A 53927-nucleotide genomic window follows, 5' to 3' on the forward strand; every position below is an offset into this window, starting at 1 on the left:
GGGTCTCGGTGCGGCCTTCGGCCTCCTCGACCGGCGGGCGGCGTCGTCAGTCCGCCGGCTCGACCACGACTCCCGTGCCCCCGCCCCTGCGCACCGGCTCCGCCGCCGCGATCATGAGGCCATCGGGAGCGACCTCGATCGCGGCTGCCGCGCCGATCTCGCCGGCCAGCGTGCCCGGCGCGTTCGGACCGCCGACCTGCGAGAGGAACTGGGCGAAGGGCGCGAGGTCGTCGGCGTAGGCGGCGATGAACTCGGCCTCGGCTGGGGTCGGTGCATTGTTGGCCGTATTGCGCTGCGATGCCCGCGGCGCAGCAACGGCTTCGGGCAGCGTCATCCCGAGGTCGATCCGATTCAGCAGGATCTGCACGACGGTCGTGATGATGGTGGCGCCGCCCGGTGAGCCGACGACGTACCGGACCTCGCCCCCGTCGAGCACGATCGTCGGCGACATCGAGGAGCGCGGACGCTTGCCGGCCTCGAGGCAATTGGGGTCGGTGCCGGAGCAGGTCAGGCTGAAGTCGGTCAGCTCGTTGTTGAGCAGGAAGCCACGGCCGGGCACGGTCATGCCCGACCCGCCGGTCTGCTCGATCGTGAGCGTGTAGGCGACGGCGTTGCCCCACCGGTCCACGACCGACAGGTGCGTGGTGGAGAGCCCCTCCGTGTCGGCGGGCGCAACCGCCGCGGCGGCCGCCTCGCAGCCGGTGGCGGCCAGGTCGCCGGCGGCGACCGGCTTCGTCGCGGCGAGGTCGGGATCGATCTCGCACGCCCGTGCGTCGGCGAACTCCTGGCTGAGCAGCGTCTGCGTCGGCACGTCCGCGAACGCGGGGTCGCCGACGTAGGCGTTCCGGTCGGCGAACGCGTGGGCCGTGGCCTCGAAGTAGAGGTGGAGGCTCTGCCCGACGTCCTCGGGCGAGAGGCCGAAGTCCTCGAGGATGTTGAGCGACTCGCCCACCGTCGTGCCGCCCGACGACGACGGGGCCATCCCGTAGACGTCGAGGCCGCGGTACTCGACGTGCGTCGGATCCTGCTGGAGCACTTCGTAGTCTGCGAGGTCGTCCGCCGTCATGAAGCCGGCCGGAGCGGGATACGTGGTGCTGCCGAGTGCATCGGGGTCCTGCACGATCGCGGCGATGTCGTCGGCGATCGGGCCACCGTAGAACTCGTCGGTGCCGAAGAGCGCGATCTGCCGCAGCGTCTTCGCGAGGTCGAGGTTGCGGAACGTCGATCCGACCTGGGGTGCGTCGCCGTTCGGCAGGAACAGCTCGGCGGTCTCGGGGAACACCGAGAACCGCGCCTCGTTGTCGAGGGTCTGCTGGCGGAACGTCTCGTCCACCCGGAATCCCCGCGTGGCGAGCAGGATCGAGGGCTGCAAGACATCCCGCAGCGATTCGGTGCCGAACTCGTCGAGTGCGGCCTCCCACGTGGCCAACGTGCCGGGCACGCCGACGGAGCGGCCGGACGAGACGAGTTGCTGGAACGTCCACCCGTCGAAGGCGGTGCTCGGCATCGCCGCAGGCGCCGTCTCGCGACCGTCGATCGTCGTGACCTCGCCGGTGGCTGCGTCGAAGTACACGAAGTAGCCTCCGCCGCCGATGCCGGAGCTGTAGGGCTCGGTCACGCCGAGTGCCGCCGCCGTGGCGACCGCTGCATCCGCCGCGTTTCCGCCGTCGCGGAGCACCTCGAGGCCGATGCGGCTCGCCTCGGCGTCGACCGAGGCCACGGCGCCGCCGTATCCGGTCGACGTCGACGGCGCCGGCGGCGCAGGCCGCCCGGCAGCGACGCTCGATCCCGGTGCGGCGGCGATCGTGTGCGCGGACGCCGGCGCAGCCGCAGCGACGGCCCCGAGCGCGAGCGCTGCAGCGACCCCGAGTGCAGTGCGGCGCAGCGCCGTGCGACGGAGCGCGGAGCGGTGACGACGTACGACGTTGGACATGGTTCCCCCCCGAACTGGGTACAACGGCTCGATCCCCACACGGTAGACCCGGCGGGCTCCAGCGGCAACCCGTCGGCCGGGCTCCGCGCACGACCGAGCCGGAGCGTCGGCATCCTGAGCGTTCTCCCCGGATCGGACCCGAGGTGCACGAGCGGGCGTAGCCTGAATCCATGAGCCCACGCACCCCCGGGCCGACTCGACGCTCCGTCCGCATCCTCATCCCCGCCATCGGCGTGCCCGTGGCCGTCGCGTTGGCGGTGATCGTGCCGATGCAGGCGAACGCCGCCGTCGACCTGCCCGACAAGACCGTCGAGCAGCTCCTGCAGTTCGCGCGGTCGAGCGACGTCTCCGCGCTCAGCGGCACGATCGAGCAGCGGTCCGAGCTCGGGCTGCCCGACCTCTCGGGGCTCACGGGCGCGGGCGGTGCCATGGGAGGCTCGTCGAGCGGCGGCGGTACGGGTGGCACGGATGCCGCGGCCTCGGCCGGGCTCGACGAACTGCTCGCGCTCGCCACCGGCAGCTACGACGCGCGTGTGTACCTCGACGGCGAGCACGCTCGTCTGCAGGTGCTCGACCGCATGGCCGAGCGCAACGTGTACCTCAGCCCGACCGAGGCCTGGTACGTCGACTCCGAGACGCAGGCCGCGACCCACCTGACGCTGCCCGAGGGCACCGACGTCGAGCAGCTCAAGGCCGACGCGCAGGCCGAGGCCCAGCGACTCGCCGACGAGGCGAAGGCCGAGGCCGAGGCGCGACTGCCCGACGGCCAGTCGCTGCCCACGCCGCAGGAGGTGCTCGACCAGGCGCTCGCCCGGCTCGACGAGACCACCGCGGTGTCGGTCGGCACCGACGGTCGTGTGGCCGGCCGCGAGGCGTACGAGCTCGTGCTCGAACCGCGCACGTCGGACACGCTCGTGGGCGAGATCCGGGTCGCGATCGACGGCGAGAACGGTGCGGCCCTCGCCGCGTCGATCACGGCCCGCGGCGCGAGCGACCCGGCGTACTCGATCGGCTACAGCGAGGTGTCGTTCCAAGCTCCGGATGCCTCGGTGTTCGCGTTCGAGCCCGCCGACGGCATGACCGTGACCGAGCAGGTCGCGCCGATCTCCACCGCCGACGAGATCGCGCAGTGGAAGGCCGACGCCCAGGCGAAGGCCGACGCGGCCGAGGGTGCGACCGTCCCCGACGTCCCGCAGCCGATCGTGCACGGCGAGGGCTGGACCACGGTCGTCGAGCTCGACGCGCAGGCGGCGATGGCGGCGCTCGGCGAGCAGGCCGCCGCCGAGGGCGACAGCACGGGCTCGGGCGAGGGCTCGGGCTCGGGCGACGCTGCGGCATCCGCAGAGCAGGCCGCCGAGGCATCCGCGATGCTCGAGACGCTGACGCAACCGGTCGACGGCGGCCGGGTGCTGCAGACCTCGCTGCTCACGGTGCTCTTCACCGACGACGGCCGGGTGTTCGCGGGCTCGGTGCCCGTCGCGACCCTGCTCGACGTCGCCACGGCGGGAAGCTGACGGGCGCCCGGTGAGCGCCGCCGTCGACTCGGCCGACCTCGCGATCGAGACGCACGGGCTCACCAAGCGCTTCCGCACGCAGGTCGCCGTCGACGGCATCGACCTCGCCGTGCCCCGGGGCGCGGTGTACGGATTCCTCGGGCCGAACGGCTCGGGCAAGACCACGACGATCCGGATGCTGCTCGGCCTCGTCGGCGCGACCGCCGGATCGGCGCGCGTGCTCGGCGACGAGATGCCGCGCCGCCTCGACGCGGTGCTGCCGCGGGTCGGCGCGCTCGTGGAGGGGCCGGCGTTCTCGCCCTACCTCTCGGGGGAGCAGAACCTGCGCCGCTTCGACGCCGCCGACCGGCACGCGCCGAGCCGTACCCGCGACGCCCGGGTCGCCGCGGCGCTCGACCGCGTGGGGCTCTCGCACGCGGCCCGCAAGAAGGCGCACGCCTACTCGCTCGGCATGAAGCAGCGCCTCGGACTCGCGAACGCGCTACTCATGCCCCGGGAGCTCCTCGTGCTCGATGAGCCCACGAACGGACTCGACCCGCAGGGCACGCGCGAGGTGCGCGCCCTCGTGCGCTCGCTCGCGGCCGACGGCACGACCGTGTTCGTGTCGAGCCACCTGCTCGCCGAGGTCGAGCAGCTCTGCACGCACGTGGGGGTCATGAGCGCCGGGCGGCTCGTGACGCAGGGCACGCTCGAGGAGTTCCGCAGCACGGGCGAGGAGCGCGTGGAGGTGCTGACGGCCGACCCGGGGGCGGCGCGGGCGGTGCTCGTGCGGCTGGGGCTCGTCGTCGATGGGGTTGCCGGCACGGCGGGTCTCGAGACGCTTCTTGCGTCGGCTCCTCGACCCGCGCAGGGGGCGGGGGCGGATGACGCGGCGCTCGTCACCGCTCGCCTGTCCGGGGACTCGCCCGCACCCGACGCGATCGTCGCGGCACTCGTGCGCGACGGCGTGCGCGTGCGCGGATTCGCGGTGCGTCGCACGAGCCTCGAGCAGCGCTTCGTCGAGCTCACGGGGGAGGGGTTCGATGTCGTCGCCTGAGCCCGACCCGGCCGCCGGTCGAGTAGTCGACGGCGCGTCGGGACCTCCCGCCGGTCGAGTAGCCGACGAAGGAGGCGTATCGAGACCTTCCGCCGGTCGAGTAGCCGACGAAGGAGGCGTATCGAGACCCGGGAGCTCGGACGGTGCGGGTCTCGATACGGCTGCTGCGCTGCCTACTCGACCGGCGGGGGCTGCGCTGCCTCCCCGACCGGCGGCGGGCGGCGGCGGCGGCACGCTGTCCCTCCTCGGCTCCGAGGTCGTCACGCTGTTCCGCCGCTGGCGCACGTGGGCGATGCTCGGCGCGCTCGCGCTCATCCCGATCCTCATCGCGATCGCGATCCGGGTGTCGGGCGGCGCCTCCGCGGGCCGCGGGCCTGCGTTCCTCGACCAGATCACCGGCAACGGGCTGTTCGTGGGCATGACGGCGCTCGTCGTCGCGACGCCGCTCTTCCTCCCCCTCACGATCGGCGTCGTCGCGGGCGACTCGATCGCCGGCGAGGCCAGCCTGGGCACGCTGCGCTACCTGCTCGTGGCCCCGGCGGGACGCATCCGCCTGCTCGTCGTGAAGTACGTCGTCGCGGCCGTGTTCTGCGCTGCCGCGGCGCTCACCGTGGTGGTCGTCGGCTCGCTCATCGGCTGGGCGCTGTTCCCGATCGGCCCCGTGACGACGCTGTCTGGCGGGCAGCTCACCGTCGGCGAGGGCCTGCTGCGGTTCCTCGCGATCGGCGCGTACGTGACGGTGTCGATGCTCGGCCTGTCGGCGATCGGGCTCTTCCTCTCGACGATGACCACGGTTCCGGTCGGGGCCATGGCGGCCACGGCGATCATCGCGGTCGCGGCCCAGATCGCGGGCGCGCTGCCCCAGCTGGAGTGGCTGCATCCGTGGCTCTTCACCGACCGCTGGCTCGACTTCGCCGACCTGCTGCGCTCGCCGCCGCTGTGGGATTCGTTCGGCGCCAACGCGCTGCTGCAGTTCGCCTACATCGTCGTCTTCGGCGCGCTCGCTGCCCTGCGCTTCACCACGAAGGACGTGCTGTCCTGAATCGCCGGTCACGACAGGTCGCAGCTACGGCCCGTTTCCCACGCTGAAGCGACATCTTCTGCGACCTGTGTTCGCCGTGTAGGAGCAGGGGGCGCGGTGGGGCGAGCGGATGCCGCGGCTCAGCGTGCCGGCGCGGGCGCGGTGGTGCGCGTGGCCAGCACGGCGGATCCGTGCTCCGACGCGAGCCGCGTCCGCACCTCGAACCAGGGCGTCGTGGCGATCGCGGCAGCGACCCCGTCGAGGTGTCCCGCATCGGCGAGCGGCACGGGGCCGATCCCGTAGGCGAGCAGCATGCGGCCACCGGCCCGGAGCACCCGCGCGAGCGCGGCGAGTTCCGGCGTGGCATCCGTCGTCCAGAAGACGTTCACGTTCACGCTGAGCGCGGCGTCGAACGGACCCAGGTCGGGGTCCAGCGCGGCGAGGCTCGACGCGCGCACGTCCACGACGCCACGGTGGACGGCGGATGCCGCGCGCGCACGGATGCGCGCCACCGCCGTGGCGGAGCGGTCGATCGCGACCACGGCGGGGCGGGGCGCGGATGCGGCATCCGCACCGCCGAGTGCCGCGAGCACGAGCTCGACCGACACCCCCGTGCCCGACCCGATGTCGAGCACGCGCTCGCCGCGACGGGGATCGAGCACCTCGACCGCCCAGCGCACCCGCCCGGGGACGGCGTCTGTCGGGCTCACTCGCGCAGCCCCACCGCGTCGTGCGCCCAGAACGGCCACGCGTAGACGAGGGTCCCGGTCATCCACGGCTCGTAGGCGGGGAGGAGGAACACCTGGAACGCGGCCTCGGGGATCCGCAGCGACGGCCGCCGGAACCCGACTTCACCCGCCGGCCGGAACCCGAGCCGTGCGTAGTAGCCGGGGTCGCCCTCGAGCACGACGAACGGGGCGCCCGCCGCCTCGGCCGCCTCCAGCGCTCGGCGCACGAGCGCGCCGCCGAGGCCGGCGCCCTGCCGAGCCGGTGCCACGGCGAGCGGACTCAGGACGGGCGCGTCGATGAGGCGCTCGGCCGTGTCGAGCAGGCTCGAGCTCACCAGCACATGGCCCACGACCTCGCCGCCGGCCTCGGCGACGAACGCGGAGCCGCCGCGCTCGGGAATCGTGGGCCGCAGGTCGTCGACGATCGCGTTGACCACGTGGCCGTGCTCGCCGAACGCCGCGAGGTGCAGCGCGCGCACGGCCACGGCGTCGCTGGGTCGCTCAGGGCGGATGGTGGCAGGGTCGACGTGCACCCACCCAGTATCGCGGCGCACGGCGGCACGGTCAGCTCGTCGTGGCATCCGATGCGCGCCGTTCACCGAAGTTCGGCGGCAGCTTGCAGTAGTCGTAGAAGAACCGGGTGGGCGCCGACTCGTCGGTGACGTCGACGTTGACGTTCACGCCGATGTGCGGCAGTTCGTCGCCCGCGAGCGTCCACACCGAGAAGTGCCAGATGCCACGTACCGCGTCGTTGAGCAGGCGGAGGCCGTCGACGACCAGCACGGTGTCTGCCCGCTCGGCACCCGCGAGCGTGCCCGCGCGGAAGGGCTCGACGGTGTCCCGGCGCAGCGTGGCCTCGTCGACGTCGCCGGTCGAGACGCGCGTGACGGATTGGCCCCGCTCGGCGAGCACCGCGGCGAAGTCGTCGGCGAAGCGCGCCGCGTGCTCCGGGGAGGCGCCCTCGACGGCGACGAGCCGCCGGCCGACGCGCGAGTTGTGCAGGAACTCGTCGGCGATCCACTCGAGGAGGGCCTGTCGTTCGGCGCCCGGCCCGCTCGGCTCGTTCGGCTCGTTCGGCTCACTCATGCGGTCAACGCTACGCCCGGTCGAACGGGGCTGGGGAGGGTGGTCTCGATACGGCCTGCGGCCTACTCGACCGGCGGCCCTCGTCGATCGAGAAGCGCGTAGCGCGTATCGAGATCCTGGGTGGTCTCGATACGGCCTGCGGCCTACTCGACCGGTGCTGGGGCGGGGGGAGCGGCGTCCGCGGTCACCTCGGAGAACGCGATGAGCGGGCGCCCGCTCCTGGGGTGCTCGAGCACGGATGCCTCGACGCCCCACACCTCGCGGATGAGCTCCGTCGTGAGCACCTCCCCCGGCGCGCCGGCGGCGACCACCCGGCCCGCGGCGAGCACCACCACGTGGTCGGCGTAGCCCGCGGCGAGCGACAGGTCGTGCAGGGCCGCGAGCACCGTGATGCCGTCGTCGGCGAGCCGGCGCAGGAGCGCGAGCATCGTGAGCTGCGCGTGGATGTCGAGGTGGTTCGTCGGCTCGTCGAGCAGCAGCAGTTCGGGCTCCTGCGCAAGTGCGCGGGCGAGGTTCACGCGCTGGCGCTCGCCGCCCGAGAGCTCATCGTAGGGGCGGTCGGCGAACTCCGCCGCTCCCGCCGCCACGAGGCTGCGCGCCACGACCGCGCGGTCGTGAGCGCTCGCGGACGCCCACGCCGACTGGTGGGGGATGCGTCCGAGGGCGACCACGTCGTCGACGCGGAGTCCCTGCGCGCCGTGCACTTCCTGCTCGGCGAGGGCGATGCGCCGCGCACGGTCGCGACGGCGCAGCGCGGCGAGGTCGTCGTCGCCGAGCGCGAGCGCACCGGCATCCGCTCGCTCGACACCTGCGACGAGGTGCAGCAGCGTGCTCTTGCCCGCTCCGTTCGGGCCGAGGAGCGCACCGACGGCCCCGCGCGGCACGGTGATGTCGACGTCGTCGACGATGAGGCGCGATGCGCGGCTGAAGCGCACGCGCGAGCCGCGCAGCCCCCCGAGCGCGCCGGAACCGGTCGGGTCATCGCTCCGGGCCGTGCCGAAGCCGCCGGAATCCGTGGCGACGCCGCCGCCGGAACCCGTGGCGCCGACGCCGCCGGCACGCACGCGGACCTCGCCGCTCACGACAGCCTCCGGTTCCGGAGCATGAGCGCCGCGAACACCGGGCCGCCGACGAGCGCCGTGAGGATGCCGACCGGCAGCTCCCGCGGGTCGAACAGCGTGCGCGCTCCCGTGTCGACCCACACGAGGAAGAGCGCGCCCGCGAGCGCCGAGAGCGGCAGCAGCGCCCGGTGCCGCGTGCCGACGACCAGACGCACCGCGTGCGGCAGGATGAGACCGACGAACCCGATGGCGCCACTCACGGCGACGAGCGCGCCCGTGAGGAGCGCTGTGGCGATGAGCAGCAGCGTGCGGGTGCGCGTGACGTGCACGCCCAGGGCGGATGCCGCGGCGTCACCGAACGCGAAGGCATCGAGCGTGCGCCCCGTCGCGATGAGCGGCACGCCGACGACGAGGAGCGCGCCGCCCGCGAGTGCGGCCGACGCCCAGTCGGCGCCCGAGAGCGACCCGAGCAACCAGTTGAGGATCTCCCGGTAGCTGTCGTTCGTGGCGCTCCAGAAGATCACGAGGCTCGTGACCGCGCCGAACACCGCCGAGACCGCAAGACCGGCGAGCACCGTCGTCGTGGGGCTCAGGCCGCCAGCGGCTCGGGCCAGGCCGAACGTCACGGCGAGTGCCGCGAGCGCGCCCGCGAACGCCGCGAGCGGCAGCGCCACGGCGATGCCGAGCACGAGCACGAGCACCGCCCCGACCGATGCGCCCGACGAGAGTCCGAGCAGGTACGGGTCGGCGAGCGGGTTGCGTGTGAGCGCCTGCATGACGACGCCGCAGATCGCGAGTCCCGCGCCGACGGCGGCGGCGGTGAGCACGCGCGGCATCCGCAACTCCCACACGATGCCGTCGCGCAGCGGCGAGAGGGTCGGCTCGCCGAGTCCGAGGTGCGCGAGCACGCTCGCGAACACGTCGGCGGGGGCGAGTCCGGCCGGCCCGATCGTCACGGCCACGACGACGGATGCCGCGAGCAGCACCGCGAGCAGCACGCCCGCGGTGACCGCGGTCGCCGTGCGGCGCGGCCCCGGCGCGGGCCGAGGAGGATTCCCCGCGCCGCCCTGTGCGGGTCGAGGAGGGCGCCCCGCGCGCGTGTCGAGACCCCGAGACGCCGCGCCGTCGGTCTCGATACGCGGCTCCGCCGCTCCTCGACCGGCGACGGGCGGCTCCGGCGCCACTCGACCGGCGACGGGCGGCTCCGGCGCCACTCGACCGGCGGCTTCCGGTGCCGCCCCTCGACCCGCGATGCCCGTCATCAGAGCGCCTGCAACTGCTCCACGATCGAGGCGACGGCGTCGACGTTGCGCACGCCGGCCTCGGTCGACGGGAAGTCGACGATCACGTACCGGTGCTGCTGCACCGCGGGCAGCGCTGCGGTCGCGGCGTTCGCCTCGAGCGCGGCGATCTTCGCGTCGGCGGTGTTCCACGGCGCGTCGACGAGCACGATAACGTCGGGGTTCGCCTCGACGACGGCCTCCCACGAGAGCGACGTCCAGGTGTCGTGCACATCGGCGACGACGTTCTCGAGCCCCGCGGCATCCATGATCATCTGCGGTGCGCCGATGCCGGCGCCCACGAACGGCTGGTCGTCGCCCGAGGAGTACCAGAGCGCGGTGAGGCCATCGTCGTTCGGCTCGATCGCATCGAGGGCGGCGCGCTGCTTCGCGACGAGGGCGGCCGCGGCATCCGGAACGTCGAAGATCGCACCGGCCTGCTCGAACTCGCCGAACACCTCGTCGAAGGTCAGGGGGTCGGGCATGTAGCCCTCCTCCTTGCACGCGGCGGGCGCGACGTAGGTGTCCACGCCGAGCTTGTCGAGGGTGGCGCGGTCGCCGGCGCCCTCGGCCGTGAGGTTCGACTCCCAGCCCGCGAACACGAGGTCGGGCTCGGCGGCGAGCGTGACCTCCTGCGACGGCACCTTGTCGCTCAGCACCTCGAGGCCGTCGGCCGCGTCGGCGTACGCGTCGGGCACGGGTCCGTCGCTGAAGGCGGTGCCCACGACGCGGTCGCCGAGGCCGAGCGCGAGCAGCAGCTCGAGGGTCGACGACTTGATGGTCACGACGCGTTCGGGCGCGCGGTCGAAGGTCACCTCGGTGCCGCAGTTGTCGATGGTCAGGGGGTACGCGGATGCCGCGGCGCCCGCGGTCGCATCGGCGGCGTCGGTGCCGGCTCCGGCCGTGGCGGTCTGCGCGCACCCGGCGAGCAGGACGGTGACGGCGACCCCGGCGAGCAGGGATGCAGTGCGCATCGCGGGTGCGCGGCGGACGGCGCGGCGGCGTGAGCGGGGGGACGATGACGTGGGCATGGATTCTCCGGGAGGCAGGCGTGAGGGGCAACCGATCGCATCGGTGACACGCAGCCCAATCCCGGGCCGTCACGACCGGTCAAGACAGACCGGCGGTCAGCGCAATCTTAACCAACCTGCCGACGTGACCGCTAGCGCTCGTCGCGGATGCGCGCCGCGAGGTCGATCGCCGCGCCGGCGAGGGCGGCGGAGGTATCGAGGTCGCGCATCCACAGCGGCACGGATGTCGCGTGCAGTCCGGCCTCCTCGAGCGAGGGCAGCGCCGCGGCATCCGTCTCGTCGACGAGCCAGCCGTCGAGCAGGCCCCCGCCTGCTGCGCCCTGCGCTGGACGACGGGAGCCGTAGTGCAGGCCGACGGCCGCGGCATCCGTCTCGACGCCGATCGTGTGGAGGCAGGCGTCGGCCATGCCCCGCACGACCGAGCCGCCGATGATGGGGGAGACGCCGACGATCGGCGCCCGGGTCGTCGCGAGTGCCTCGCGGATGCCGGGCACGCCCAGGATGGTGCCGATCGACACGACCGGGTTCGACGGGGCGAACAGCACCACGTCGGCGTCGGCGATCGCCTCGGCGACCCCCGGTGCGGGACGGGCGTCGGCGAGATTGCGCTGCGAGAACGCGCGGGCGGTGATGCCGGCGCGGAAGCGCGTCCACCACTCCTGGAAGTGCAGTTCGGCGCGGCCGTCGACCGCGGGGTCGGCGGGGTCGACCTGAACCCAGGTGTCGACCTCGGTGTCGGTCGCGGGGATGAGCCGCACGCCGAGCGGCCAGCGCCGTTGCAGGCGCTCGGCGACGTCGCTGGGCCGCAGGCCGTCGCGCAGCCACGAGGTGCGGGCGAGGTGCGTGCCGAGGTCGAGGTCTCCGAGGGTGAACCACGGCCAGCCGACGCCCCACTCGCGCAGCTCGGCGGACACCCGCTCGCTCTCGCCGGCGCGTCCCCATCCGCGCTCGGTGTCGTTGACGCCCGCGAGCGAGTAGAGCAACGAGTCGAAGTCGGGCATGAGCCGCACGCCCGCGAGCCAGAGGTCGTCGCCCGTGTTGACGACGACGGTGATGTCGGCGGATGTCGCGGGGCCGTTGGTGCCGGTGCTGCCGATGCCGGTGCTGGCGATGCCGGCTGTGTGCGTGTCGCCGCCGCTCCCGCCGTCGGTCGGTCCACTGCCCGTGGCCGGCCAACGCCGCGCACACTCCTCGCGAACGCCGCGCACGAAGCGCGCCCCTCCGACTCCGCCCGCGAGCACCGTGATCCGCACCCTGCCACGCTACCCGCCAAGCACCGACCGCTACCCGCCGACTGCTACCCGCACCCACCTCTCCCCCTGTCTGCAGACCGTTACCTGCATCGACCAGCACCCGCACTTGCGGCCACCCGCACCTGCACCGGCCCCGCACGTGCACCCAGCCCCAGCCGGGCGCTCAGCGCATACCTCCTACCCGCGCAGCGGATCGCACACCGACGTGGGCGACTGCCCCGGCGGCATCCGCTCACGCTGCCACGCCCACGGAACCCAGCTCGAAGCGCGCGCGGCCCCCGAGCTTCGGCACACGCTCCGGATCGATATGCGGAGGCGGGATGAACCACACCTTCCCCTGCGCGATCCGGATCTGCCAGCCCTCGCGATGCACCGTGTGGTGGCAGAAGCTGCAGAGCATCACTCCGTTCGCGAGGTCGGTCGGGCCGGCGTCGCGCTCCCACCAGTCGATGTGGTGGGCCTCGACGTAGCCGATGTTCTGACCGCACGACGAACAGCCGCCGTCGCGCTCGGCGAGCGCCAGTCGTTGCGCCCGCGTGAAGAGTCGTGCGGCGCGTCCGAGGTCGAGCGGAAGGCTGCCGCCGCCGAAGACCGCCGGGATGAGCTCGGCGTCGGCCGCCATTCGTCGCGCCGTCGCCGCCGAGATCGGCTGGTCGATGCCGTCGATGCGGGCGTGGCCGAGACCGTCGACGAGCGCCTCGAGGCTCATGCGCACCACGACGGTGGTCTTCGCGAGCGGCGCGGGAGACTCGCTGCAGCCGAGCGAGTGACGGGCGAGCGCTGCGAGCGCATCGGCCTGGATCTGCGGAATCGATCGGGTGTCGACGATCACGGGCCCGCCGTCACCCGATGTGCCCTCGCGGCGACGCAGCGCATCGCTCACGAGTGCCTCCACCGCTGCCTTCACGGGTGCGGCGCTCTCGGGGTCGAGGCGAGCGTGCAGGTGCAGCATGCCGCTGCCGTCTTCGCGCATCGTGAGCGAGCGATCCTGCCGGAGAGCCTCTTCACGGGGCTCGACCCCGTCGTGATCGAGTCGCGCCTCGGCCTCGCGGACCCCTCGTAGGAGGAGGTCGAGCGAAACCTGCGCGGCGAGCCCGACAAGCGCCGCCTCCGTCAGGTCGGCCAGTTCTGCGTCGGCCCGCATCGCCACGCGGTCGAGCATCGAGGTGATCGCGGATGCGGCCTCGAGGCAGATGTCGGCAGAGGCGAGCGCTGCTGCGACGTGCGGATGTCGCGACGGCAGCGCCTCGCCGCCGAAGGTGCGGCGCTCCGCGGTGGCGGCACCCACTGCGAGGAGCTTCGCGGCCTCGCTCCGGGAGCCGCCGGTTGCCGCGGCGAGGAGCCGGACCGGGTTCTGGAAGCCATGCGACTTCGCGAGGCTTGCCTCGCCGAGCTCGGGGCCCGAGCGCTTCGCCACCTCTGCTGCCACGCGGGCCAGAAGGGCATCGGTATCGCGCCGCACCCGAACGAGCACGTCGGTGACACGCATGAGGCCGGCGTCGCCCATCTGCTCGACCTCGGCTTGCGTCGAACCGGCGATCGCTCCGAACGCCGGCATTGCAGCGGCCCACGCCGTGCGAAGTGCCGCGACGTCTCGCTCGAGCTGGCGGAGGGTCTCTTCCATGCTCCGAGTCTGCACCCACCCACTGACATTCGCGCGTCGAAAAACGGCTTCTGACCAGGGAATACCCTGTGTGAACGCAGCCTCCACGTGCTCCTGTGGAGGACAAGTGGAGCGGGCCGGGGCCGGGGCTGGGGAATGCGGTTGGGCAATGCGGGCAGGGCGGGGCGTATCGAACGGGCGATCTGGTCGGGGTTCGGGGGGAGGACGTGAGATCAGGACGTCAGAGGCCGAGGAGCCGGACATCCGGGGAGCCGGCGAGAGCGCGGTCGCGGTTCGACGACTCAGGCGCCGCCCCTCACCCCTCGCGCGTGAGCACCAGCGATCCGGATGCCGCACCCGAGCGCAGCGCGTCGACCGCCTCGTCGGCCCGCTCGAACGGGTACCGCGTGACCTCGGGCGAGATCGAGAGTGCGCGCGCCAGCCGCAGGAAGGCGTCGCCGTCGGCGCGGGTGTTGGCCGTCACCGTGCGCAGGTCGCGCTCGCGGAACAGGTGCGCGTCGTAGGTCATCGCGGGGATGTCGCTCATGTGGATGCCGGCGAGCACCACCGTGCCGCCCTGCACCGTCGACGCGAGGGCGAGCGGCACGAGCTCGCCGGCCGGCGCGAACACGATCGCGGCGTCGTGCTCGACGGGGGGCACGCCGTGCTCGTCGCCCACGAAGTCGGCGCCCAGCTGCCGGGCGAGGGCTCGATTGCCCTCGCCGCGGGTCATCGCCGACACCGACGCGCCCTGCGCCATCGCGAGCAGTGCCGTGAGGTGCGCACTCGACCCGAAGCCGTAGAGGCCGAGTCGCCCGCCGGCAGGCAGGTTCGCGCGGCTCAGTGCCCGATAGCCGATGATGCCCGCGCAGAGCAGCGGCGCCACGGCGACGGGGTCGGTGTCGGCCGGGAGCGGGTAGGCGAACGCCTCCGCGACGACCGCGACGTCGGCGTAGCCGCCGTCGGCGTCCCACCCGGTGAACCGCGCGTCGGGGCAGAGGTTCTCACGGCCCGACCGGCACCACGGGCACGCGCCGCACGTCGAGCGCAGCCAGGCGATGCCCACGAGGTCGCCGACGCGCGTTCGCGCCACCCCGGGTCCGACGGCCGTGACGCGACCGACCACCTGATGGCCCGGCACGACCGGTGAGGCGTGGCGCTCGAGCTCGCCGTCGATGACGTGCAGGTCGGTCCGGCAGACCCCGCACGCGAGCACCTCGACGAGCAGCTCGCCGGCGCCCGGCTCCGGCGTCGGTACACGCGCCGCATCGAGCCGCCCGTCGCCGCGCGTCGTCCAGGCCGACATGAGAGGCATCTGCGCTCCGTTCGATGCGGTTCCCGGGCCGGGCCCGGCGGGGGCCCGGTGGCTGGGGGAGGACGAGGGTGTGAGTCCGGGTGGGGGGTGCGTGTTCGCAACGCGCTGCAGTCGCCGCCCGCGCACACCCCAACGCCCACACTGCCCCGGATGCCGCCCGCATGCGGGGCCGAAGGTCACACGTTCGGGGGACCAACGGCACTCACCGTCGTGCCGACCCCCGCGCACACTGGAACGGTGTTCGCCGACCGCATGGACGCCGCGACCCACCTCTTGGACCGCGTCGCAGCGCTGCGCACCGACGACGCGATCGTGCTCGGGCTCCCCCGCGGCGGCGTGCCCGTCGCCGCCGTGGTGGCCGAGGGTCTCGGCCTGCCCCTCGACGTGATCGTCGTGCGCAAGCTCGGCCTGCCGTTCCAGCCCGAGGTGGCGATGGGCGCGATCGGCGAGGGCGGCGCGCGCCTCGTCGACGAGGACCTCGTGCGCCGGGCCCGCGTGACGCCGTCGCAGTTCGCCGAGGTGGAACGCCGCGAGCGGGCGACCCTCGAACGACGCGTGGAGCAGTTGCGCCGCGGCCGCCCGCCGCGTGCGCTCGCGGGCCGCACGGCGGTCATCGTCGACGATGGCCTCGCGACCGGCTCGACCGCCGAGGTCGCCTGCCGGGTCGCCCGTTCGCTCGGCGCGCGGCGGGTCGTGGTGGCCGCCCCGATCGGTCCGGCGGATGTCGCGGCGCGCGTGCCGTCGGCGGACGAGGTGGTGTGCCTGCTGCAGCCGCGGTGGTTCCAGGCCGTCGGCGAGGCGTACCGGGACTTCGCGCCGACGAGCGACGAGGAGGTCATCCTGCTGCTCGACGCTGCCCACCGTCGTGAGCGCGGGGCGTCGTCGCGCACCCTCGCGCAGGTGCGGCACACCCAGGTCGCCGTGCCGCACGAGGGCCTCCGCCTCGCGGCCGACCTCAGCGTCCCCGAGTCGCCCGCCGGGTTCGTCGTCTTCGCGCACGGAAGCGGCAGCAGCCGGCACAGCCCGCGCAACCGGCTCGTCGCCGAGACCCTGCAGCGCGTGGGGCTCGGCACGCTGCTCCTCGACCTCCTGCTCGTCGAGGAGGAGTCCGATCGCGCCAACGTGTTCGACATCCCGCTGCTCGCGCGGCGGCTCGTGTCGGCGGTGGCGTGGCTCGGTGCTCGCGACGAGGCATCCGGCCTGCCCGTCGGCTACTTCGGGGCGAGCACGGGCGCCGGCGCCGCGCTCTGGGCGGCCGCCGAGCCCAGCGCCCGGATCGGCGCGGTGGTCTCCCGTGGGGGCCGCCCCGACCTCGCCGGGCCGCGGCTCGGCGACGTGCGCGCGCCGACCCTCCTGATCGTCGGCGGCGACGACCTGGTCGTGCTCGACCTCAACCGCCAGGCGCTCGCGCAGCTGCGGTGCGAGGCCGACCTCGTGATCGTGCCCGGTGCCACGCACCTGTTCGAGGAGCCCGGCACGCTCGCCGAGGCGGCGATCCACGCCCGCGACTGGTTCCTGCGCCACCTGGCCGCCGGTGCAACAGCCGGCGCCCCCGGCGGGCCCGACGACGAGACCGGAGTCCGCCCATGATCGAGGATCCGCTCGGCGTGCTCCTGCAGGCCGCGGCCGACGAGATCCGGTCGCTCGCACGGCCGCTCGCGTCATCCGCCGATCTGACCCCGCTCGTCGAGCGGGTGGGGGACGCGCGGTTCGTGGCCCTCGGCGAGGCGTCGCACGGCACCCACGAGTACTACCGCTGGCGGGCCGAGGTGAGCAAGCGGCTCATCGTGGAGCGCGGGTTCACGTGGATCGGCGTCGAGGGCGACTGGCCCGACTGCTGGCGCATCGACCGCTGGGTGCGCGGCCTCGACGACCGCGAGCTCGATGCCGCGGGCGTGCTCGCACGCTTCGATCGCTGGCCCACGTGGATGTGGGCGAACCGCGAGGTCGCCGACTTCCTCGACTGGCTGCACGCCCACAACGAGAAGCTGCCCGAGCCCGAGCGGGTGGGCTTCTACGGCCTCGACGTGTACTCGCTGTGGGAATCGCTGCAGGAGATCCTCACGTGGCTCGGCGAGCACGCGGTCGACTCGCTGCCCGCCGCGCTCGAGGCGTGGCAGTGCTTCCTGCCGTTCCACGAGGATCCGCACCGCTACGCGTGGAGCACCCGGCTGGTGCCCGAGGACTGCGAGGACGACGTCGTCGACCTCCTCGTCGAGGTGCGGCGCCGTGCGCGTCCCACCGACCGGCGCGACGACGAGGAGTTCGACGTGCTGCAGAACGCCGAGGTGGTCGCGGCGGCCGAGCGCTACTACCGCATCATGGTGCGCGGCGACCGGGAGTCGTGGAACATCCGCGACATCCACATGGCCGACACCGTCGACCGGCTGGCCGCGCACCAGGGGCCGGCGTCGAAGGGACTCATCTGGGCGCACAACACCCACGTCGGCGACGCCCGCGCCACCGACATGGCCGCGGGCGGTCTCGTGAACATCGGCGAGCTGCTGCGCCGCAGGCACGGTGCCCGAGACGTCGTGCTCGTCGGCTTCGCGGGGTTCGGCGGCACGGTGATCGCGGCCGATGCCTGGGGCGACCCCGACCGCGTCATGCAGGTGCCCGTCGCGCGCGTGCCCACCCACGAGCGGCTCCTGCACCAGACGCTCGGCGCGCCCGCACTGCTCGTGTTCGGCGCCGACCGCTCGGGGCCGTGGCTCTCGTCGCGGCTCGGCCACCGGGCGATCGGCGTCGTGTACGCGCCCGAGCGCGAGCACGGCAACTTCGTGCCCACCGTCATGGGCCGCCGCTACGACGCGCTGCTCTGGTGCGAGCGCACGACCGCCCTCAGGCCCCTGCACCGCGAGGCGCGTGCGGCTGAGCCCGAGTTCGAGACCGAGCCCACGGGGTTCTGAGCGAGCGGATGCGGCGCGCCCGCCGGGCGCCGCGCGCCAGCAGCGCACGCCCCAGCGGTGCCCGCGCCCGCGGAACCGCGCCCGCGGACCCCGTCCGCCGATCCGGCGTAGCGTTGCCGCATGCCCGACTACGGCCTCCCCCTCGAGTTCGGATCGTTCGTCACGCCCTCCGCGGAGCAGCCGCAGCGCACCGTCGACCTCGCCGTCGCGAGCGAGACGGCGGGACTCGACCTCGTCACGTTCCAGGACCACCCGTACCAGCCGCGGTTCCTCGACACGTGGACGCTCATGAGCTGGGTCGGCGCCCGCACGCACCGCATCCGCATCTCGGCGAACGTGCACAACCTGCTGCTGCGCCCGCCGGCCGTGCTCGCCCGCGCTGCGGCATCCCTCGACCTGCTCACCGGCGGTCGCGTGGCGATCGCACTCGGCGCGGGCGGCTTCGCGCCGGCCGCCCTCGCGATGGGGGCGCCCGACCGCAGCCCCGCCGAGTCCGGCGACGCGCTCGCCGAGGCGATCACGGTCATCCGCGAACTGCTCGACACGGATGCCGCGGGCGGCGTGTTCCTCGACCAGGAGTTCTACCCGATCCGCGGGGCGAAGCGGGGCCCGGCCCCGGTGCAGCGGCCGATCCCGATCTGGCTCGGCGTGCTGAAGCCCAAAGGGCTGCGCCTCGTCGGACGGGCCGCCGACGGCTGGCTCCCGTCGCTCGGGCGCATCGAGGGCGGACTCGCGGGGCTCGACGCGGGCAACGCGCGCATCGACGAGGCGGCGCACGCCGCCGGGCGCGAGCCGCGCGACATCCGCCGCCTGCTCAACATCGGCCCGAGGGAGGCGCGACCCGACATGCTCGCCGAGCTCGCACTCGACCACGGCATCGCGACGTTCATCGTCTCGGGCGACGACCCCACCCTGCTCGCGCACCTCGGCGAGTCGGTCGCGCCCGAGACGCGCCATATCGTCGAGCAGCTCCGCGCGTCGCGCGCCGCCGCGGGCTGACACCACCCGTCGCGCACCGCCGGCCGGATCGGGCGACGGCAGGGCCGGAAGGCTCTGGCATTCGCGGAGCGTCGGGTACACGATGGACGGACAGGTCCGCACCGTCGCGGGAGGCTCCATGAACTCGGCATCGACCACGCCGCATCGCACCGTCGCCCTCGTGGGCGGCGCCGGTTCGGGCAAGACGACGCTCGCAGAGGCGCTGCTGTACCGGGCCGGCTCCATCACGAGGGTCGGCACCGTCGAGAACGGCAGCACGGTCTGCGACCACGAGCCCGAGGAGATCGCGAGAGGCACGACCCTCGGGCTCTCGCTCGCCTACCTCTCCTGGACGGGGCCCGACGGCGTGGAGCACGCGATGACGCTCGCCGACACCCCCGGGCACCCCGACTTCGTCGGCGGCGTCGACACGGCACTGTCGGTGGCGGATGTCGCGCTCGTCGTCGTGAGCGCGGTCGACGGCGTCACCGCGGGCACACGTGCCACGTGGGCGGCCGTGGAGGCGGCGGGCGTGCCGCGCATCGTCGTGATCACGCAGGAGGACAAGGCCCGTGCGGACTTCCACCGAGTGCTCGCCCAGCTGCACGCGGAGTTCGGCGACCACCTCTGGGCGCTCGAGCTGCCGCTCGGCGAGGAGCAGGGGTTCCGCGCGATCGCCGACGTGCTGAGCGAGCAGGCGCTCGTCTACGACGACGCCGGCCGGCACCACGACGAGCCGCTGCCGGCCGAGGCGCAGGCCGAGGAGCACCGCATGCACCTCGACGTGACCGAGGAGATCGTCTCGCACGACGACGAGCAGCTCGAGGCGTACCTCGACGGACGGGAGCCGTCGCCCGGCGACCTCGAGCGCACGTTCGCGCGCGAGGTGGCCTCGGGCGAGGCGGTGCCCGTGATCGTGTGCTCGGGCGTCACCGGCACCGGGGTCGACCGGGTCGCCGACCTGCTGTGCCGGCTCGCGCCCTCGGCGCTCGAGCGCGACGCGCGGATCGTGGTGGGCGGCTCGCCGGGCGGCAGCGCCGGCTCCTCCGGGTCGGGCGGGGGCGCCGAGCTCCCCGTCGCGCCGAACCCCGACGGGGAGACGCTCGTGCACGTGTTCCGCACAGTGGCCGACCCCTTCGTGGGGCAGGTGTCGATGCTCCGCGTGCTCTCGGGGGTGCTGCGGCCGAGCGACCGGCTCCACAACGCCACCACCGGGGCCGACGAGCGCATCCACGGGCTCTTCCGACTGCGCGGCGCCGAGCACCTGCCGGCCGACGTGCTGCGCGCGGGCGAGGTGGGCGCCGTGGCGAAGCTGACGGGGTCGCCGACGGGAACCCTGCTCTGGTCGCGGCCGACCGGCACGGCGCGCCCCGCGCCCCTCCCGAGGCGTGCGCCGGTGTTCGCGGTGAGCCTCGAACCGGCGACGCAGTCCGACGACGAGAAGCTGTCGGCCGCGCTCGCCCGACTCGTCGCCGAGGACCCCACGCTCGTCATCGACCGCGCCGGCGGCGCCACGATCCTGCGGGGCCTCGGCGAGACGCACCTGGCGGTCGCGGTCGAGCGTCTGGCGCGCGTGTTCGGGGTGCACGTGAACACGGGACCGGCGCCCGTCGCCTATCGCGAGACCATCGCGGGCACCGCCGAGGTCGAGGGCAAGCTGAAGAAGCAGTCGGGCGGACACGGTCAGTTCGCGGTCGTGCAGTTGCGGGTCTCCCCGCTGCCGTCGGGCGAGGGCTTCGAGTTCGTCGACAGCGTGGTCGGCGGCGCCGTGCCGCGCACGTACATCCCGGCCGTCGAGAAGGGGGCACGCGACGCCTTGGCGGCCGGCGGGCTCGAGGGCCACCCCGTCGTCGACGTGCGCGTCGAGCTCCTCGGCGGCAAGGCGCACTCGGTCGACTCGTCCGAGATGGCGTTCCGCACGGCCGCCTCGATCGGGGTCAAGGCGGCGCTCGCCGAGGCGGGCACGGTGGTGCTCGAGCCGATCTCCAGCGTGACGGTGACCGTGCCGGCCGACCTGCAGGGCACGGTGCTCACCGACCTGTCGGGCCGTCGCGGACGCGTGAGCGCCACGGAGTCCGCCGCCGACGGCCGCGTGCGCGTGCTGGCGAGCGTGCCGGAGGCCGAGCTGCGCCGTTACGTGCTCGACCTGCGCTCGATGACGGGCGGCCAGGCGGAGCTCACGATCACCCCCGACCACTACGCGAAGGCGCCCAACCACGTGGGCGCGTAGCGCCCGCGTCCCGCACCCCGCGCCCGCCCTCCCCCCCCCGCGCCACCGCCGCCGCACCCTCTTCCGCGCTGGAGTGAGGTTTCCGTCGTGGAGGTCGGAATCCACCGGCACTCCAGCCCGGAAACCTCACTCCAGCGCGCGGCGCACGGGCGGTGGGGCGCGCAATGCGCTGCGGGCGGATGCCGCGACAGCGCGCGGCGGCATCCGACGGCCCGGCCGTCAGTAGCCGCCCGCGGCCAGATGGCGCGCGGCCGTCGCGAGCGCATCGGCGACCTCGTCGGTGCCGTCGCGCAGCACGCCCACGGTGACGCGCACGAACTCGCCGGCGGCGCGCGACCGCGACCCGTTCGCGCCCACGGCGGCCTCGCCCGCCGCGAGGAACGGCGTGCCCGCGGCCACGCGGATGCCGGCGGCCGCGAGCTGCACGAGCGCCGACCGCTCGCTCAGCACCGGCACCCACAGGTTGATGCCGTCGGCGTGCACGACCGGCACGCCGCGTGCCCGCAGGGCGTCCCCGAGCGCGCGCTGCCGCGTGTAGTACGCACGCCGCGCCTCGGCGACGGCGTCGATCGCGGTGCCGTCGGTGAGCAGGTCGAGCAGGATCGTCTGCAGCATCCGCGACGTCCAGCCGGGGCCGAGCATGCGGCGCGCCACGATCCGGTCGATGAGGTCCCGCGGGCCGCCGAGGGCGGCGATGCGCAGGTCGGGTCCGTGCGACTTGGCGAAGCTGCGCACGTGCACGACCCGGTCGGGCAGCGAGGTGCCGAGGGTCACGTCGCCCTCGGTCGAGATGAGACCGGAGTGGTCGTCCTCGATCACGACGAGGTCGTCGACGTCGGTCGCCGAGCGGATGACGCGGGCGAGGTCCGCGGCGCGCTCGGTCGACATCGACGCGCCCGTCGGGTTCTGGGCGCGCGGCTGCAGGAGCACCGCCACCGGACGCCGCTGCAGCGCGCGGGCGAGCGCCTCGGGCAGCATCCCCTGCTCGTCGAGGGTCACCGGCACCGCCTCGGCGCCGAGCACGTCGAGCAGGTCGAGGAACGGCGGGAATCCGGGGTGCTCCACGACCACCCGATCGCCGAAGCGCACCACCTGCTCGAGCGTGCGCGAGATCGCGTCGAGGGCGCCGTCGACGACCATGATCGACTCAGCGCGCGACGGCCACGAGTCCGCGAGCACCGCTGCGAGCGCGGGGATCACCGGCTCGGCCTGGTAGCTGCCCGTCTCGGCGCGCGCGGACACGCGCGACAGCGCGGGCCCGAGGGCCGGCAGCAGCAGCGGATCGGGCGTTCCGCGCGAGAGGTCGAGGCGCACCGGATCGTTCGGCGCCGCCATGCCCCGCATGCGCGGCGCGAGCCACGTGGGCGTGGCGCGGCGCACGAAGCTGCCGGCCCGGCCACGCGACTCGATGAGCCCGGCCCGCGCGAGCGCCTGCCAGGCCTGGCTCACGGTGGCGGGGCTCACCCCCAGTTCGGAGGCCAGGTCGCGCACGGTCGGGAGGCGCTCGCCCCCGGCGAGCTCGCCCGTGTTCACGAGGCGGGCGATGACCCCGGCGATGCCCCGGGGGGTCGTGTCGGGGAACTCGGCGAGCGCGGTCAGCGCAGTGACATCCACACCAATACTCGACACGACCATTGCCTCCTCACGAAGACAGGGACAGGATGATTAACCACAGCGTCACAGAGTGAAACAAAAGAGAAATGTTCACGCCGAACAATAACAGAACGGGTCGCGAGTCCCGGTTCGGCACAGTTCCACGACGGGCACCCGGCCTGTCGGCACACCTCTCGGCGTCACATCGCCCGGTGGACCCTGCGCACTGAGTTCCACGCCAGGCACCGAGCGGCGGCAACGACGCCGACCGACTCAGGAGGCAACATGACGATCGTCAGGGCGGCCATCACGCAGACGACCTGGACCGGCGACAAGGACTCGATGCTCGACAAGCACGAGCAGTTCGCCCGGCAGGCGAAGGAGCAGGGCGCACAGGTCATCTGCTTCCAGGAGCTGTTCTACGGGCCGTACTTCGGCATCACCGAGGACGTGAAGTACTACGACTACGCCGAGCCCGCCGACGGCCCGATCGTGCAGCGCTTCGCCGCCCTGGCGAAGGAGCTCGGCATGGTGATGGTGCTCCCCATCTACGAGGAGGAGCAGCCCGGCGTCTACTACAACACCGCGGTGGTCGTCGACGCCGACGGCACGATCCTCGGCAAGTACCGCAAGCACCACATCCCGAACCTCGACAAGTTCTGGGAGAAGTTCTACTTCCGTCCCGGCAACCTCGGCTACCCCGTGTTCAACACGGCCGTCGGGCCCATCGGCGTCTACATCTGCTACGACCGGCACTTCCCCGAGGGATGGCGCGAGCTCGGCCTCAACGGCGCGCAGATCGTGTTCAACCCCAACGCCACCAAGCCCGGCCTGTCGAACCGCCTGTGGGAGATCGAGCAGCCCGCCGCGGCCGCCGCGAACGGCTACTTCGTGGCCGCGGCCAACCGCGTGGGCCTGGAGGACAACGAGTACGGCGACCTCGCCGTGAACTTCTACGGCAAGAGCCAGTTCTGCGACCCGCAGGGCAACATCGTGGGCGACTACGGCTCCGAGACCGAGGAGGAGGTCGTCGTGCGCGACCTCGACATGGACATGATCCGGCAGGTGCGCAACGCCTGGCAGTTCTACCGCGACCGCCGGCCCGACTCCTACACCTCCATCCCGAAGCCGTGACCAGCCCGCCGGTCGAGTAGCGAAGCGCATCGAGACCCGAGGACGAGATCTCGATAGGGCCGCAGGCGGCCTACTCGATCAGCGAAGAAAGGAGCTCCACCGATGGCAACCACCCTCATCACCGGCGGCACCGTCGTCTCCGCCACGGGCCGCGCCGCGGCCGACGTCCTCATCGACGGCGAGACCATCCGGGCGGTGCTCGAACCCGGCAGCACCCTGCTCGGCACGGATGTCGCGGCATCCGTCGATCGCGTCATCGACGCCACGGGCAAGTACGTGATCCCCGGGGGCATCGACGCGCACACGCACATGCAGCTGCCGTTCGGAGGCACCGAGGCATCCGACACCTTCGAGACCGGCACGCGGGCGGCCGCATGGGGCGGCACGACCTCGATCATCGACTTCGCGGTGCAGACCCACGGGCAGCGCATCGAAGACGGACTGGCTGCCTGGCACGCGAAGGCAGCGGGCAACTGCGCGATCGACTACGGGTTCCACCAGATCGTCGGCGACGTGAACGAGGCGTCGCTCGAGGCCATGAAGAAGCTGCCCGACGAGGGCATCACGAGCTTCAAGATGTTCATGGCGTACCCGGGCGTCTTCTACTCGGATGACGCGCAGATCCTCAAGGCCATGCAGGTCTCGCGCGACACCGGGCTGCTCACGATGATGCACGCCGAGAACGGCCCCGCGATCGACGTGCTCGCGGCCCAGCTCGCCGAGTCGGGCAAGACCGACCCGTACTACCACGGCATCGCCCGCGCCTGGGAGATGGAGGAGGAGGCCACCCACCGGGCGATCATGCTCGCGAAGCTCACGGGTGCCCCGCTCTACATCGTGCACGTGTCGGCCAAGCAGGCCGTCGAGCAGCTCGCGTGGGCCCGCGACAAGGGCCAGAACGTCTTCGGCGAGACCTGCCCGCAGTACCTCTACCTGTCGCTCGAAGACCAGCTCGGCGCGAGGAGCGACGAGTGGGGCGCCTTCGAGGGGGCCAAGTGGGTGTGCTCGACGCCGCTGCGCTCGCGCGCCGAGGGCCACCAGGACTCGATGTGGCAGGCGCTGCGCACGAACGACCTGCAGATGGTCTCGACCGACCACTGCCCGTTCTGCATGAAGGACCAGAAGGAGCTCGGCCTCGGCGATTTCCGGAAGATCCCGAACGGCATCGGCTCGATCGAACACCGCATGGACCTCATGTACCAGGGCGTCGTCACCGGCGAGATCACCCTCGAACGCTGGGTGGAGCTCACGAGCACCACCCCGGCGCGCATGTTCGGCCTCTACGGCACGAAGGGCGTCATCCAGCCCGGCGCCGACGCCGACATCGTCGTCTACGACCCGAACGGGCACACCTCGATCGGCCTCGACAAGACGCACCACATGAACATGGACTACTCCGCGTGGGAGGGCTACGAGATCGATGGGCACGTCGACACGGTGCTCTCGCGGGGCAAGGTCCTCGTCGACGGCAACGAGTACCTCGGCGCCAAGGGCGACGGCCGCTTCCTCAAGCGCGGCCTGACGCAGTACCTCACCTGAACAACGTCTGCCGGTCGAGTCGCCGCGCAGCGGCGTATCGAGACCAGCGGATGCCGCACAACTGAACATCGCCGGTCGAGTCGCCGCGCAGCGGCGTATCGAGACCAGGTTTCGATACGGCCTCCGGCCTACTCAACCCACGAACAAGGTTTCGATACGGCCTCCGGCCTACTCAACCCACGACACGAAGGAGCAACGGATGGAATTCGGAGCGGTCCTGCAGACCAACCCCCCGGCATCGCGCACCATCCAGCTCGCGAAGCTTGCCGAGGTGCACGGGTTCAGCCACGTGTGGACGTTCGACTCCCACATCCTGTGGCAGGAGCCGTACGTCATCTACAGCCAGATCCTCGCGCAGACCCAGCGCATCAAGGTCGGCCCGTTCGTCACGAATCCCGCGACCCGCGACTGGACCGTGACGGCGTCGGTGTTCGCGACGCTCAACGAGATGTTCGGCAACCGCACGGTGTGCGGCATCGGCCGCGGCGACTCGGCGGTGCGCGTCACGAACGGCAAGCCCACGACGATCGCCCAGCTGCGCGAGGCGATCCAGGTGATCCGCGAGCTCGGCAACTCGCGCGCGGTCGACTATCACGGCTCGACGATCCAGTTCCCGTGGAGCCGGGGCTCGGAACTCGAGGTGTGGGTCGCGGCCTACGGCCCGATGGCGTTGAAGCTCGCCGGCGAGGTGGGCGACGGGTTCATCCTGCAGCTGGCGGACATCGACATCGCCTCGTGGATGATCCAGACGGTCCGTCGCGCCGCCGAGGATGCCGGTCGCGATCCCGACGCGGTCAAGTTCTGCGTCGCCGCGCCCATGTACATCGGCGACGACTGGGAGCACATGCGCGACCAGTGCCGCTGGTTCGGCGGCATGGTCGGCAACCACGTGGCCGACATCGTCGCGAAGTACGGCACGGCCGGCGAGGTGCCCACTGCGCTCACCGAGTACATCGCCGGACGCGAGAGCTACGACTACAACGAGCACGGTCGCGCCGGCAACGTGCACACCCAATTCGTGCCCGACGAGATCGTGGAGCGCTTCTGCGTGCTCGGCTCGGCGAGCGAGCACATCGAGAAGCTCGAGCAGCTCAAGGCGCTCGGGGTCGACCAGTTCGCCGGCTACCTCCAGCACGACAACAAGGAGGAGACGCTGCGGGTCTACGGCGAGACCGTCATCCCCGCGCTCTCCGAGCACATCACGGCGAAGGCATGACGGACACCGGTGGACGAGTAGCGAGCCGCGAAGCGCCTCGCGTATCGAGACCCGCCGAGACCGAACCAGGGGTCTCGGTACGCTCGCAGGGCCTCGCTGCTCGACCGGCGAAGGGTCGCCGCGGCCGGCGCACGGCCGCCGCGTGGGGATGGGGCCTGGCCGGCATCCTGCTCGTCGCGCTCGTCTGGGAGACCTACAAGCTGCTCGCGCCGGCCGACGGCGTGCTGATCGGCGACACCCGCGTGCTGCCCCGCACGACCGACCTCGCCATGCCGCACATCTGGGACATGTTCAGCCGCCTCGCCGAGCCCGTGACCCGCTCGCCCTCGGCGCAGCCGCTGTGGATGGTCGTGGGGCTCGCGGCGCTCACGACGCTCGGCATCGCCGCGGCCGGATGGCTCGTGGGCGTCGTCGTGGGCATCGGGCTCGCGCTCGTGATGCAGCGCTGGCGCATCGCCGAGTGGGGCCTGCTGCCGTGGATCGTCCTGAGTCAGACCGTGCCGCTCATCGCATTCGCCCCGATCGTGAAGAGCTGGGGCTCGCGTGTCGAGATCGGGTCCTTCGAGTGGCAGGACTGGATGTCGGTGGCCCTCATCGCGAGCTACCTCGCCTTCTTCCCCATCGCGATCGGGGCGCTGAGGGGACTCGAGTCGCCCGACCGCATCCACGAGGAACTCATGCAGAGCTACGCGGCCGGCTATTGGAAGACGCTCGTCAAGCTGCGCTTCCCCGCCGCGGTGCCCTACCTCCTGCCGGCTCTGCGCCTCGGTGCCGCGAACGCCGTCATCGGCGCCGTCGTGGCCGAGGTGTCGACGGGACTGCAGGGCGGCATCGGCCGCATCCTCATCCAGTTCGCCGGGCAGGCCTCGGGCGACCCGGCCAAGGCATGGGCGCCCATCTTCGGCGCGATCCTGCTCGGGCTCGTGGCCGCCGGATCGGTCGCGCTCCTCGGCGTGATCCTCAAGAACTACCGACGATCGGAGGAGTCCGCATGAGCGATGCCACCACCGGGTCTCGAGCGCCTCGACCCGCAGAGACCGCACAGGACGCCGGGTCCCGAGCGCCTCGACCAGCGGAGAGCGCCGTCGAGGTGCGCGGGGTCGACAAGGTGTTCGAGACCCGCACCGGCCAGGTGCAGGCGCTCGACGGGATCGACCTCACGGTGGCGGCGGGCGAGTTCGTCTCGCTCATCGGGCCGAGCGGATGCGGCAAGTCCACCCTCATGCGGCTCATCGCCGACCTCGACGACCCCACCGCCGGCACGCTCACGGTCTTCGGCAAGAGCTCGCGCCAGGCGCGCCTCGACCAGGAGTACGGCATCGCGTTCCAGCAGGCGGGCCTGCTGCCGTGGCGCACGGTCGCGGCGAACGTCGCCCTCCCGCTCGAGCTGCACGGCGTGGCATCCGCCGACCGTCGCAGCCGCGTGGCGCAGCTGCTCGAGATGGTGGGCCTCGGCGACTTCGCCGACCGCTACCCCGACCAGCTCTCGGGCGGCATGCAGCAGCGCGTCGCGATCGCGCGTGCCCTCGCCGAGCAGCCGCGGCTGCTGCTCATGGACGAGCCGTTCGGCGCCCTCGACGAGATGACCCGCGAGAAGATGCAGACCGAGCTCGTGCGCATCTCGGCCGAGACGGGCGCCGCCGTGGTGTTCGTGACGCACTCGATCCCCGAGGCGGTGTTCCTCTCCGACCGGGTCGTCGTGATGTCGCCGCGGCCGGGTCGCATCCAGCAGATCGTGCCGATGCGGCTCGGGGCGGATGCCGCGCGCGCGGCGCGCACCGAGGAGCTCCGCGAGGAGCGCACCTTCTTCGACATGGTCACCGCGGTGCGCGAGGCGCTGCACGGCGGATCGCCCGTCGCGTCGGGGGCACGCGGGGTGGAGACGCGCTGATGTCCGCCACCGCCAGCACCGCCGCCGCGACGACCGGCCGGCCGAAGCGCATGAGCCCGCGCACGGAGGCCACGTTGCGCGTCGTGGCGCCGATCGCGGTGGGCGTCATCGTGCTCGGCGCGTGGCAGTTCCTCGTGACGGTCGTGGGCGTCTCGGAGTACCTGCTGCCGAGCCCCGCCTCGATCATCGAGGAGTTCATCGCGAACTGGGCGTCGATCGCGTCGGCGATGCTCATCACCGGCACGAACGCGCTCATCGGCCTCGTCGTGGGCTCGATCCTCGGCATCCTGCTCGCGGCCCTCGCCGCGCGGTGGAGCATCGCCGACCGCATGAGCGCCCCCCTCATCGCGGCGCTCGCGGTCGTGCCGATCGTGGCGCTCGCCCCCGTGCTCAACTCGATGTTCGGCGCCGACAGCCAGTTCGGGCGCCAGGCGATCGCCGCCATCGCGTCGTTCGTGCCCGTGTTCATCAACACGCTGCGCGGCTTCCGGCAGACGACGCCCGTGCATCGCGACCTCATGAAGGCGTACGCGGCGAACTCCCAGCAGGTGCTGCGCACCCTGACGCTGCCCACCGCGCGGCCGTTCGTGCTCACCGGCATCCGCATCGCCTCGTCGCTCGCCGTGATCTCGGCGCTCGTCGCCGAGTACTTCGGCGGCCCGCGCGGCGGGCTCGGCTCGCTCATCTCGACGTCGGCAGCGTCGAGCGCGTACGCCCGCGCATGGGCGTACGTCGTGGCATCCATCGCGCTCGGCCTGCTGTTCTACCTCGCGACGCTCCTGCTCGAGCGCCTCGTGCTGCGCCGCGCGCCCTCGGGGGGTGCGCGATGACGCGCCCGGCCCGGGCCACGCGGCATCCGCTCGCCCCGATCGCCCCGCGCACCGCAGCGGCGAACGGCACCCCACGTCCCCGCGCAGCGGGGCACGGCACCACCCACGGCACCACCGACACACAGCACCACGCACCGCAGCACCACCAGCACGCACCGCAGCACCAGCACGCACCGAGAACCTGGAAGGACTGACATGAAGCACAGCACACGCCGCGGACTCGCGGCCGGCGCGTTCGCCGTCACGGCCGCGTTCCTCCTCGCCGCCTGCTCGACGGGATCCGGCGAGGGATCCAGCTCGAGCGACTCCGCAGGGGACGAGGGGCTCATCCCCGTGAAACTCCAGCTCCAGTGGCTCCCGCAGGGCCAGTTCGCCGGCTACTTCGCCGCCGCCGACCAGGGCTACTTCGAGGACGAGGGCCTCGAGGTCGAGATCATCCCGTCGGGCGGCGACATCGTGCCGCAGGACGCCCTCGCCAACGGCGACGTCGATTTCGCGATCGCCTGGGTGCCGAAGGTGCTCGGCTCGATCGAGCAGGGCGCCAACCTCACCGACATCGCCCAGATCTTCCAGAGGTCGGGCACCCTCCAGGTCTCCATGGCCGACTCCGGAATCGAGTCGGTCGCCGACTTCGAGGGCAAGAAGATCGGCTCCTGGGGATTCGGCAACGAGTGGGAGATCTTCGCGGCGATGGCCGACGAGGGACTCGACGCCACGACCGTGCAGATCATCACGCAGGACTTCAACATGAACGCCTTCCTGCAGGGCGACATCGACGCGGCCCAGGCGATGACCTACAACGAGTACGCGCAGCTGCTCGAGACGGTGAACCCGGACACGGGTGAGCTGTACACGCCCGAGGACTTCAACGTCATCAGCTACGAGGAGACCGCCGGCGCGATGCTCCAGGACGCGATCTGGGCCGACACGGATCGCCTCGAGAGCGATTCCGACTACGCCGAGACCGCGGTGAAGTTCCTCAAGGCCGTCATCCGGGGCTGGGTCTACGCGGCCGAGAACCCCGAGAAGGCCTCGGAGATCACGATCGCGGCCGGCTCCGGCTGGGGCCCGAGTCACGAGCTCTGGATGGTGAACGAGACCAACAAGCTCATCTGGCCCTCGCCCGACGGCATCGGGGTCATCAACCAGGACGCGTGGGACAAGACCGTGGCGGGCGCGCTCGCCGCGGTCAACGAGTCGGGCGCGCACCTCATCACCGAGGAGCCCCCGGCGTCGGCGTGGTCGAACGAGTACATCGACGAGGCGCTCAAGGAGCTGAAGGACGAGGGGCTCGACGTGACCGGCGAGAACTTCCAGCCGATCGACGTCACGCTCAACGAGGGCGGCAACTAGTGCACCATCGCCGGTCGAGTAGCCGCGGAGCGGCGTATCGAGACCTCGTCGCACTTGGTCTCGAGACGCGGTCGGCTGCGCCGTCCGCTACTCGACCGGCGACCCCGCACCACTGAACGAAAGGCACCGGAGCCATGACCGACAACCTCACCGAGGACCTCGACGACCTCGCGCGCGACCTCGACGCGACCCACGTCTTCCATTCGTGGTCGGCGCAGGGCCAGCCGTCGCAGCTCGTCATCGCCTCCGGGCGCGGATGCCGCGTCTGGGACCACTCCGGGCGGGAGTACCTGGACTTCTCGAGCCAGCTCGTGAACGTCAACATCGGCCACCAGCATCCGGCGGTCGTCTCGGCGATCAAGGAGCAGGCCGACCTGCTCACGACGATCGCGCCGTCGACCGTGAACCTCGCCCGCGGCGAGGCGGCCAAGCGCATCGTCGCCCGGGCGCCGAAGGGCCACTCGAAGGTGTTCTTCACCAACGGCGGCGCCGACGCGAACGAGAACGCGATCCGCCTCGCGCGCCTGCACACGGGGCGCGACACGATCCTCTCGACCTACCGCTCGTACCACGGCAACACGGGGGCGGCGATCGTCGCGACGGGTGACTGGCGTCGCATCCCCAACCGCTACGCGCGCGGCCACGCGCACTTCTTCGGGCCGTACCTTTATCGCAGCGAGTTCTGGGCCGACACGCCCGAGCAGGAGAGCGAGCGCGCCCTGCAGCACCTGCGCCGCGTCATCGAGTCCGAGGGCCCTGCGACGATCGCCGCAGTCCTCCTCGAGACCGTGCCCGGCACGGCCGGCGTGCTCGTGCCGCCGCCCGGCTACCTCGCCGGCGTGCGCGAACTCTGCGACGCGCACGGCATCCTGCTCATCCTGGACGAGGTCATGGCGGGCTTCGGCCGCACCGGGCGCTGGTTCGCGTTCGACGGCTACGACGTGACGCCCGACCTCATCACCTTCGCCAAGGGCGTGAACTCGGGCTACATCCCCGCGGGCGGCGTGATCATCAGCGACGAGATCTCGGCCGACTTCGACGCCCACGTGTTCCCGGGCGGACTCACGTACTCGGGACATCCGCTCGCGATGGCGTCGATCGTCGCGACGCTCGACGCCATGGAGTCCGAGGGCATCGTCGAGCACGCCCGCCAGGTCGGCGCCGAGGCGATCGCGCCGGCCCTCACCGAGCTCGCCGAGAAGCACGCCGTCATCGGCGAGGTGCGCGGCGAGGGCGTGTTCTGGGCGCTCGAGCTCGTCGCCGACCCCGAGACGCGGGCGCCGCTGCCCGCTGCCGAGGTCGGCCGCATCAAGGGGGCGCTGCTCGAGCGCGGGCTGCTGCCCTTCATCGCCGACAACCGCATCCACGTGGTGCCGCCCTGCGTCGTGACCGCCGACGAGGTCGCCGAGGCGACCGCGATCTACGACGAGGTGCTCGGCACCGTGCAGCTCTGACGGATGCCGCCGCGCCGCGGCATCCGCCTCACCGGCTCTCATCGACTCGATCAGGGAGGAACGAGATCATGACCGACACGCAGACCAGCCCCGCAGCCGCGGGCACCGCCACCACCGAGATCGTCGAGCACTGGATCGACGGCGCGCCCGCCTCGGGCGACTCCGACCGCACCGGACCCGTCTACAACCCGGCGCTCGGCATCGAGCAGAAGCGCGTGCGCTTCGCGTCGACCGACGACGTGGATGCCGCCGTCAAGGCCGCCGCGCGGGCGTTCCCCGGCTGGCGCGACACCTCGATCGCGAAGCGCCAACAGGTGATGTTCGCGTTCCGCGAGCTCCTCAACGCGCGCAGCGGCGAGCTCGCGGCGATCCTCACGAGCGAGCACGGCAAGGTGCTCGGGGATGCCGCGGGCGAGATCGCGCGCGGACTCGAGGTCGTCGAGCTCGCCTGCGCCATGCCGGGCTACACGAAGGGCGAGTACTCCGAGAACGTCTCGACGGGCATCGACGTGTACACGCTGCGCCAGCCCGTGGGCGTGGTGGGCATCATCAGCCCGTTCAACTTCCCGGCGATGGTGCCGCTGTGGTTCTTCCCGCTCGCGATCGCGACGGGCAACACGGTGGTGCTGAAGCCCTCGGAGAAGGACCCGTCGGCGTCGATCTGGCTCGCGCGCCTGATGCAGGAGGCCGGACTGCCCGACGGCGTGCTCAACGTCGTGCACGGCGACAAGGTCGCGGTCGACGCGCTGCTGCACCACCCGACGGTGCGCTCGATCTCGTTCGTGGGCTCGACGCCCATCGCGCAGTACATCTACTCGACCGCCACCGCGAACGGCAAGCGCGTGCAGGCGCTCGGCGGCGCGAAGAACCACATGCTCGTGCTGCCCGACGCCGACCTCGACCTCGCGGCGGACGCCGCCGTGAACGCGGGCTTCGGCTCGGCGGGCGAGCGCTGCATGGCGATCTCGGCCGTGCTCGCGGTCGACTCGATCGCCGACGAGCTGGTGTCGAAGATCACCGAGCGGATGTCGCGGCTCACGACCGGCGACGGCACCCGCGGCTGCGACATGGGCCCGCTCATCACCCGCGAGCACCGTGACAAGGTCGCGGGCTACCTCGACGTTGCGGCATCCGACGGCGCCTCGGTCGTCGTCGATGGACGCGACCCCGAGGTCGACGGCGAACCCGACGGCTTCTGGCTCGGACCGACCCTCGTCGACAAGGTGCCCACGTCGTCGGCGGTGTACCGCGACGAGATCTTCGGGCCGGTGCTCTCGATCGTGCGCGTCGACGGCTACGAGGACGGGCTCGACATCATCAACGCGTCGCGCTACGGCAACGGCACCGCGATCTTCACGAACGACGGCGGTGCTGCGCGGCGCTTCCAGCGCGAGGTGACGGTGGGCATGGTCGGCATCAACGTGCCGATCCCGGTGCCCGTGGCGTACCACTCGTTCGGCGGCTGGAAGGACTCGCTGTTCGGCGACGCGAAGGCGTACGGCCCGCGCGGCTTCGACTTCTTCACGCAGGAGAAGGCGATCACGTCGCGCTGGCTCGACCCGAGCCACGGCGGGATCAACCTGGGATTCCCGCAGCACGACTGAGCGGGCGGGGGAACACGCGCGTGGGAGTGAGGTTTCTGTGGTGGAGCCGCACAGGTTTCAGCACTCCACCGCAGAAACCTCACTCCGATGCGCCGGGGGGAAGCGTCGGCGCGCGGGGGCGGCTCAGTCCTGGCCGGGCGCGGGCGGGCGCGGCGGCCAGGTCGGCGCCCCGAGCTCCCGTGAGATGTTGCGTGCGGCCTCGCGCAGGTCGTCGAGCACCGCGGCGGTGGGCGGCCAGGCGTTCGACGGCATGACGACCGCGATGGCGGCGATCACCTCGCCGTCCTCGGCGCAGATCGGCGCGGCGACCGAGGACTCGCCGATGACCGCCTCCTCGTTCTCGTAGCCGAGCGCGTCACGCCGGACCTGCTCGAACTCCTCGCGCAGCAGGTCGGGCTCCGTGGTCGTCTCCGCCGTGAGGCTGGGCAGGGGGCGCGAGAGCACGTCGGCGGCGTGCGCCGCGTCGTACGCCAACAGCACCTTGCCCATGGCCGAGACATGGCTCGGGATCGTCACGCCCGTCTCGGGCATCTGCTCGGTGCCGTCGGGCCGCCGGTCGTGGTGGATGACGATCACCTCGCCGAACGACTCCACGCCGAGCCGCGAAGCGAGCCCGGTGCGGCGCGAGAGCTCGTGCATCCACCGCATCGAGCGCGCGCGCACGTCGAGTGTGTCGAGGTAGACGCTCGAGAGCTTCAGCAGCGCGGGGCCGAGCACGTAGCGGTTGCCGCTCGGCTGCTGGGCGACGAAGCCGTGCGACTGCAGCGACTTGACGATGCCGTGCACGGTCGAGGGCGGCAGGTCGAGTGCCGCTGCCATCTCGCTGATGCCGAGCCGGCGCGATCCCTGCAGGAGCCCGAGGATCTTCGCCGCGCGGTCGATCGACTGGATCACGGCGTCCCCCCTCTCGGCCCGTCGTCGCATCGGAGCACCAGTGCGCCCGTCCCTCCCCATTGTGACGGGTTCTTGACAGCTCGACGACGAACGTGCATCATTCGATATTACCGAAGCCGATTCGACAATGTCGAATAGACACTGACAATGTCGAATACGGCGACTGGCCCCCGCAGCCTCACGGCTCCCGGTTCAAAGGAGAACTGAAATCATGGATGACAACAGAACTTGGCAGCGGCTCGCCGCCGAGTTCCTCGGCACCGCCTTCCTCGTGTTCGTCGGCGTCGGCTCGGTTCCGGCGCTCGCACTCGTGCGGGGCGATGCGCCCTTCGCGCCCGCCGATCTCGGCTTCATCTCGCTGGCCTTCGCCACGATCGTGGTGGCGACGGTCTACGTGTTCGGGTACATCTCGGGCAACCACATCAATCCGGCCGTGACCATCGCCCTCGCGGTGACGGGCAAGTTCCCCTGGCGGGAGGTGCCCGGCTACGTGATCGCGCAGTTGCTCGGTGCGACGGTCGGGGCGTTCGCCATCGTCGGCGTGCTCGGCCGGCAGGCGAGCGAGCTCGGCCTCGGAGTCGCCTCGTATGGCGACATCCCGATCGCGCAGGCGTTCACGGCGGAGTTCGTCGGCACGTTCCTGCTCGTCTTCACCGTGTTCGGCGTGATCCACCGCAAGGCCGCCCCGGGCTTCGCCGGCCTCGTGATCGGCCTGGTCGTCTTCGCTGCGATCATCCCCGTCGCGCCGGCGACGGGCGCGTCGATCAACCCTGCCCGCACGACCGGCCCGATGCTCGTGCAGCAGCTCCTCGGCGGCGCGGTGCAGTGGGAGCAGTGGCCCGTGTACGTCATCGCCGAGGTGCTCGGCGGCATCGCCGCGGCCCTGCTGTTCGGCTTCATCTCCCGCACGCAGGCGGATCGCACGGTCGCCGCGGCCGGCACCACCACCACCCCTACGGAAGCACCCCTCGAACAGGAGCCCCAGCGATGAAGAAGCTCATCAACTCACCGGCGACGGTGCTCGCCGACGCACTCCGCGGCGTCGAGGCCGCCCACCCCGACGTCTCGGTCGACTACGCGAACCGCGTCGTCTCGCGCGGCGCCGACGTCAAGCAGGGCAGGGTCGCGCTCATCTCGGGCGGCGGCTCGGGTCACGAGCCCCTGCACAGCGGATTCGTCGGGCTGGGGATGCTGGATGCCGCGTGCGCGGGCGAGGTGTTCACCTCGCCGACGCCCGACCAGATGCTCGCCGCCACCACGGCCGTGGACGCCGGCGCCGGCGTGCTCTACATCGTCAAGAACTACACGGGCGACGTGCTCAACTTCGAGATGGCCGCGGAGCTCGCCGCGGCCGAGGGCATCGAGGTGAAGTCGGTGCTCGTGGCCGACGACGTCGCGGTCGAGGACTCCACGTGGACGGCGGGACGGCGCGGCACCGGCACCACGGTGCTCGTCGAGAAGATCGCCGGCGCCGCCGCCGAGGAGGGGCGCGACCTCGCCGCGGTGCACGAGATCGCGACCCGGGTCTCCGAGAACGGCCGGTCGATGGGCGTCGCGCTCACGAGCGCCACGGTCCCCGCGGTGGGCAAGCCGAGCTTCGACCTGCCCGACGACGAGATCGAGATGGGCGTCGGCATCCACGGTGAGCCCGGTCGCAAGCGCGTCTCCCTGCGGCCCGCTTCCGAGATCGCCGAGGAGCTGGTGTCGTCGATCCTGGCGGACCTCGACTTCTCGGGAGCGCCCGTGATCGCGTTGCTGAGCGGGCTCGGTGGTACGCCCCTCATCGAGCTCTACCTGATGTACGGCGAGGTCGCCGCACTGCTCGAGCAGCGCGGCATCACCGTGGCCCGTGCGCTCGTGGGCGACTACATCACGAGCCTCGACATGGCCGGCTGCTCGCTCACCCTGCTCCGTGCCGACGAGGAGATGCTGCGCCTCTGGGACGCGCCCGTGAACACCGCGGCGCTTCGGTGGGGGGTCTAGGCGGATGCGCACGCTCGAGGACAGCCGCCTCACCGTCGACGACCTGATCGCGTGGCTCGTGCGATTCGACGACGAGATCGTCGAGCAGGCCGGGTTCCTGACCGAGCTCGACTCCGCGATCGGCGACGCCGACCACGGCACGAACATGGCCAGGGGCACCGCCGCGGTGCGCGTACGGCTCACGGAGACGCCGTCCGGTGACGCCGGGGCGGTACTGAAGTCGGTCGGCATGGCGCTCGTGTCGACGGTCGGCGGTGCGAGCGGATCGCTCTACGGCACGCTGTTCCTCGAGATGGCCAAGAGCGTCGGCACGGCCTCCGAGCTCGACACCGCCGTGTTCGCCGACGCGTTCCGCGCCGGCGTCGCCGGGGTCGTGGCCCGGGGCCGTGCCGAGCCGGGCGACAAGACCATGATCGACGCGCTCCAGCCGAGCGTGGAGGCGCTGAGCGCCGCGGCATCCGACGGCGTTCCGCTGGCGGAGTCGCTGCAATCGGCGGCGGCCGCGGCCGCGGCGGGCCGGGATGCGACCATCCCGCTCGTCGCGCGGAAGGGACGGGCGAGCTACCTCGGCGATCGCAGCGCCGACCATCTCGACCCCGGCGCGACGTCGGCCGCGATCCTCGTGCAGGCGCTCGCGGACTCGCACGCGGAGCGCACCCGATGATCGGCGTCGTCGTGGTGTCGCACAGCGAGCGCCTCGCTGAGGCGGCCGTCGAGTTGGGGATGCAGATGGTGCACGGCGACGCCCCTCCGGTCCGCATCGCCGCGGGCGCCGACGGCCGGTTCGGCACGGATGCGGCGGCCGTCGCGGCCGCGATCGACGACCTCGCCGACTCGCCGGGAGTGCTCGTGGTCACCGATCTCGGCTCGGCCGTGCTGAGCGCGGGACTCGCGCTCGAGCTCCGGGAGTCGACCACCGAGGTCGTCGTGAGCGGCGGCCCGTTCGTCGAGGGGATCACGGCGGCGCTCGTCCTCGCCGCGACGGGCGCGCCCCTGGGCGAGGTCGCCCGGGAGGTCTCCGCCGCGCTCGGGGCGAAGGCGGCCCAGCTCGAACCGGTGCCCGACGCCCCGGTCCTGGCGCCGGCCCCGGCGGCGACCGCGGAGCTCCCGCTCTCGGCCGACGAGGTCCTGGTCAACCCCGAGGGCCTGCACGCACGGCCCGCGGCCATGTTCGTGCAGGCCGTGGGGGGCTACGACGCCCTCGTCGACGTCACGAACCTGACCACCGGCACGGGCCCCGTGACGGCGAAGAGCCTGATCGGCCTGCTGTCGCTCGGGGCGAAGCAGGGCCACCGCCTCAAGCTCGACGGCCACGGGCCCGACGCGGCCACCGCGGTCTCCGAACTTCGACGCCTGCTCGCCGACGGCTTCGGCGAGCTCCCCGCGACCGCGCCGCACTGACGCCGCGGCGTTCGCGGACGGCCGCCCCGCACGCTCGCGGACCCCCGCCACGCGCTCACGGACCCCCGCCACGCGCTCGTGGAGTGAGGTTTCTGCGGTGGAGGCATGAATCGAAGCTCCCTCCCGCGCAGAAACCTCACTCCTCCGTGGTGAGTGGGCACGTGCGGGGTGGCGGGGGCATGCGAGGCGTCGAGCGCTACTTCGGGGCGGACGAGGCGGATGCCGCGAACGCCGCGACGGCGGCTCGGGCGTACGGGGTCTCGAACGCCGCGCCGATCGTGCGCGCCTCGTCGTCGAGCGCCTCCTGGAAGCTGCGTCCGAGGCCGGAGCGCACGAGCCGCTTCGCCTGCCCGAACGCGGCCGTCGCGCCGCCGAGCCAGGACGCGGCGATCTCGCGGGCGCGGGCGTCGAGTGCGTCGGGCGCCACGACTTCGGAGACGAGCCCCCAGTCGAGCGCCTCCTCGGCCGTGAGCCGGCGCGAGGTGAGGGTGAGCTCGAGCGCGCGACGCGTGCCGATCGCCTCGGGCAGCAGGGTGCTCACGCCGCAGTCGGGGGTGAGGCCGACATCCGCGTACCGGCTCGCGAAGGTCGCCCGTTCGGAGGCGACGATCACGTCGGCGACGAGCATGAAGCCGAGGCCGCCCCCGGCGACCGGCCCCTGCACGGCGGCCACGATGGGCGTGGCGCTCTCGCGCAGCACGCGGTGGCCGTCGTGGATGCGGTCGGCGAGCCGCTCGATCACGCGGCCCGGCGCGGATTCGCCCTCGGCGAGGGCCGACATCGCCACCACGTCGCCGCCGGCGCAGAACGCGCGACCGACGGCGTCGAAGAGCACGGCGCCGATGTCGTCGCGCTCGGCGATCTCATGGGCGAGCGCCTGCCAGCGCGCGATCGCGTCGGGATCGACCGCGTTGAGTCGCGCAGGGCGGTTGAGCGTGACGTGCGCGAGGCCGTCGCGCACGTCGAAGAGGATGGCATCGTCGCGCATCCTCGGATGCTACCCGCGTGCGGCGGCGAGCATGCCGCGCGAGGGGTGGCCGTGCGCCTGCTCGAGGCGCGCGGCGCGGGCCACGATCACGTCGAGCACGGTGCGCACGGCGAGGCGCTCCGCGACATCCGGACGCAGCAGCGCGAAGATCTGGCGCACCGAGGTGACGCCGCGCAGCGGCTTGAGCACGATGCCCGCAGAGACGTTGCCCGAGGTGTACCGGGGCATCAGCGCGATGCCGAGCCCGGCCTGGATGAAGGCCTCCATGATGCGCATGTCGCTGAAGCGCTGCGAGATGACGAGGCGATGACCTCCCTGCTGCTCGACCGCGTGCAGGATGCGCTCGAACGGGTATCCCGGCGGCACGCCCAGCCAGGTCTCGTCGACGAGGTCGTCGGGGGTCACGTGCGATCGCGTCGCGAGCCGATGGCCGGCGGGGAGGCCGATGTCGAGCGGTTCGGTCAGCAGCGGCACGGCTCGGAGGCCGCGGCCGCCCCAGGGCAACTCGCCGGGCATGGTGTGGGCGAGCACGATGTCGTAGTCGTTCGTGAGGTCGGCGAACTCGGCGAGCTCGGGGTCGAGGTCGGTGGCGCGCACGACGAGGCCCGCCACGCTCGAGAGGTCGGCGATGACCGAGGGCAGCAGCGTCGCACCCACGGTGGGGAAGGTGAGGAGCGAGACCTCGCCGCTCGGGTGGTTGCGGAACTCGTCCCACAGGGCGGAGGCCCGTTCGAGCGCGATCGCGACGTCGGCGGCGCTGCGGGCGAGGGCGTGCCCGGCGCTCGTGAGCACGAGGCCCCGGCCGCTGCGTTCGGTGAGCGGCATGCCGGCCTCGCGCTCGAGCACCTTGAGCTGCTGCGACACCGCTGACGGCGTGCGGCCGGTGGCCTCGGCGACGGCCGTGACGCTGCCGCGTTCGGCGAGTTCCCTGAGCAGGTCGAGACGACGCACATCCATGTAGCCACGCTACATGATCAGTGAAGGATTGTGAGCTTGTGCTGCATGGTTTTCGGCGCGACAATGGACATGTCGAACACGTGCAACGGCGCATGGGTCACTCGACCACTCCCCGAATTCCCGTGAAAGGAACCGCCGTGTTCAGCCTCATCGCCCTCATCGCCCTCATCGCCATCGTCTCGGTCTCCGGCATCGTCGCGTCGGTCGTCGTGACCGCCCGCGACGGATATCGCCGCGCCCCCGAGGAGACCTTCGCCCGCACCGTCTGAGTCGGGTGATCGTCGGGGCTCCGCGCCCCGTGCAGGGCCGCCGGGCGGGGGAGGGACACCCCGCAGGGCGGCCCTTCGTCGTCCCCCGGTGCTTCGCCGCGGCCGTGGGTGCGCGGCGAACGCCGGCCGAGGCGGCCGACCGGGAAGATCCGACCCTGACCGCCCAGCGGGCACGTCGTAGAGTATTCGGGTGACCGACGCACGCCAGCAGCTCATCGACTACATCGCCTCCGACGCGGTCTTCCACGGCGACTTCACGCTGACGAGCGGCCAGAAGGCGACCTACTACGTCGACCTGCGCAAGGTCAGCCTCGACCACCGGGTCGCCCCGCTCATCGGCCAGGTCATGCTCGACCTCATCGCCGACGTGCCCGACGTGGCCGCCGTCGGCGGAATGACCATGGGCGCCGACCCCATCGCCACCGCAGTGCTGCACCAGGGCGCCGCGCGGGGCCTCGCCTACGACGCGTTCGTGGTGCGCAAGGAGCCCAAGGACCACGGCCGCGGCAAGCAGGTCGAGGGCCCGGATGTCGCGGGCAAGCGCGTGATCGTGCTGGAGGACACCTCCACCACCGGGGGCTCGCCCCTCAAGGCGATCGAGGCGCTCCGCGCGGCGGGCGCAGAGGTCGCGGCCGTCGCCGTCGTCGTCGATCGCGCCACCGGCGCTCGTGAGGTGATCGAGGCGGCGGGCGTGCCGTACCTCGCTGCGATCGGATTGCAGGACCTGGGGCTCGCATGACCGGACGCGACGGGCGCGACGACGCGAACGACTTCGAGAGCACCGACTGGCTCCTCGCCCAGCTCGGGCAGGGCCGCCGCCCCGATCTCGAGGGCCACGACGCGCCTCCTCCCGTCGCCGAGCCGTCCGTCGAACCGGCCGCCGAGCCCATCGCGCCGCCGCCCGCGGCGGAGGTCGAGGCGGAGCCCGTCGATCCGCGTGCGCGCCGCAGCGAAGAGACCCTCGACTGGTTCTCGCTCGCCGAGCCCGCTCCCAGCTCGTCGGATGCCGCGACCCGGGCGCTGCCCGTCGTGGGCGAGCCGATCGAGCCGCGTGCCGAGCCGGCGCCGCCGGCGGCATCCGCCCCGGTCGCCCAACCCACCTGGACCCCGCCCAGCGGCGTACGACCCCCGTCGTTGCCGCAGTCCCCGCCGCCGGTCGAACCGTCGCGGCTGACCGCGGTCGAACCGCCGGTCGGCGCCCCGCCCGTGACGCCGCCCGCCGCGGCGCCGCCGGTCGCACCCGTCGACGCACCGCCCGTGGTTCCGCCGGGCCCGGTCACCCCGACCGCGAGCTTCGCGCTCACGTGGGGCGACGGCCCCATCGACTCCGAGGAAGGTCTCCGTGAGGCGTTCCGCCGGCTCGCGGGGCCGTCGGGCGAGCAGGGTCCGGATGCCGCGGCCACGCCCGCGCCCGCGGAGCCGCCCTCGCAGCCCGAGTCGCCCACGCAGTCGCCCGCCGCTCCGCCGCCGGTCGTCGACGAGCCGTTCACGGCGTACACGCCGCCGCACGCGTCCAGCAGCTCCTTCTCCCCGGCGCAGCCTCCCCCCTCGGCACCGCGCAGCTGGGACGAGATCGCCGCGGCCGCGGCAGCGACTCCGCTCGCCGCAGAACCCGCCCCCGGGGCGGCCGCCGAGCCGGCCCCGGAACCGCAGGCGCCGGCGCAGGCCGGACCGGCAGGCGACGATGGCCTCGCGCAGGAGCTCTGGGCGGCGCTCAACGAGCCCGTCGCGCCGTCGCCCGCGCCCGAGCCGCCGACTGCGTCTCCGGCTGCGCCCCAGACTCCGCCTCCTGCTCCGGCCACGCCGGACGTCCCCCCTGCCTTCCAGGCGTTCGGAGCCTTCGGGGACTTCGGCGCCGCGGTGGCCGCCGAACCGCCGAACGTCGAGCCGCCGAACGTCGAGCCCCCGCAGCCCGAGACGCCGGCCCAGCCCGAGATTCCGGCGCCGCCCCGAAGCCGGTTCTCCTCCTTCGCCGACGACACGTTCGAGCCGCCCGTCCGCGATCCGTTCGAACGGCAGCCGCACGCCGGCGCCTCGCAGCCCGGAGACGATCCGTTCGACCAGCTCCTGCCGGTCCGCGACGCCGAGCTCCCCGGCCCGCCCGTGCCGCAGACGCCGCCGCACCAGTCGTTCACCCCGGCATCCTTCGGCACCGCGAGCCCCGTCGACGACCTCCTCGCGGCCCTGGGCGGCGCGACGCACGGTCATGATCGCGGCACGTTCGGCCAGGCGGCGATCGACGACGTGCCCGTCGACGTGCCCGACCGGGCCGCGAATCCGCTGACGGGTCCGATCGCGCTGGCGTTCACGGAGCTCGGACTGGCCTTCGGCGACACGGCCGTGCGCAGTGCGCGCGGCGACGAGCGCGCGGCGGCGGGCCGAAACGATGGCGACGCCGGCGACCGCGACGACAGCGACTCCGCGGAGTCCTCGATCGCCCGCCAGATCGCCGAGACGGGCTACTTCTGGAACCTCACGCCCGATCCCGCGGGCGTCGACCCCAAGGCGCCGCAGGACGACGCGGAGGCGGCCGCCGGTCGCCGACGGGCCGCTGCGGGCGAGGCCGAGCCGGAACCCGAACCCGACGAGTTCGACCCGTTCGCGCACACGCGACCCGACTCCGACCCCGCGAACCCGCTCACCGACCCGTTCGGAATGCGGCTGGTCTTCGGCGACGAGCGGGTGCCGCCGGCAGCGGCCGCTGCTGCGGCCGCATCCGACGCCGACTGGCGCGGCGGCCCCGACACGGCCGCCCCGGCGCCGGGCGCGTCGGGCGACCCGCTCGCGTCGCTCTTCGGCGCCGGCACGGGTCCCGTCGACGCCCCCTTCCCCGATTCCCAGCCCGACCCGTGGGCCACCGCGGGCTACGGCGCCGTCGCAGGCGCCGCCGCCTCGCCGGTGGCTCGGCCCGCCGCCCCCGCAACCGCAGCCGGTCCCGCCGGGCCGGGCGCTCCGGTCGCACCGACGTCGCCGCGGACCGGCGGAAGCGGCGGTGGTGGCAGGAGTCCCGCGCGGATCCTCGCGTGGATCGCGGGCGGACTCGTCGCGGCCCTCGTGCTCGCGGGGCTGTTCTTCCTCGGCACCCAGCTCACGGGCGGCGCGCGCACCGCGACATCCGCATCGGAGTCGGCGGCCCCCTCGACGCCGGCCGCCGCACCCGAGCCGACGGCGCCCCAGCCGGTGGGCGTGCACGCGTGGAACACGCTGTTCGGCGGCGAGTGCCTCGACCCGTTCACCGACCCGTGGGCGCAGGAGTTCACCGTCGTCGACTGCACGGTTCCGCACGCGGCCCAGCTCGTGTACCGAGGCACGCTCCCCGGCGATGCCGCCGCGCCGTTCCCCGGCGAGGCCGAGCTGGCCGCGCAGATGCCCGCGCTGTGCAGCGCCGCGGGCATCTTCGACCTCAGCGTCGCGTCCCTGGTGAACGACCTGCAGGTGCAGGGCACGTTCCCCCTCGCCGACCAATGGGCCGACGGCAACCGCACGTACTACTGCTTCGCGAATCGCACGAGCGGCCAGCCGCTCACGGCGAGCGTGCAGGGCCCGGGCCCGCAGGCCTGACGTGGCGGCAGCGGGTTCGTCGTCGGTCGTCGGCGCACACGGCGCACTTCCCGATGCCGCCGACCCTCGCCGAGGCCGTGTCGTCGTGTTCGGGTCGGTGAACGTCGACGTCACGAGCTACGTGCGGTCGTTCCCCGCCCCGGGTGAGACGGTGCACTCCCGCGGCTTCGCGATCGGGCTCGGCGGCAAGGGGGCGAACCAGGCCGTCGCCGCGCACCTCGCGGGCGCCCGCGTCGAGCTGGTCGCGCGCCTCGGCGACGACCCGAACGCGTCGGTGGCGCTCGGCGTCTTCGCCCGCTTCGGCCTCCCGGTCGGCACGGTCGAGCGGATGCCGCGGGCCGCGACGGGCGTCGCCCAGATCACCGTCGCCGACTCCGGGGAGAACACGATCGTGGTCACCGCGGGCGCCAACGAACTCGTGACTCCCGAGGTCGTGCACGACGAGCGCGAGCGGATCGCCGCCGCCGACATCGTGCTCACGCAGGGCGAGCTCCCGGTCGCCACGATCGAGCGGCTCGCGGCGGAGTGCGGCATGCGCAGCATCCGCTTCGTGCTCAACCTCGCCCCGCCCGTGTCGGTGTCGACGGCGGCGCTCGCCGTGTGCGACCCGCTCGTCGTCAACGAGCACGAGGCGCGAGCGGCGGGCATCGGCGCCGCCGTGGCCGACGACGCACCGGTCGAGGCATGGCGCGACGCCGCCGCGGCCGCGGTGGGCACCGTGGCGCGGTCGGTCGTCGTGACCCTGGGACCGGCCGGTGCGGTCGCCGCGAGCTCCGAGGGTGCGTGGGTGGTGCCCGCGTCGCGAGTCGACGCCGTCGACACCACCGGAGCCGGGGATGCCGCGACGGGCTCGCTCGCGGCGATGCTCGCCGAGGGGCGTCCGCTCGCCGAGGCGCTCCGCATCGCGGTCGCGGCCGGCACGCTCGCCGTGCAGGGGCGCGGTACCGTCGACTCCTACGCGTCGCGCGCGGAGGTGCTCGCCGCCGCATCGCCCGCATCCGCCGTCGAACCCCGACCCGCCCTTCGGCCGACGCCGGAGTCCGAGGAGCCCGCCACCCCATGAGCATCCCCGTCATCGTCGACTGCGACCCCGGGCACGACGACGTCTTCGCGCTGTGGCTGGCCGCGGGGCATCCGGCGCTCGACCTGCTCGCGGTGACCACCGTCGGCGGCAACGTGCCGATCGAGCACACGAGCCGCAACGCGCGCGTCGCGCTCTTGGTCGCCGGCGTGACCGACGTGCCCGTCGCGGCCGGCGCCCCGGGGCCCATGTCGCGCGAGCTGTCGACCGCCGAGTGGATCCACGGCGAGAACGGGCTCGGCGGCCCCGAGCTGCCCGACCCCGACGCGGGCGACGCCCCGGTGCGTCTCGACCCGCGCGGCGCGACGGAGCTCATGGCCGACACGATCGCCGCGGCATCCGAGCCGGTGGCCATCGTCGCTACGGGGCCCATCACGAACGTCGCCGTGCTGCTGCGCGATCGCCCCGACGTCGCCGACCGGATCCGCGAGATCGTGTGGATGGGCGGCTCGACCGGGCGCGGCAACGTCACGCCGTACGCCGAGTTCAACGCGTGGGTCGACCCCGAGGCGCTCGACCTCGTGCTGCGCAGCGGCATCCGATTCACCATGGTCGGCCTCAACGTGACGCACCGTGCGCTCGTGACGCCCGCCGTGCGCGAGCGGCTCGCGGCCGTCGGCACCCGTACGGCAGCGTTCGGCGACGAGCTGCTCGAGTACTTCTGCCGTACGAACGCCGAGGTGTTCGACCTGCCCGACGGGCCGCTGCACGACCCCGTCGCCGTCGCGGTGCTGGCCGACCCCGAGAGCGTGGGCGTCGTGCACACCCGCCTCGACGTGGAGCTGCTGGGCACCGAGACGGTCGGGGCGACGAGCGTCGACCTCGACGGCATGCTCGCGCGCGAGCCCAACGCGTGGGTCGCCACCACGCTCGACGCCGACCGGTTCTGGCAGCAGCTGGCACTCGCGCTCGGCCGCCTCGCCTGAGCGGGCGCATCCCGATCCGCAAACGGCAGGACGCGGTCCGATCGCCCCGCGTGCCACTCGTCCTCGCGCGAGTGCACCACGATTCCCGCGCGGCTACCGTGAATCACGGGGGTGGGCGACGATGGATTGGACGTTCTGGGTCGGCCTCGCGGCGATCGCCGGCCTGTGGGGGCTCACGCAGTGGGCCTTCTCGTGGCGCCGGCATTCCGACAGGGCCCGAGGGCGCAATTCCGAGCAGGCCGACGGTATCGCCGACGCCGAACGGCAGCGGGAGCGCGGCCGTTTCTGGGCGGGCTCGTAGGGCCCGACTCGAGCTCGCCGGTGTGCCCGGCGTCGCCTGAGCCGGCGCGGGAGCCGGAGCCGACGCTCAGGTGCGCGGCCTATCCTGTTGGCTGGAGGTGGAGCGGTGGACTGGACGTTCTGGGTGTTCGGGGTGCTGATCCTCGGCATGCTCGTCTACACGCAGTGGGCGTTCAACGAGCGGCGCTGGTCGCGCAAGCCACGGCCCGAACACGAGCGGCCCATCGACGTGGTCGAGGTGGTCGACGAGCCGGGCGACGCCCCCGGGCTGCCGGGCGGCACCGACCGCAGCTGAGCGGGGCCGGTCGCGTCGCTAGAGCTCGACCTCGACGGGCTCGCGCACGACGAGTTCGTGCACGCCCGCGAGGATCTCCTCGGGCCGGAACGGGTACTTCTCGATCTCGGCCTCGTCGCTGATGCCCGTCATCACGAGGATCGTGTGCAGGCCGGCCTCGATGCCCGCGACGATGTCGGTGTCCATGCGGTCGCCGATCATCGCGGTGTTCTCGGAGTGCGCGCCGATCTTGTTGAGCGCCGAGCGGAACATCATCGGGTTCGGCTTGCCCACCACGTAGGGCTCCCTGCCGGTGGCCTTCGTGATGAGCGCCGCGATGGCGCCCGTGGCGGGCAGCGGCCCCTCGGCGCTCGGGCCTGTGGCATCCGGATTGGTCACGATGAACCGCGAGCCGTTGCCGATGAGCCGGATCGCCTTCGTGATCGCCTCGAAGGAGTAGTTGCGGGTCTCGCCGACGACGACGAAGTCGGGGTCGGTCTCGGTCATCACGAAGCCCGCCTCGTGCAGCGCCGTGAGGATGCCGGCCTCGCCGATGACGAACGCCGTGCCGCCGGGCAGCTGCTGCTTGAGGAAGTCCGCCGTCGCGAGCGCGCTCGTCCAGATGCGGTCCTCGGGCACGTGCAGGCCGCTCGCCCGCAGCCGAGCCGAGAGGTCGCGCGCCGTGAAGATCGAGTTGTTCGTGAGCACGAGGTAGGGGGTGCCCGCGTCCTCCCACTGCTGCAGCAGCTCGGCCGCGCCGGGCAGGGCGTGGTTCTCGTGCACGAGCACGCCGTCCATGTCGGTGAGCCAGCACTCGACCTCGTCACGATCCCGCTTCGCCATGCGCCAAGCCTAGAGCGCCAGTATCACGGTTGCGTGAACAGCGGATGCCGCGGACGCGCGTTCAGTCGGGCACCCCACCGCTCGCCGGGGCGAGGACGTCAGGCGAACACCTCGGCCGCGGCGAGCGCACGGTGCACGGATGCCACGGCGCTGGAGCCCTCGCCGACCGCCGCGGCGACGCGCTTCATCGAGCCCCGGCGCACGTCGCCCGCGGCGAACACCCGGGGGATCGACGTCTCGAAGGGCAGCGGCATCCGCCCCAGTTCGCGCCACGCGTCGCCGAGGCCGATGACGTCGGCGCCCGTGTGCACGAAGCCGTGCTCGTCGCGCTCGACGCCCGTGAGCCAGTCGGTGGCGGGCTCCGCGCCGATGAAGCAGAACAGGGCGCTGCACGGCACCGTGCCGTCGACCCCGCCGCTCAGCGTGACCCGGTCGAGCTCGTCGTCGCCGTGCAGCCCGACGACCTGCGTGCCGGTGTGCACGTCGATGCGCGAGTCCTCGACGAGGCGGTCCACGAGGTAGCTCGACATCTGGCTGCCGAGCTCGTTCGATCGCACGACGAGGCGCACGCGGCATCCGGTGGAGGCGAGGGCCAGCGCGGCCTGGCCCGCGGAGTTGGCTCCGCCGACCACGACGACCTCGGCCCCCGCGGCCTGGCGCAGTTCGAGCGCCGTGGCCGCGTAGTAGATGCCGGCGCCCTCGAACTCCTTCCAGCGGTCGAGGGGGAGCGAGCGGTACGCGACGCCGGTGGTGACCACGACGGCGCGGGCGCGCACGGTCACGCCGTCGGCGAGTGTGAGCTGCAGCGCGTCGGGAGTCGGGTCGAGTCGCCCGGCCTCGCATGGCGCGACGACGCGCACGCCGAACTTGAACGCCTGCAGCGAGGCCTGCGCCGTGAGCGCGTCGCCGCTGACGCCGAACGGGAAGCCGAGGTAGTTCTCGATGCGCGACGTCGACGCGGACTGGCCGCCGGGGGCCACGGCGTCGAGCAGCACCGTGCGCAAGCCCTCGGAGGCGCCGTAGATCGCCGCGGCGAGCCCGGCCGGCCCCGCGCCGACGACGGCGAGGTCGACCGCGAGATCGTCCTCGGCGGTGTACGCGAGCCCGAGCATCTCGGCGAGCTGCCCCGGCGTCGCGTGCGGCACGCGCTCGCCCTGCACGATCGCGATCGGAAGGTCGTCGATCGCGTATCCGTGCACCGCGAAGGCCTCGGCCGTGGCGGGGTCGTCGGCGTCGACCCACGTGTGCACGAGGCCGAGCCGTTCGGCGTAGCGGCGCAGGGCCATCGCCTCGCGCGACCGCGAGGAGCCGATGAGCTTCAGGGTCCAGGCCGCGGGGCCGCTGCGGAGCTCCTCGCGGCGCGCCCAGAGGGTGCGCAGCATGAGGTCGCAGAGCTCGTCGTCCTCGGCCATCATGCGTTGCAGGGCCTCGTGGTCGACACGGAGCATGCGGCCGGGCTCGGCCACGCGAGCCGTGAGGAAGGCGCGCTGCCCGTTGAGCAGCCCGAGCTCGCCCACGAACGAGCGCGGGCCGAGCGTCGCGATGATCGTCTCCCCGACCCAGGCGAGGGGCTCGCGCACGACGTCGACGGCGCCGCTCTCGACGAGGATGAGGTCGTACCAGGCCTCGCCCGACTGGAAGAGCACGTCGCCGGGCTGGGCCTCGACGGGCACGCCGTAGCGTCGCATCCGGTCCCACTGCGCGTCGGTCAGCTCGGGCGTGCTTCGCGTCGATTCGGCTCCCATCACCCCATCGTGCCCGACGGAGGCGACGAACGGGAGGGCTGCCGGGAAGGTCAGGCCGTGATCCAGATCGCCTCGGCGGCCGTGCGGGGGAGGGCGAGCTGCTGTCCGCCGAGGGTGACGACGACGGATGCCTCGGCCTCGGCGCCCGCGGCGTCGACGGCGTCTGCGGCATCCGCGACCCGCAGCTCGCTGCCCGGGCCGATGCTCGCCTCGTCGAGGTCGCGCAGCATGGCGGGGTCGCGGTCGCTGATGCGGATGACCCGCCCCACGTGGCCCGCCGCCGCCTCGTCGAGCCGCACGGCGGGCTCCGAGGCGAGGGTGCCGTCGACGCCGGGGATCGCGTCGCCGTGCGGGTCGCGCTCGGGGCGTCCGAGGCGCGCGTCGATCGCGTCGAGCAGTCGGTCCGAGATCGCGTGCTCGAGCACCTCGGCCTCGTCGTGCACCTCGTCCCACGAGTAGCCCATCTCGCGCACGAGCCACGTCTCGATGAGCCGGTGGCGTCGCACGACCGCGAGCGCGCGTGCGCGCCCGGCATCCGTGAGCCGGATCGCACCGTAGGGCACGTGCGCGACGAGCCCCTGCGCGGCCATCTTCTTGACCATCTCGGTGACCGACGAGGGCGCGACGCCGAGCCGGGCGGCGAGCACCGACGGCGTGATGGCGTCGGGCTGCCACTCGGTGTGCGAGTACACCGTCTTCAGGTAGTCCTCGATGGCGGGGCTGTTGGCTGCGGGCATCGGCCTCAGGATACCGGCGGGGCGGTGCGCAGGGGCGACGGGCGGGCGCCGGGCGCGCGGCATCCCCTCGTCAGGCGCCGGTGAGCAGGAGCCAGAGCAGCACGCCGTTGAGCGTGATGAGGAACGCGGATGCCGCGATGCCGGCCGCCGTCGTCGCCCAGTGGTTGCGCCAGCGCCCGAGCACGCCGGCCCGCGCCGTGAGCATCACGAGCGGCACGAGCGCGAACGGGATGCCGAACGAGAGCACCACCTGGCTGAGCACGAGCGAGAGGGTGGGGTCGAAGCCCAGCCAGAGGATCGCGATGGCGGGCACGAGCGTGATGAGGCGCCGGGCGATGAGGGGGATGCGCACGTGCAGCAGGCCCTGCATGATCTCGGCGCCCGCGTACGCGCCCACCGACGTCGATGCGAGTCCTGACGCGAGGAGTCCGACCGCGAAGAGAGTGGCGATGACCGGGCCGAGCGACACCTCGAGCGCCGCGTACGCGCCCTCGAGGCTGTCGGTGCCCGCGACGCCCGAGAGGTTCACGGCGGCGAGCAGCAGGATGCAGAGGTTCACGGTGCCCGCGATCGCCATGGCGATCGACACGTCCCAGCGGGTCGCGCGCACGAGGGTGTCGGTCGGCAGCGCGGTCGAGGTGCCGGGCGCCGCGGCATCCGCCTCCGACCGCGCCGGGCCCTCGCTCACGACGAGCGCCGCGAATCCGCGACGCAGCAGGCCGCCAGTCGGCGTCGCGAGGGGGGCGGGCGCGGCCGACTGGCGGGTCACGAAGCGATCGCGGCTGAGCGCCGAGTGCGCGTAGATCGCGTGCGGCATGATCGTGGCGCCGAGGATCGAGGCGGCGAGCAGCACCGAGTTCGCGCCCTCGAAGCGGGGCACGAGGCCGCCGAGCAGCGCCGCGGGATCGGGCGGAGCCACGAACACGCCCACCGTGAAGCCGATCGCGATGATCGCGAGGAGCCCGATGATGACGAACTCGAACGTGCGCGGCCCACGACGCGACTGCACCATGAGCAGCACGATCGAGACGCCGCCCGTGATGAGGCCGCCCCAGATGAGCGGCACGCCGAACAGCAGGTTGAGCGCCACCGCGCCGCCGATGACCTCGGCGAGGTCGGTCGCCATCGCGACGAGCTCGGCCTGCAGCCAGTACGCACGTCGCCCCCAGCGGTTGCGGATGCGGCGGCCGAGCACCTCGGGCAGGCTCTCGCCGGTGACGATGCCGAGCTTCGCCGAGAGGTACTGGATGAGCCACGCCATCACGTTGCCGAGCACGACGACCCACACGAGCAGGTAGCCGTACTGCGCGCCGGCGGTCATGTTGCTCGCGACGTTGCCGGGGTCGAGGTAGGCGACGCCGGCGACGAGGGCGGGGCCGATCAGCCAGGCGACGCGACCGACGGATGCCGCGCGGCGGGGCATCGCGGTGCGCGCCGCGGAGCCCGACGCGTCGGGTGCGGGGCGTGCGTCGTCGGTCAGGGTCGCGCCCGCGTCCTGCGCGGCGGAGACGGGGCCGGGCTCGCCATCGAGTGGTTTCGGCATACCGAAATCGTACACAGTTTTCGGTGTGCCGAAAACCGGTCCCGCGGGGATTCCGCACGCCCGGACCGGCACGGGCTAGCGTGGTCGCGTGACCGACGAGTCGAGCGGCGCCGAGCCCGGAGCCGCGTATCCCGAGCCCGAGCACCCCGAGCCCACGCTCCCCCATGGTGCGCCGCCCTGGCCCGGCGGGCCCGAGGCGTGGCCTGCCGACCCGCACTACGACCCCGCGCTGCTCGAATCCGGCGACGCCCGCAACGTGATCGACCGGTACCGCTACTGGCGCATGGAGGCGATCGTCGCGGACCTCGACGCGCACCGCCATCCGTTCCACGTCGCGATCGAGAACTGGCAGCACGACCTCAACATCGGCTCGATCGTGCGCACCGCGAACGCGTTCGCGGCCGAGACCGTGCACATCATCGGACGCCGCCGCTGGAACAGGCGCGGCGCGATGGTCACCGACCGCTACCAGCACCTGCTCCACCATCCGGGTGTCGCCGACTTCGTCGACTGGGCCCGAGCGGCGTCACTGCCGATCATCGCGGTCGACAACGTCGACGGCTCACGTCCGGTCGACGAGGTGGACCTGCCCGAGCGCTGCGTGCTGCTCTTCGGTCAGGAGGGGCCGGGCCTCAGCGACGAGGCGCTCGCCGCGGCCGACCTCGTGGTGGAGATCACCCAGTACGGGTCGACGCGGTCGATCAACGCGAGTGCCGCGGCGGCCATCGTCATGCACGAGTGGGTGCGCAGGCACGCTCGGCGCTGACGGGTGCGCCGGGGAGGGCGGGCGACGCGGTCGCGGGCGCGGGTGCGGAGGTCGCGGGCCCCGCGGCATCCGCCCGGCTCGCGGCACGCGCGCGACGTCGCGCCAGGCGCACGACGAGGAGCCCCGAGCCGATGACGATCGCCACCACCACCGCGGTGCCGCCGAAGAGGGCGAGCGGGCCGCCCGACTCGTAGGCCAGCCCCGAGAGCGCCGCGGCGATCGCCGCCGTGAGCAGCCCGAACGCGCGCATGAGGCCCTGCGACGCGCCGGCGCGGCCCGCCGGCACCGCCTGCGCCATCGCGGCCGCCGCTCCGATGAACGCGAGCGCCTGCCCGCTCGACTCCACGAAGCCGATGCCCGTGGCGACCCACGGATTGCCGATCACGCCGTAGAGCGCCACGATCGGCACGAGCACGACGGCCCCGCGCACGAACGCCGACACGCCGCCGATGCGGTCGGCGAGGCGCCCCGCCCAGCCGGCGAGCAGCGCGTACGGCACCGCGAAGAGGGTGTAGCTCAGCGCCGTGAGCGCCTCGCTCGCACCGATGTCGGTCATGAAGCGCGGCCAGATGCCGTCGTAGGCGCCCGTCGGCACCATCACGGCACCGTAGAGCAGCAGGATGCCCACGACGAGCGGGGAGCGCAGCAGGTCGAGGCTGATCCGCGGGGGCCGAGCGGGCGCTGTCGCCGGCGGGGTCGTGCCGGGGGCGACGAATGCCGCGGCGGCGCCGTGCGCGAAGGCCGGCGTCGCGGCATCCGCACCGACGGCCGTGCGCTCGCGGAACGTGAGCGCGACGGGCACGACCGCGACGAGCACCGCGGCCGCGGACCACGCGAGGATCGCACCGGGCGCGGCCACGGCGATCGCGAGGCCCGACGCGAGCGGCCCCAGGGCGATCCCGCCGAGTTCCGCCGCGCCCAGCCGGCCGAGCGATTCGCCGGCGCGCATCGGGTCGGCGCGCACGATGAGGGCGCTCGCCGCGGCCATGAAGACGCCGAAGCCGAAGCCGTCGACCGCGCGGCCGGCGACGAGGTGCCACGTCTCGGTGGCGAGGGCGGAGCCGACGAGGCCGGCGACCATGAGGAGCACGCCCACGACGCCCATCGTGCGCGCACGGCCGCGGTCGGCGTAGGGCGCGACGATGAGCTCGGCGGCGAGGGAGGCCGCGAATCCGGCCGCGGCGACGAACCCGATCTCGGTGGTCGTGATGCCGAGTCGCTCCTGCAGGGTGGGCAGCAGTGGGAAGATCACCATGGCGCCCGACGACATGAGCACGGTCGCCGCGACGACGCCCGCGGTCAGCCGGCGGCGGTACCGCTCGGCCGACGCGTCGCGGTGGCCCCCCGCCCGCCCTCTTGTACGCATGGACAATAGGCTAGCAGCCGTTGGCCGTCCGGACAAGAGCGGTAGGATCAAGGGATGGCGACCCGACTCGACCCGGCGCAGCGGCGGGAGCAGATCCTGTCGGCCACGATCCGCCTCGTGGCCCGCGACGGCTTCGCCTCGGTCACCCTGCGCGACGTCGCTGCAGAGGTCGGCGTCGTGCACGGGCTCATCCGACACTACTTCCCCACGCGCGAGCAGCTCGTGGCCGCCGCCTTCGAGTCGGCGGTGCTCGCCGACATCGAGGAGGACGAGGAGCTCGCCGAGCGGGTCGAGCCCGTGACCGCCCTCGGCGACTGGCTCATGTCGACCCCGCGCGAGCACTACATGGTGTGGATCGACGCCTGGAGCGAGGCGCCGCGCAATCCCGAGCTGCTCGACGCGCTCACCCGCCACCACCGCGACTGCGAGGGCCGGCTCGCGCGCATCATCGAGCGGCTCGCGGACTCGGGTCGCGGCGCGAGCGAGGACCCGGCTGCGGATGCGCGCATGCTCACGGCCCTCACCGACGGCATCGCCGTGCAGCTGCACGCGATCGGCATCGTCGACCGGGCGGAGGCCGATCGGCTCGTGTTCACGGCCGCCGAGGACCGCCTCGGGCTCGCGCGCGGCACCCTCGCCGGCGCCCGGCCCACCGCGACGCGCGGGCAGTGGGCGGCCGAGCCGGCCGCGTCGCGCGGCGA

Annotated in this window: 49 protein-coding genes; 30 read left to right on the forward strand and 19 right to left on the reverse strand. The window is 73.0% G+C overall.

Translation table 11 applies throughout. The features are described from left to right. Positions 1-46: 46 nt before the first annotated feature. Positions 47-1933 carry a gamma-glutamyltransferase gene (gene ggt / locus EDM22_RS04585; protein WP_122935881.1) on the reverse strand — a complete coding sequence of 629 codons (1887 nt, stop codon included), beginning with the start codon at positions 1931-1933 and terminating at the stop codon, positions 47-49. A 170-nt stretch (positions 1934-2103) separates the two neighbouring features. Between ggt and EDM22_RS04590 the strand changes: the two genes are divergently transcribed. From EDM22_RS04590 to EDM22_RS04600, 3 genes are read left to right on the forward strand one after another with little or no spacing between them, the layout of a single operon-like run. After that, the gene (locus EDM22_RS04590) at positions 2104-3447 is read left to right on the forward strand and encodes a LolA family protein (RefSeq protein ID WP_122935882.1); all 1344 of its coding nucleotides are present in this window, start codon (positions 2104-2106) and stop codon (positions 3445-3447) included. Positions 3448-3457: 10 nt separating this feature from the next. Beyond that, positions 3458-4483 (forward strand): ABC transporter ATP-binding protein, encoded by a 1026-nt coding sequence (locus EDM22_RS04595; RefSeq protein ID WP_122935883.1) that lies wholly within the window; start codon positions 3458-3460, stop codon positions 4481-4483. Continuing rightward, the gene (locus EDM22_RS04600) at positions 4470-5525 is read left to right on the forward strand and encodes an ABC transporter permease (protein WP_122935884.1); all 1056 of its coding nucleotides are present in this window, start codon (positions 4470-4472) and stop codon (positions 5523-5525) included. Before EDM22_RS04595 ends, EDM22_RS04600 begins: the two co-directional genes overlap by 14 nt. 119 nt (positions 5526-5644) lie before the next feature. Here the strand turns inward: EDM22_RS04600 and EDM22_RS04605 are convergent, their stop codons facing one another. The 9 genes from EDM22_RS04605 to EDM22_RS04645 all read right to left on the reverse strand — a co-directional run bounded on the left by EDM22_RS04605 (position 5645) and on the right by EDM22_RS04645 (position 14861). Beyond that, the gene (locus tag EDM22_RS04605) at positions 5645-6214 is read right to left on the reverse strand and encodes a class I SAM-dependent methyltransferase (protein ID WP_170964016.1); all 570 of its coding nucleotides are present in this window, start codon (positions 6212-6214) and stop codon (positions 5645-5647) included. Then, on the reverse strand, positions 6211-6765 hold the full coding sequence (locus EDM22_RS04610; protein WP_245989192.1) for a GNAT family N-acetyltransferase: 555 nt from the start codon (positions 6763-6765) through the stop codon (positions 6211-6213). The genes EDM22_RS04605 and EDM22_RS04610 overlap by 4 nt, the downstream gene beginning before the upstream one ends. A 31-nt stretch (positions 6766-6796) precedes the next feature. Beyond that, the gene (locus EDM22_RS04615) at positions 6797-7318 is read right to left on the reverse strand and encodes a hypothetical protein (RefSeq protein WP_122935887.1); all 522 of its coding nucleotides are present in this window, start codon (positions 7316-7318) and stop codon (positions 6797-6799) included. Between the two features lie 143 nt (positions 7319-7461). Continuing rightward, positions 7462-8400 (reverse strand): ATP-binding cassette domain-containing protein, encoded by a 939-nt coding sequence (locus tag EDM22_RS04620; RefSeq protein ID WP_245989193.1) that lies wholly within the window; start codon positions 8398-8400, stop codon positions 7462-7464. Next, entirely contained in the window at positions 8397-9641 is a 1245-nt protein-coding gene (locus tag EDM22_RS04625; protein WP_122935888.1) for a putative F420-0 ABC transporter permease subunit, read from the reverse strand. The genes EDM22_RS04620 and EDM22_RS04625 overlap by 4 nt, the downstream gene beginning before the upstream one ends. Further along, positions 9641-10633, reverse strand: coding sequence for a putative F420-0 ABC transporter substrate-binding protein (locus EDM22_RS04630; protein ID WP_245989195.1), 993 nt, complete (start codon positions 10631-10633; stop codon positions 9641-9643). The genes EDM22_RS04625 and EDM22_RS04630 overlap by 1 nt, the downstream gene beginning before the upstream one ends. Before the next feature lie 188 nt (positions 10634-10821). Further along, complete coding sequence (gene cofD, locus EDM22_RS04635) at positions 10822-11943, reverse strand: 2-phospho-L-lactate transferase (protein ID WP_122935890.1); 1122 nt, start codon at positions 11941-11943, stop codon at positions 10822-10824. A 232-nt stretch (positions 11944-12175) separates the two neighbouring features. Continuing rightward, a complete protein-coding gene (locus EDM22_RS04640; protein ID WP_170964017.1) occupies positions 12176-13567 on the reverse strand; it encodes an HNH endonuclease signature motif containing protein in 1392 nt (463 codons plus the stop codon). Between the two features lie 295 nt (positions 13568-13862). Continuing rightward, positions 13863-14861, reverse strand: coding sequence for a zinc-dependent alcohol dehydrogenase family protein (locus tag EDM22_RS04645; protein ID WP_342768497.1), 999 nt, complete (start codon positions 14859-14861; stop codon positions 13863-13865). Between the two features lie 237 nt (positions 14862-15098). Between EDM22_RS04645 and EDM22_RS04650 the strand changes: the two genes are divergently transcribed. The 4 genes from EDM22_RS04650 to EDM22_RS04665 all read left to right on the forward strand — a co-directional run bounded on the left by EDM22_RS04650 (position 15099) and on the right by EDM22_RS04665 (position 20978). Continuing rightward, the gene (locus EDM22_RS04650) at positions 15099-16451 is read left to right on the forward strand and encodes a phosphoribosyltransferase family protein (protein WP_342768498.1); all 1353 of its coding nucleotides are present in this window, start codon (positions 15099-15101) and stop codon (positions 16449-16451) included. Beyond that, the gene (locus EDM22_RS04655) at positions 16448-17770 is read left to right on the forward strand and encodes an erythromycin esterase family protein (RefSeq protein WP_122935893.1); all 1323 of its coding nucleotides are present in this window, start codon (positions 16448-16450) and stop codon (positions 17768-17770) included. Before EDM22_RS04650 ends, EDM22_RS04655 begins: the two co-directional genes overlap by 4 nt. A gap of 120 nt (positions 17771-17890) precedes the next feature. After that, positions 17891-18769 carry an LLM class flavin-dependent oxidoreductase gene (locus tag EDM22_RS04660; RefSeq protein WP_122935894.1) on the forward strand — a complete coding sequence of 293 codons (879 nt, stop codon included), beginning with the start codon at positions 17891-17893 and terminating at the stop codon, positions 18767-18769. Positions 18770-18887: 118 nt separating this feature from the next. After that, positions 18888-20978: an elongation factor G gene (locus EDM22_RS04665; protein WP_122935940.1), complete on the forward strand. Its 2091-nt coding sequence runs from the start codon at positions 18888-18890 to the stop codon at positions 20976-20978. A 219-nt stretch (positions 20979-21197) separates the two neighbouring features. Here EDM22_RS04665 and EDM22_RS04670 read toward each other — a convergent pair whose 3' ends face one another. Then, on the reverse strand, positions 21198-22592 hold the full coding sequence (locus EDM22_RS04670; protein WP_245989197.1) for an aminotransferase-like domain-containing protein: 1395 nt from the start codon (positions 22590-22592) through the stop codon (positions 21198-21200). A gap of 264 nt (positions 22593-22856) precedes the next feature. On the opposite strand from EDM22_RS04670, the gene EDM22_RS04675 reads away from it, so the two are divergent. From EDM22_RS04675 to EDM22_RS04715, 10 genes are all read left to right on the forward strand, one after another. Next, a complete protein-coding gene (locus EDM22_RS04675) occupies positions 22857-23705 on the forward strand; it encodes a nitrilase-related carbon-nitrogen hydrolase (RefSeq protein WP_122935896.1) in 849 nt (282 codons plus the stop codon). A 102-nt stretch (positions 23706-23807) separates the two neighbouring features. Beyond that, positions 23808-25244 carry a dihydropyrimidinase gene (gene hydA, locus EDM22_RS04680; protein WP_122935897.1) on the forward strand — a complete coding sequence of 479 codons (1437 nt, stop codon included), beginning with the start codon at positions 23808-23810 and terminating at the stop codon, positions 25242-25244. A 199-nt stretch (positions 25245-25443) separates the two neighbouring features. Beyond that, positions 25444-26460, forward strand: coding sequence for a TIGR03842 family LLM class F420-dependent oxidoreductase (locus tag EDM22_RS04685; RefSeq protein WP_122935898.1), 1017 nt, complete (start codon positions 25444-25446; stop codon positions 26458-26460). Beyond that, entirely contained in the window at positions 26457-27455 is a 999-nt protein-coding gene (locus EDM22_RS04690; RefSeq protein ID WP_122935899.1) for an ABC transporter permease, read from the forward strand. The genes EDM22_RS04685 and EDM22_RS04690 overlap by 4 nt, the downstream gene beginning before the upstream one ends. Continuing rightward, positions 27452-28351, forward strand: coding sequence for an ABC transporter ATP-binding protein (locus tag EDM22_RS04695; protein ID WP_122935900.1), 900 nt, complete (start codon positions 27452-27454; stop codon positions 28349-28351). Before EDM22_RS04690 ends, EDM22_RS04695 begins: the two co-directional genes overlap by 4 nt. Beyond that, positions 28351-29181, forward strand: a complete 831-nt coding sequence (locus EDM22_RS04700) for an ABC transporter permease (RefSeq protein ID WP_122935901.1) — start codon at positions 28351-28353, stop codon at positions 29179-29181. Before EDM22_RS04695 ends, EDM22_RS04700 begins: the two co-directional genes overlap by 1 nt. Continuing rightward, positions 29178-29375, forward strand: coding sequence for a hypothetical protein (locus EDM22_RS19310; RefSeq protein WP_138708029.1), 198 nt, complete (start codon positions 29178-29180; stop codon positions 29373-29375). Before EDM22_RS04700 ends, EDM22_RS19310 begins: the two co-directional genes overlap by 4 nt. Position 29376: 1 nt before the next feature. Then, positions 29377-30534, forward strand: coding sequence for an ABC transporter substrate-binding protein (locus tag EDM22_RS04705; protein ID WP_122935902.1), 1158 nt, complete (start codon positions 29377-29379; stop codon positions 30532-30534). Positions 30535-30668: 134 nt separating this feature from the next. Then, positions 30669-31988 carry an aspartate aminotransferase family protein gene (locus EDM22_RS04710; RefSeq protein WP_122935903.1) on the forward strand — a complete coding sequence of 440 codons (1320 nt, stop codon included), beginning with the start codon at positions 30669-30671 and terminating at the stop codon, positions 31986-31988. Between the two features lie 68 nt (positions 31989-32056). Beyond that, a complete protein-coding gene (locus tag EDM22_RS04715; RefSeq protein ID WP_122935904.1) occupies positions 32057-33592 on the forward strand; it encodes a CoA-acylating methylmalonate-semialdehyde dehydrogenase in 1536 nt (511 codons plus the stop codon). 123 nt (positions 33593-33715) lie between these two features. Here the strand turns inward: EDM22_RS04715 and EDM22_RS04720 are convergent, their stop codons facing one another. Then, a complete protein-coding gene (locus EDM22_RS04720) occupies positions 33716-34486 on the reverse strand; it encodes an IclR family transcriptional regulator (RefSeq protein ID WP_122935905.1) in 771 nt (256 codons plus the stop codon). Positions 34487-34697: 211 nt separating this feature from the next. Here EDM22_RS04720 and EDM22_RS04725 point away from each other — a divergent pair, with 211 nt between their 5' ends. The 4 genes from EDM22_RS04725 to EDM22_RS04740 are packed head-to-tail and all read left to right on the forward strand — an operon-like array spanning position 34698 to position 37870. Then, positions 34698-35477: an MIP/aquaporin family protein gene (locus tag EDM22_RS04725; RefSeq protein ID WP_122935906.1), complete on the forward strand. Its 780-nt coding sequence runs from the start codon at positions 34698-34700 to the stop codon at positions 35475-35477. Next, positions 35474-36469: a dihydroxyacetone kinase subunit DhaK gene (gene dhaK, locus EDM22_RS04730; protein ID WP_122935907.1), complete on the forward strand. Its 996-nt coding sequence runs from the start codon at positions 35474-35476 to the stop codon at positions 36467-36469. The genes EDM22_RS04725 and dhaK overlap by 4 nt, the downstream gene beginning before the upstream one ends. A gap of 4 nt (positions 36470-36473) precedes the next feature. Beyond that, positions 36474-37133, forward strand: a complete 660-nt coding sequence (gene dhaL, locus EDM22_RS04735) for a dihydroxyacetone kinase subunit DhaL (protein ID WP_122935908.1) — start codon at positions 36474-36476, stop codon at positions 37131-37133. Continuing rightward, positions 37130-37870, forward strand: coding sequence for an HPr family phosphocarrier protein (locus EDM22_RS04740; protein WP_122935909.1), 741 nt, complete (start codon positions 37130-37132; stop codon positions 37868-37870). The genes dhaL and EDM22_RS04740 overlap by 4 nt, the downstream gene beginning before the upstream one ends. A gap of 196 nt (positions 37871-38066) precedes the next feature. On the opposite strand, the gene EDM22_RS04745 is transcribed toward EDM22_RS04740, so the two are convergent. Then, complete coding sequence (locus EDM22_RS04745; protein ID WP_122935910.1) at positions 38067-38858, reverse strand: enoyl-CoA hydratase/isomerase family protein; 792 nt, start codon at positions 38856-38858, stop codon at positions 38067-38069. 9 nt (positions 38859-38867) lie between these two features. Beyond that, positions 38868-39815 (reverse strand): LysR family transcriptional regulator, encoded by a 948-nt coding sequence (locus EDM22_RS04750; RefSeq protein ID WP_122935911.1) that lies wholly within the window; start codon positions 39813-39815, stop codon positions 38868-38870. Between the two features lie 137 nt (positions 39816-39952). Here EDM22_RS04750 and EDM22_RS20150 point away from each other — a divergent pair, with 137 nt between their 5' ends. From EDM22_RS20150 to EDM22_RS04780, 7 genes are all read left to right on the forward strand, one after another. Continuing rightward, positions 39953-40084 (forward strand): hypothetical protein, encoded by a 132-nt coding sequence (locus EDM22_RS20150; RefSeq protein ID WP_281274059.1) that lies wholly within the window; start codon positions 39953-39955, stop codon positions 40082-40084. A gap of 190 nt (positions 40085-40274) precedes the next feature. After that, positions 40275-40823, forward strand: coding sequence for an orotate phosphoribosyltransferase (gene pyrE / locus EDM22_RS04755; protein WP_170964019.1), 549 nt, complete (start codon positions 40275-40277; stop codon positions 40821-40823). Then, positions 40820-43645, forward strand: coding sequence for a hypothetical protein (locus EDM22_RS04760; protein WP_122935913.1), 2826 nt, complete (start codon positions 40820-40822; stop codon positions 43643-43645). The genes pyrE and EDM22_RS04760 overlap by 4 nt, the downstream gene beginning before the upstream one ends. A 1-nt stretch (position 43646) precedes the next feature. Beyond that, a complete protein-coding gene (locus EDM22_RS04765) occupies positions 43647-44708 on the forward strand; it encodes a ribokinase (RefSeq protein ID WP_122935914.1) in 1062 nt (353 codons plus the stop codon). Further along, complete coding sequence (locus EDM22_RS04770) at positions 44705-45652, forward strand: nucleoside hydrolase (RefSeq protein WP_122935915.1); 948 nt, start codon at positions 44705-44707, stop codon at positions 45650-45652. Before EDM22_RS04765 ends, EDM22_RS04770 begins: the two co-directional genes overlap by 4 nt. A gap of 121 nt (positions 45653-45773) precedes the next feature. Continuing rightward, positions 45774-45953 (forward strand): hypothetical protein, encoded by a 180-nt coding sequence (locus EDM22_RS04775; RefSeq protein WP_122935916.1) that lies wholly within the window; start codon positions 45774-45776, stop codon positions 45951-45953. A gap of 105 nt (positions 45954-46058) precedes the next feature. Beyond that, positions 46059-46247: a hypothetical protein gene (locus tag EDM22_RS04780; protein ID WP_122935917.1), complete on the forward strand. Its 189-nt coding sequence runs from the start codon at positions 46059-46061 to the stop codon at positions 46245-46247. 18 nt (positions 46248-46265) lie between these two features. Here EDM22_RS04780 and EDM22_RS04785 read toward each other — a convergent pair whose 3' ends face one another. The 4 genes from EDM22_RS04785 to EDM22_RS04800 form a co-directional block, all read right to left on the reverse strand. Beyond that, positions 46266-47069, reverse strand: a complete 804-nt coding sequence (locus EDM22_RS04785) for an HAD-IIA family hydrolase (protein WP_122935918.1) — start codon at positions 47067-47069, stop codon at positions 46266-46268. 98 nt (positions 47070-47167) lie between these two features. After that, on the reverse strand, positions 47168-48814 hold the full coding sequence (locus EDM22_RS04790; protein WP_122935919.1) for an FAD-dependent oxidoreductase: 1647 nt from the start codon (positions 48812-48814) through the stop codon (positions 47168-47170). 50 nt (positions 48815-48864) lie between these two features. Then, the gene (locus EDM22_RS04795; protein ID WP_122935920.1) at positions 48865-49551 is read right to left on the reverse strand and encodes a metal-dependent transcriptional regulator; all 687 of its coding nucleotides are present in this window, start codon (positions 49549-49551) and stop codon (positions 48865-48867) included. A 70-nt stretch (positions 49552-49621) separates the two neighbouring features. Beyond that, a complete protein-coding gene (locus tag EDM22_RS04800) occupies positions 49622-50974 on the reverse strand; it encodes an Nramp family divalent metal transporter (protein ID WP_122935941.1) in 1353 nt (450 codons plus the stop codon). Positions 50975-51182: 208 nt separating this feature from the next. Between EDM22_RS04800 and EDM22_RS04805 the strand changes: the two genes are divergently transcribed. Continuing rightward, the gene (locus tag EDM22_RS04805) at positions 51183-51860 is read left to right on the forward strand and encodes a TrmH family RNA methyltransferase (protein ID WP_122935921.1); all 678 of its coding nucleotides are present in this window, start codon (positions 51183-51185) and stop codon (positions 51858-51860) included. On the opposite strand, the gene EDM22_RS04810 is transcribed toward EDM22_RS04805, so the two are convergent. Then, positions 51823-53226: an MFS transporter gene (locus EDM22_RS04810; RefSeq protein ID WP_122935922.1), complete on the reverse strand. Its 1404-nt coding sequence runs from the start codon at positions 53224-53226 to the stop codon at positions 51823-51825. The genes EDM22_RS04805 and EDM22_RS04810 overlap by 38 nt on opposite strands. Before the next feature lie 54 nt (positions 53227-53280). Between EDM22_RS04810 and EDM22_RS04815 the strand changes: the two genes are divergently transcribed. Continuing rightward, positions 53281-53927: TetR/AcrR family transcriptional regulator (locus EDM22_RS04815; protein ID WP_122935923.1), on the forward strand; the 647-nt coding region annotated here is incomplete at its 3' end.

The sequence above is a fragment of the Agromyces tardus genome, assembly GCF_003710805.1.
Classification (GTDB): domain Bacteria; phylum Actinomycetota; class Actinomycetes; order Actinomycetales; family Microbacteriaceae; genus Agromyces; species Agromyces tardus.

Coding starts and splice junctions, on each gene's coding strand:
- ggt (WP_122935881.1), bottom strand. CDS start 1,933: ATGTCCAACGTCGTACGTCGTCACCGCTCCGCGCTCCGTCGCACGGCG.
- EDM22_RS04590 (WP_122935882.1), top strand. CDS start 2,104: ATGAGCCCACGCACCCCCGGGCCGACTCGACGCTCCGTCCGCATCCTC.
- EDM22_RS04600 (WP_122935884.1), top strand. CDS start 4,470: ATGTCGTCGCCTGAGCCCGACCCGGCCGCCGGTCGAGTAGTCGACGGC.
- EDM22_RS04615 (WP_122935887.1), bottom strand. CDS start 7,318: ATGAGTGAGCCGAACGAGCCGAACGAGCCGAGCGGGCCGGGCGCCGAA.
- EDM22_RS04625 (WP_122935888.1), bottom strand. CDS start 9,641: ATGACGGGCATCGCGGGTCGAGGGGCGGCACCGGAAGCCGCCGGTCGA.
- EDM22_RS04630 (WP_245989195.1), bottom strand. CDS start 10,633: ATGCGCACTGCATCCCTGCTCGCCGGGGTCGCCGTCACCGTCCTGCTC.
- EDM22_RS04640 (WP_170964017.1), bottom strand. CDS start 13,567: ATGGAAGAGACCCTCCGCCAGCTCGAGCGAGACGTCGCGGCACTTCGC.
- EDM22_RS04645 (WP_342768497.1), bottom strand. CDS start 14,861: ATGCCTCTCATGTCGGCCTGGACGACGCGCGGCGACGGGCGGCTCGAT.
- EDM22_RS04655 (WP_122935893.1), top strand. CDS start 16,448: ATGATCGAGGATCCGCTCGGCGTGCTCCTGCAGGCCGCGGCCGACGAG.
- EDM22_RS04660 (WP_122935894.1), top strand. CDS start 17,891: ATGCCCGACTACGGCCTCCCCCTCGAGTTCGGATCGTTCGTCACGCCC.
- EDM22_RS04665 (WP_122935940.1), top strand. CDS start 18,888: ATGAACTCGGCATCGACCACGCCGCATCGCACCGTCGCCCTCGTGGGC.
- EDM22_RS04675 (WP_122935896.1), top strand. CDS start 22,857: ATGACGATCGTCAGGGCGGCCATCACGCAGACGACCTGGACCGGCGAC.
- hydA (WP_122935897.1), top strand. CDS start 23,808: ATGGCAACCACCCTCATCACCGGCGGCACCGTCGTCTCCGCCACGGGC.
- EDM22_RS04685 (WP_122935898.1), top strand. CDS start 25,444: ATGGAATTCGGAGCGGTCCTGCAGACCAACCCCCCGGCATCGCGCACC.
- EDM22_RS04690 (WP_122935899.1), top strand. CDS start 26,457: ATGACGGACACCGGTGGACGAGTAGCGAGCCGCGAAGCGCCTCGCGTA.
- EDM22_RS04695 (WP_122935900.1), top strand. CDS start 27,452: ATGAGCGATGCCACCACCGGGTCTCGAGCGCCTCGACCCGCAGAGACC.
- EDM22_RS04700 (WP_122935901.1), top strand. CDS start 28,351: ATGTCCGCCACCGCCAGCACCGCCGCCGCGACGACCGGCCGGCCGAAG.
- EDM22_RS19310 (WP_138708029.1), top strand. CDS start 29,178: ATGACGCGCCCGGCCCGGGCCACGCGGCATCCGCTCGCCCCGATCGCC.
- EDM22_RS04705 (WP_122935902.1), top strand. CDS start 29,377: ATGAAGCACAGCACACGCCGCGGACTCGCGGCCGGCGCGTTCGCCGTC.
- EDM22_RS04710 (WP_122935903.1), top strand. CDS start 30,669: ATGACCGACAACCTCACCGAGGACCTCGACGACCTCGCGCGCGACCTC.
- EDM22_RS04715 (WP_122935904.1), top strand. CDS start 32,057: ATGACCGACACGCAGACCAGCCCCGCAGCCGCGGGCACCGCCACCACC.
- EDM22_RS04725 (WP_122935906.1), top strand. CDS start 34,698: ATGGATGACAACAGAACTTGGCAGCGGCTCGCCGCCGAGTTCCTCGGC.
- dhaK (WP_122935907.1), top strand. CDS start 35,474: ATGAAGAAGCTCATCAACTCACCGGCGACGGTGCTCGCCGACGCACTC.
- dhaL (WP_122935908.1), top strand. CDS start 36,474: ATGCGCACGCTCGAGGACAGCCGCCTCACCGTCGACGACCTGATCGCG.
- EDM22_RS04740 (WP_122935909.1), top strand. CDS start 37,130: ATGATCGGCGTCGTCGTGGTGTCGCACAGCGAGCGCCTCGCTGAGGCG.
- EDM22_RS04745 (WP_122935910.1), bottom strand. CDS start 38,858: ATGCGCGACGATGCCATCCTCTTCGACGTGCGCGACGGCCTCGCGCAC.
- EDM22_RS04750 (WP_122935911.1), bottom strand. CDS start 39,815: ATGGATGTGCGTCGTCTCGACCTGCTCAGGGAACTCGCCGAACGCGGC.
- EDM22_RS04760 (WP_122935913.1), top strand. CDS start 40,820: ATGACCGGACGCGACGGGCGCGACGACGCGAACGACTTCGAGAGCACC.
- EDM22_RS04770 (WP_122935915.1), top strand. CDS start 44,705: ATGAGCATCCCCGTCATCGTCGACTGCGACCCCGGGCACGACGACGTC.
- EDM22_RS04775 (WP_122935916.1), top strand. CDS start 45,774: ATGGATTGGACGTTCTGGGTCGGCCTCGCGGCGATCGCCGGCCTGTGG.
- EDM22_RS04785 (WP_122935918.1), bottom strand. CDS start 47,069: ATGGCGAAGCGGGATCGTGACGAGGTCGAGTGCTGGCTCACCGACATG.
- EDM22_RS04790 (WP_122935919.1), bottom strand. CDS start 48,814: ATGGGAGCCGAATCGACGCGAAGCACGCCCGAGCTGACCGACGCGCAG.
- EDM22_RS04795 (WP_122935920.1), bottom strand. CDS start 49,551: ATGCCCGCAGCCAACAGCCCCGCCATCGAGGACTACCTGAAGACGGTG.
- EDM22_RS04800 (WP_122935941.1), bottom strand. CDS start 50,974: ATGCCCCGCCGCGCGGCATCCGTCGGTCGCGTCGCCTGGCTGATCGGC.
- EDM22_RS04810 (WP_122935922.1), bottom strand. CDS start 53,226: ATGCGTACAAGAGGGCGGGCGGGGGGCCACCGCGACGCGTCGGCCGAG.